General features: G+C 36.7%; 40 protein-coding genes, 1 rRNA gene and 2 riboswitches (1 of these 43 running past the window's edge). Of the genes, 6 read left to right on the forward strand and 35 right to left on the reverse strand.

Annotation, left to right across the window (positions count from 1 at the left end; translation table 11 throughout):
* From M3234_RS24790 to M3234_RS24850, 13 genes are all read right to left on the reverse strand, one after another.
* Positions 1 to 219: ribosomal RNA gene (locus M3234_RS24790) — 16S ribosomal RNA — on the reverse strand; the annotation flags it as partial.
* A gap of 319 nt (positions 220 to 538) precedes the next feature.
* The gene (ptsG, locus tag M3234_RS24795) at positions 539 to 2,599 is read right to left on the reverse strand and encodes a glucose-specific PTS transporter subunit IIBC (RefSeq protein WP_262307264.1); all 2,061 of its coding nucleotides are present in this window, start codon (positions 2,597 to 2,599) and stop codon (positions 539 to 541) included.
* 178 nt (positions 2,600 to 2,777) lie between these two features.
* On the reverse strand, positions 2,778 to 3,620 hold the full coding sequence (glcT, locus tag M3234_RS24800) for a glucose PTS transporter transcription antiterminator GlcT (protein WP_262307265.1): 843 nt from the start codon (positions 3,618 to 3,620) through the stop codon (positions 2,778 to 2,780).
* A gap of 103 nt (positions 3,621 to 3,723) precedes the next feature.
* Positions 3,724 to 4,851 (reverse strand): ABC transporter permease, encoded by a 1,128-nt coding sequence (locus tag M3234_RS24805; RefSeq protein WP_262307266.1) that lies wholly within the window; start codon positions 4,849 to 4,851, stop codon positions 3,724 to 3,726.
* Positions 4,844 to 6,079 carry an ABC transporter permease gene (locus tag M3234_RS24810; protein WP_262307267.1) on the reverse strand — a complete coding sequence of 412 codons (1,236 nt, stop codon included), beginning with the start codon at positions 6,077 to 6,079 and terminating at the stop codon, positions 4,844 to 4,846. Before M3234_RS24810 ends, M3234_RS24805 begins: the two co-directional genes overlap by 8 nt.
* A 12-nt stretch (positions 6,080 to 6,091) precedes the next feature.
* Positions 6,092 to 7,030 (reverse strand): ABC transporter ATP-binding protein, encoded by a 939-nt coding sequence (locus M3234_RS24815; RefSeq protein ID WP_262307322.1) that lies wholly within the window; start codon positions 7,028 to 7,030, stop codon positions 6,092 to 6,094.
* A gap of 140 nt (positions 7,031 to 7,170) precedes the next feature.
* Positions 7,171 to 8,502 (reverse strand): NCS2 family permease, encoded by a 1,332-nt coding sequence (locus M3234_RS24820; protein ID WP_262307268.1) that lies wholly within the window; start codon positions 8,500 to 8,502, stop codon positions 7,171 to 7,173.
* A gap of 106 nt (positions 8,503 to 8,608) precedes the next feature.
* Positions 8,609 to 8,711, reverse strand: a riboswitch (purine riboswitch).
* Between the two features lie 219 nt (positions 8,712 to 8,930).
* The gene (guaA, locus tag M3234_RS24825) at positions 8,931 to 10,460 is read right to left on the reverse strand and encodes a glutamine-hydrolyzing GMP synthase (RefSeq protein WP_262307323.1); all 1,530 of its coding nucleotides are present in this window, start codon (positions 10,458 to 10,460) and stop codon (positions 8,931 to 8,933) included.
* A 136-nt stretch (positions 10,461 to 10,596) separates the two neighbouring features.
* Positions 10,597 to 10,698, reverse strand: a riboswitch (purine riboswitch).
* A 29-nt stretch (positions 10,699 to 10,727) separates the two neighbouring features.
* On the reverse strand, positions 10,728 to 12,908 hold the full coding sequence (locus tag M3234_RS24830; RefSeq protein ID WP_262307269.1) for a transglutaminase TgpA family protein: 2,181 nt from the start codon (positions 12,906 to 12,908) through the stop codon (positions 10,728 to 10,730).
* Positions 12,905 to 14,122, reverse strand: coding sequence for a DUF58 domain-containing protein (locus tag M3234_RS24835; protein ID WP_262307270.1), 1,218 nt, complete (start codon positions 14,120 to 14,122; stop codon positions 12,905 to 12,907). The genes M3234_RS24830 and M3234_RS24835 overlap by 4 nt, the downstream gene beginning before the upstream one ends.
* 1 nt (position 14,123) lies before the next feature.
* Complete coding sequence (locus tag M3234_RS24840) at positions 14,124 to 15,065, reverse strand: AAA family ATPase (protein WP_396953994.1); 942 nt, start codon at positions 15,063 to 15,065, stop codon at positions 14,124 to 14,126.
* Between the two features lie 468 nt (positions 15,066 to 15,533).
* Positions 15,534 to 15,944, reverse strand: a complete 411-nt coding sequence (locus M3234_RS24845; protein ID WP_262307324.1) for a hypothetical protein — start codon at positions 15,942 to 15,944, stop codon at positions 15,534 to 15,536.
* A gap of 160 nt (positions 15,945 to 16,104) precedes the next feature.
* Positions 16,105 to 16,704 (reverse strand): 50S ribosomal protein L25, encoded by a 600-nt coding sequence (locus tag M3234_RS24850; RefSeq protein WP_262307272.1) that lies wholly within the window; start codon positions 16,702 to 16,704, stop codon positions 16,105 to 16,107.
* A gap of 255 nt (positions 16,705 to 16,959) precedes the next feature.
* Here M3234_RS24850 and M3234_RS24855 point away from each other — a divergent pair, with 255 nt between their 5' ends.
* Both M3234_RS24855 and M3234_RS24860 read left to right on the forward strand, forming a co-directional pair.
* Entirely contained in the window at positions 16,960 to 17,721 is a 762-nt protein-coding gene (locus tag M3234_RS24855; protein WP_262307273.1) for a DeoR/GlpR family DNA-binding transcription regulator, read from the forward strand.
* 16 nt (positions 17,722 to 17,737) lie between these two features.
* On the forward strand, positions 17,738 to 19,132 hold the full coding sequence (locus tag M3234_RS24860) for a M24 family metallopeptidase (RefSeq protein ID WP_262307274.1): 1,395 nt from the start codon (positions 17,738 to 17,740) through the stop codon (positions 19,130 to 19,132).
* A 49-nt stretch (positions 19,133 to 19,181) separates the two neighbouring features.
* On the opposite strand, the gene M3234_RS24865 is transcribed toward M3234_RS24860, so the two are convergent.
* From M3234_RS24865 to M3234_RS24885, 5 genes are all read right to left on the reverse strand, one after another.
* Positions 19,182 to 20,198, reverse strand: coding sequence for an oxidoreductase (locus tag M3234_RS24865; protein ID WP_262307275.1), 1,017 nt, complete (start codon positions 20,196 to 20,198; stop codon positions 19,182 to 19,184).
* A gap of 86 nt (positions 20,199 to 20,284) precedes the next feature.
* Positions 20,285 to 21,196 carry a PTS system mannose/fructose/sorbose family transporter subunit IID gene (locus M3234_RS24870; protein WP_262307276.1) on the reverse strand — a complete coding sequence of 304 codons (912 nt, stop codon included), beginning with the start codon at positions 21,194 to 21,196 and terminating at the stop codon, positions 20,285 to 20,287.
* Positions 21,197 to 21,213: 17 nt separating this feature from the next.
* Positions 21,214 to 22,020 (reverse strand): PTS mannose/fructose/sorbose transporter subunit IIC, encoded by an 807-nt coding sequence (locus M3234_RS24875; protein ID WP_262307277.1) that lies wholly within the window; start codon positions 22,018 to 22,020, stop codon positions 21,214 to 21,216.
* 32 nt (positions 22,021 to 22,052) lie between these two features.
* The gene (locus tag M3234_RS24880; protein ID WP_262307278.1) at positions 22,053 to 23,033 is read right to left on the reverse strand and encodes a mannose/fructose/sorbose PTS transporter subunit IIA; all 981 of its coding nucleotides are present in this window, start codon (positions 23,031 to 23,033) and stop codon (positions 22,053 to 22,055) included.
* Between the two features lie 375 nt (positions 23,034 to 23,408).
* Positions 23,409 to 23,783 carry a DUF956 family protein gene (locus M3234_RS24885; RefSeq protein WP_262307279.1) on the reverse strand — a complete coding sequence of 125 codons (375 nt, stop codon included), beginning with the start codon at positions 23,781 to 23,783 and terminating at the stop codon, positions 23,409 to 23,411.
* Between the two features lie 438 nt (positions 23,784 to 24,221).
* Here M3234_RS24885 and M3234_RS24890 point away from each other — a divergent pair, with 438 nt between their 5' ends.
* Positions 24,222 to 25,076, forward strand: a complete 855-nt coding sequence (locus M3234_RS24890; protein WP_262307280.1) for a malate synthase — start codon at positions 24,222 to 24,224, stop codon at positions 25,074 to 25,076.
* A gap of 640 nt (positions 25,077 to 25,716) precedes the next feature.
* On the opposite strand, the gene M3234_RS24895 is transcribed toward M3234_RS24890, so the two are convergent.
* From M3234_RS24895 to M3234_RS24925, 7 genes are all read right to left on the reverse strand, one after another.
* Entirely contained in the window at positions 25,717 to 26,607 is an 891-nt protein-coding gene (locus tag M3234_RS24895; protein ID WP_262307281.1) for an FRG domain-containing protein, read from the reverse strand.
* Positions 26,608 to 26,960: 353 nt separating this feature from the next.
* Positions 26,961 to 27,611 (reverse strand): hypothetical protein, encoded by a 651-nt coding sequence (locus tag M3234_RS24900; RefSeq protein WP_262307282.1) that lies wholly within the window; start codon positions 27,609 to 27,611, stop codon positions 26,961 to 26,963.
* Positions 27,612 to 28,586: 975 nt separating this feature from the next.
* Entirely contained in the window at positions 28,587 to 29,966 is a 1,380-nt protein-coding gene (locus M3234_RS24905) for a metal-binding protein (protein ID WP_262307283.1), read from the reverse strand.
* 453 nt (positions 29,967 to 30,419) lie between these two features.
* A complete protein-coding gene (locus M3234_RS24910) occupies positions 30,420 to 31,376 on the reverse strand; it encodes a hypothetical protein (protein WP_262307284.1) in 957 nt (318 codons plus the stop codon).
* Positions 31,376 to 32,032, reverse strand: a complete 657-nt coding sequence (locus M3234_RS24915) for a YaaW family protein (protein ID WP_262307285.1) — start codon at positions 32,030 to 32,032, stop codon at positions 31,376 to 31,378. Before M3234_RS24915 ends, M3234_RS24910 begins: the two co-directional genes overlap by 1 nt.
* Before the next feature lie 420 nt (positions 32,033 to 32,452).
* Positions 32,453 to 34,510 (reverse strand): nuclease domain-containing protein, encoded by a 2,058-nt coding sequence (locus tag M3234_RS24920; RefSeq protein WP_262307286.1) that lies wholly within the window; start codon positions 34,508 to 34,510, stop codon positions 32,453 to 32,455.
* A gap of 12 nt (positions 34,511 to 34,522) precedes the next feature.
* Positions 34,523 to 36,763, reverse strand: a complete 2,241-nt coding sequence (locus M3234_RS24925) for an McrB family protein (protein ID WP_262307287.1) — start codon at positions 36,761 to 36,763, stop codon at positions 34,523 to 34,525.
* 319 nt (positions 36,764 to 37,082) lie between these two features.
* Between M3234_RS24925 and M3234_RS24930 the strand changes: the two genes are divergently transcribed.
* A complete protein-coding gene (locus M3234_RS24930; RefSeq protein WP_262307288.1) occupies positions 37,083 to 41,999 on the forward strand; it encodes an AAA domain-containing protein in 4,917 nt (1,638 codons plus the stop codon).
* A 126-nt stretch (positions 42,000 to 42,125) separates the two neighbouring features.
* Here M3234_RS24930 and M3234_RS24935 read toward each other — a convergent pair whose 3' ends face one another.
* The 10 genes from M3234_RS24935 to M3234_RS24980 all read right to left on the reverse strand — a co-directional run bounded on the left by M3234_RS24935 (position 42,126) and on the right by M3234_RS24980 (position 56,220).
* Positions 42,126 to 42,356, reverse strand: a complete 231-nt coding sequence (locus M3234_RS24935) for a YdbC family protein (protein WP_262307289.1) — start codon at positions 42,354 to 42,356, stop codon at positions 42,126 to 42,128.
* 121 nt (positions 42,357 to 42,477) lie between these two features.
* Positions 42,478 to 45,576 carry a type III restriction-modification system endonuclease gene (locus M3234_RS24940; RefSeq protein ID WP_262307290.1) on the reverse strand — a complete coding sequence of 1,033 codons (3,099 nt, stop codon included), beginning with the start codon at positions 45,574 to 45,576 and terminating at the stop codon, positions 42,478 to 42,480.
* Between the two features lie 13 nt (positions 45,577 to 45,589).
* Entirely contained in the window at positions 45,590 to 47,527 is a 1,938-nt protein-coding gene (locus M3234_RS24945) for a site-specific DNA-methyltransferase (protein ID WP_262307291.1), read from the reverse strand.
* A 2-nt stretch (positions 47,528 to 47,529) separates the two neighbouring features.
* Positions 47,530 to 48,156: a DUF4391 domain-containing protein gene (locus M3234_RS24950; protein ID WP_262307292.1), complete on the reverse strand. Its 627-nt coding sequence runs from the start codon at positions 48,154 to 48,156 to the stop codon at positions 47,530 to 47,532.
* Complete coding sequence (locus tag M3234_RS24955; RefSeq protein WP_262307293.1) at positions 48,150 to 51,383, reverse strand: helicase-related protein; 3,234 nt, start codon at positions 51,381 to 51,383, stop codon at positions 48,150 to 48,152. The genes M3234_RS24950 and M3234_RS24955 overlap by 7 nt, the downstream gene beginning before the upstream one ends.
* Before the next feature lie 316 nt (positions 51,384 to 51,699).
* Entirely contained in the window at positions 51,700 to 53,379 is a 1,680-nt protein-coding gene (locus M3234_RS24960) for a recombinase family protein (protein ID WP_262307294.1), read from the reverse strand.
* Positions 53,372 to 54,829, reverse strand: a complete 1,458-nt coding sequence (locus tag M3234_RS24965) for a recombinase family protein (RefSeq protein WP_262307295.1) — start codon at positions 54,827 to 54,829, stop codon at positions 53,372 to 53,374. Before M3234_RS24965 ends, M3234_RS24960 begins: the two co-directional genes overlap by 8 nt.
* 3 nt (positions 54,830 to 54,832) lie before the next feature.
* Complete coding sequence (locus tag M3234_RS24970) at positions 54,833 to 55,027, reverse strand: hypothetical protein (protein ID WP_262307296.1); 195 nt, start codon at positions 55,025 to 55,027, stop codon at positions 54,833 to 54,835.
* Between the two features lie 395 nt (positions 55,028 to 55,422).
* A complete protein-coding gene (locus tag M3234_RS24975; protein ID WP_262307297.1) occupies positions 55,423 to 55,599 on the reverse strand; it encodes a hypothetical protein in 177 nt (58 codons plus the stop codon).
* Positions 55,600 to 55,896: 297 nt separating this feature from the next.
* Positions 55,897 to 56,220, reverse strand: a complete 324-nt coding sequence (locus M3234_RS24980) for a hypothetical protein (RefSeq protein ID WP_262307298.1) — start codon at positions 56,218 to 56,220, stop codon at positions 55,897 to 55,899.
* Between the two features lie 589 nt (positions 56,221 to 56,809).
* Here M3234_RS24980 and M3234_RS24985 point away from each other — a divergent pair.
* Positions 56,810 to 57,037, forward strand: a complete 228-nt coding sequence (locus tag M3234_RS24985; RefSeq protein ID WP_262307299.1) for a helix-turn-helix domain-containing protein — start codon at positions 56,810 to 56,812, stop codon at positions 57,035 to 57,037.
* A gap of 540 nt (positions 57,038 to 57,577) precedes the next feature.
* On the forward strand, positions 57,578 to 57,671 hold the beginning of the coding sequence (locus tag M3234_RS24990) for a helix-turn-helix domain-containing protein (RefSeq protein ID WP_262307300.1). It continues 140 nt past the right edge of the window; the window shows 94 of its 234 coding nt (coding positions 1-94); it begins with the start codon at positions 57,578 to 57,580; its stop codon lies beyond the right edge, outside the window.

The following is a 57,671-nucleotide window of genomic DNA, read 5'->3' on the forward strand; positions in this document are numbered from 1 at the left end:
CGAAACCGACTTTCAGCTTACCGACATGTGTCGATAAGAATGATCCGGTATTAGCACCGGTTTCCCGGTGTTATCCCAGTCTTACAGGCAGGTTGCCCACGTGTTACTCACCCGTCCGCCGCTAACCGCCGGGAGCAAGCTCCCAGTGATTCGCTCGACTTGCATGTATTAGGCACGCCGCCAGCGTTCGTCCTGAGCCAGGATCAAACTCTCCATTAAAGTTGAGTTGATTAGCTCATAAAAGTTACGTTGGCTTCATTTCGAAAGAAATGAATGTTTTATTGTTGACGTTTTTGTTTGTTTAGTTTTCAAAGAACAATTTGTTGTGTTGCTTGTCAGAAGCAACTCTATTAATATATCACATCGTCCGTTCGTCGTCAACAACTTTTTTGTGATATTTTTTATCATCATTGTGTTGTTAACTCGTCAGTAACGACTGCTTTAATATATTATCACCATGACATTTATTCGTCAACACCTTTATCGATTTATTTTTTAAATAAAATAACCGGCCCAATCACTGGGGCGGTTACCTCATTTATTTTGTAATTTTAACAATGCCTTCTTGACTTTGTTCAACTAGGCCCTGCTTTTCAATCACAACTTTTTCACCTTGCGCTAAGTTTGTGAAGACAATCGGGGTAATGGTTGATTTTCCATGTTCTTTAATATATGAAATATCAAATTTCAATAACGGCTGGCCTTTTGTGACAGTGGCGTTTTCAGCTACCAATGGTTCAAAGCCCTGACCTTTCAGATCTACTGTATCCAAACCCACATGGATCAATAGTTCACGGCCGCCGTCAGAAAGAATTCCGATTGCATGCTTTGTCGGGAACAGGTTGACGATTTTTCCATCAACAGGGGAAACAACGGTTTCTCCTTCCGGAACAATCGCAAAGCCGTCGCCCATCATTTTTTCCGCAAATACCGAATCTGGCACTTCGGAGATTGGTTTGATTTCGCCCTTAATCGGAACAACAATGCTATCGTAATCATGATAATCATTTTGCATGGCTTCTTGATTCACTTCTTTAAGTTGCTGTTCAACACCTTTTTCAGGTGCCTTTTCTACTATTTGAGGCGTGCTACTCATAATATCCTGCATTTGGCCCTTTATTGTTTCAGAACGGGGCCCAAAGATGGCTTGTATATTATTACCTACTTCGAGTATACCAGCAGCTCCAAGTCGTCTCAATTCATCTTTATTAACCTCTTTTATATCATTCACCGAAGCGCGAAGGCGTGTGATACAGGCATCCAGATGGACAATGTTTTTCTGGCCGCCCATTGCCTCAAGAATATTATATGGAAGATCTCCAGCTTGTTGAGCTGCTCCTGACTCTAAAGTTGGGGTTTCTTCGTCTTCTCTACCCGGTGTCTTAAGGTTTAACTTTGTTATTAACAAACGGAAAACGAAGTAATAAACAATGGCAAAAACAACACCTAAGACGATGGCAATCCACCATTTTTCCTTTCCTGGAAGTATACCAAACAAGAAGAAGTCAATGGCACCGCCAGAAAATGTATACCCCAAGTGAACTTTAAATAAAGCCATTAATACAAATGCAAATCCATCCAGTACGGCGTGAATAAAGAATAATAGCGGTGATACAAACAAGAATGAAAATTCAATGGGTTCTGTTATTCCTGTTAAGAATGATGTTAAGGCAGCTGACCCAAGGAGGCCGGCCACTAGTTTTTTCTTTTCAGGCTTGGCTGTATGGTACATTGCCAACGCAGCAGCTGGTAAACCAAACATCATGATAGGAAATTCACCCTGCATAAAGTAGCCTGCGGTTAATTTTACATCATCTTTTAATTGTGCAAAGAAAATCGTCATATCACCATGAACAATATTGCCCGCTTGAGTTTTATAGGAGCCAAACTCATACCAGAATGGGGCATAAAAAATATGATGCAATCCAAACGGAATAAGCAAGCGTTTTACAAATCCAAAAAAGAACACAGCAACATAGGTTCCACTTCCGTGCAGCCAATTAGAAGCACTGTTCATACCATGCTGAATTGGCGGCCAAATCACTAATAACAATAAACCAACAATCAACGAAAAAACGGCAGTTACAATGGGGACAAACCGTTTACCCGCAAAGAATCCAAGGAAAGAAGGCATTTCAATATCGTGATATCGATTGTAGGCAAAAGCCGCAATGAGTCCGACAATAATACCCCCAAATACACCCGTTTGCAACGTCGGGATTCCTAACACAGACGCATAAGACGGATCATTAGCGACCATCTTTGCTGTAACACCCGCCCACGTGCTCATTACCTGGTTTAATACCAAGTAGCCTACTATAGCCGCAAGTACGGCAGCTCCATCTCCGGCTATACCTAAAGCAACACCGGCCGCAAAGATAAGCGGTAAGTTACCGAAAATAATCGCCCCGGCATCCTCCATTACAGCTGCAATCAGTTGAATCCACTCCGCATTGACAAACGGCAAATAATCAAGCGTTGTAGGTTGCTGCAATGCATTTCCGATACCCAGCAATAAGCCTGCCGCCGGAAGAAGTGCAACTGGAAGCATTAATGCTTTTCCAATCTTTTGAAGAACGCCAAATGCGTTTTTAAACATAAAAGTAATCCTCCTAATACTATTTCTTCAGCTCATAAGCGTTTGTATCCAAAAAATAAAAAAGCATGAGCAAAAAAAAATCAATTGAACGAAGATATGGGTATAAATTTCCCGCAAATCTTCATTTCAATCAATTTTCGCTCATGCCTGACCGAATCAGTAACACGCAATATGATGGCTATTTAAATTTTTTCTGCAGACGTTGCAAGTGCATCGTGAGATAGACTGCCTCCGCATCAAAAACTTTCATTCTCAGTGTTTGCTGCATTACTTTAATGAGCTTCCATGCCAGACTATAACACACCGGATATTCTTGTTTTAACAGGGCAGCGATTTTTTCCGGCTCCTCCACCCGCTCTCCCCTTTTTACTCTTTCAATGGTAAAGCGGAGGTGGCGGACTAGCCTCATATAATCAATACCATCCCGGTCAATTTCTATCTCAAACCTCTCTTCGACTATGCCCACCAGTTTGCTGATCAGCTGGGAATGCTGGTTAACTTCGGAAAGCTCCTTATTGGTAAGGGCGCTATGAATATGGAGCGCAATAAAGCCAATCTCTCCAACAGGCAATGCAATCTCTGTTTTTTCTTTAATGAACTCAACGACCCCCTTCGCCACCTCATATTCACGGCGATAGAGCGCTTTCGTTTCGACCAAAAAGGGGTTGCTCATTTCCATGCCCTGCGAAGCCCGAGTCAAGGCAAACATCAAGTGGTCTGTCAGGGCAACATGAATATGTTCATTTAATAGCGAATTGGTTCGCTGCTTGATAAGGTCAATAGCCGAGATAATCACTTCATGGAAATTTTGATCAAGAAACGGAAGCAGCTTAATATAGTTTTCCTGTTCTTTTTCATTTTTCAACACAAACAATTTTTCTACATTATCGGTATCGATGAAATCGCCCCGCTTGCGGTTAAACCCGATACCTTTGCCGATCAGCACGACTTCATTGTAAGCGGGGTGCTCCGCAATCAGTACATTGTTATTCAAAGCTTTTTCTATCCGCAGTCCTGCCATGCCGTTTCCCCGTTTCGCTCAAACTATCATTAGTATACATAGTAAAAGAGTCCTAACGGGAAGTCAACGACAATGTTCGACATACACTCGACAACCATAAGTGCTATTCGAATTTGATGCCTCTCAATCCCAAGAAAAAGAACACTAGCGAAAATCCGATTAGAGCACCGGCATCCTTCCAAATCGTTACCATACGAAGACTGCCGCTGACAATTTCCTTAAAGCCGCCCATCGCCCAGCTTTGCGGAACGCCGAGGGCAATCGTCTGCATGAAGTCCGGCATGATCTCAATTGGCCAATACAATCCTCCGAGCATACACGTGCTCACAATTAACACCGCGCTGATGGCTGATGCTTGTTGCTTCGTTTTGACAAGACCGGCAATCATTAACCCGAAGCCCACAACCATTAAAATGACCAGTGAGGCAAACGGGATTAAATACGCTAAATTGCCCCAGCCAATGTCAAACATCAGGCTCATCGCCATCATTAACACCCCAAGCTGAATCCAGCCCACCAGAAAATAGGACAGGATATAACCGAGAATGACTTGGATCCTTGTGGCAGGGGAAATCATCAGGCGCCCCCATGTGCCGCCGATTCGTTCGTCAAGAATCGTTGAGGCCGCTCCGGAAAGGCCGAACATCATAAACATAATCGCAAAACCGACAAACATTAAATTAATATCTGCCTTATCGTTTTGCTCTTTTTGGATCATTTGTTTTTCGATCTCGATCCCTTTATTGACGGTAACTGCTTCAAGCAGTTTCGGAAAAGCGGCAGGCTCTGACAAGGCGGCTGTGTGGTATGAGCGAAGGATCAACCCCGCTGCCCCTTGGATATACGGGTTTAGCGCATAATACTGTTCCGTTTTCCTCTGAATCACGACATCGAATAACGGCTTCTGTTCGGTGATTCTTTGCCCGAGGTCATCCGGAATGACGATCGCAGCAATGGCATCTTGTTCGAAAACATTGTTCTTTGCCTGCTGCAGCGTGGCTTTTTTCCAATTATATTGATTATTTTTTTTCAAAAGCTTATAAACTTCGGTGCTAAATTCTCCTTGGCCGACAACAACATTGACCAACGGTTTTGTTTCTTGCGATTTTACCGTCATGCCTCCAAAAATATAGCTAAACAGCGCCGGCATGACAAACATCAGCACAATTGCACCCGGCGACTTGAAAAATTTTTTCAAATGAAGGGTTAGAATCGTCCACGTCTTACGCATATTTCCCCCTCCTTTCGATCGAAAGGCGAATTAATCCAATCGCAAAAAAGAGTACTCCGAGGCCTACTGCACCGCCGACTGCCGGCAGGATATTCACCAAAGACGCACCAGTCATCAGCTTCAAATAAGTTTGCAGTGCAAGACCATTTGGAAGCAGCTTTGTCATTGCAACAACCCAATCCGGAAAAATATAGAGCGGCGCCATGCTTCCTCCCAAGGCGGCTAATATTTGCGAGCCAAACATCCCCGCAACTGAGAAGGCTTTTTCGGTTTTGACAAAAGCACCCGCCAATACCCCAAGTCCGCAGGCATTGATGACAAATGCAGCCGTCATAATGGCAATTCCGAAAGCCGATGCCCCCCAATCGACACCGAAAATATACTTTGTGCCGACGATAATAATGGCGGCCTGGAGCAAACAAATAATCACGAGGCCGATCATTTTACCAATCAAATAATTGGTATAGGTTAATTGGGACAACAGCAGTCGTTTATAGACCTCTTGTTCCTTTTCGAGAATCATGTTGGAAACACCCTGAACAACCGTCATTAACAAAAACATTACACCCATCGCCGCAGCATAATATTGAAAGGAACTGACGATTTTGGTTTTTGCATTGACGGTCGTTTCTTTGATGAGATGCTGTGATGCAGATTGTTCTTGAGGATGATCTGTAGTAGTTGGGGCTGCTTGTGCCGGTTGGGTTGAAGGGGTATCCGCCCCAGCGCTGTCAGCCTGAACCGGCTGTGCTGCCTGTCTTGCCATTACCTCAATCGGAATGGAATCGGCAAATTGCTCAATGACTTTTTCAACGATATCGTCCTTAATTCCTGGGTCCGGTCCTGTCAGCAGCTTCACCTTCGTTTCATTTCCTGCCAGCAATGTGGATGAGAAATCAGACTCAATGATCAAGCCAACCGCAAGTGACCGATTTTCAATCTTTTTATGTAGGTCCTCTTCATTAAATTGTTTGATTTTAATACCTTTTGATAATTGCTTTTGAAAAACCTCTTCGATTAACGCCGTGCTAAGCGGCCCATCGTCCAAATTCACGACCCCAAGAGTAAATTTCTTGATGGGGGCGGCATCCTCTTCAGCAAACATATTGCCAAATGCAGCACCCAGGATGGAAATCAGCAACAGCGGCATCGCAACAAGCGTGAGCAATGCTTTTTTATCACGGACGAGCATCAGCAAATCTTTCCACGCCAACCACCAAAACGCCATGACCTTTCACCCCTAATCTCTTAAACTGCGGCCGGTTAAATGAAGAAAGATGCTTTCAAGATTCGGCTCAACAATATCGACTGAACTAACCCTAGCCCCTGTTTTTGTGACCCGTTGAATGATTTCGCTCAGCACCGATTGCGGTTCCTTATGGAAGGCCGTTAACAAATAGTCCTGTAGCTGAAGATCTTTTTCCAAAAATAAGCCTTCCAACGCGGCTGTGATTTTCCCGGTATCTGTGGCATTGCTGTCAAGCGTCAGATTAATTCTCGAGCGGTCGCCAATCGTTTCCCGGAGTTCCTTTAATGTGCCGCTGGCAATCAACTCGCCGTGGTCAATGATCCCAATCCGTTCGCAAAGGTATTCGACTTCCTCCATATAATGGCTCGTGTAAATAATCGTCATGCCTTCGCTGTTTAACCGCTTGACTGTCTCCAAAATGTGATTCCGCGATTGCGGGTCGATGCCGACAGTCGGTTCATCCATGATCAGCATATCCGGCCGGTGCAAAATGGCCGCCCCGATGTTGACCCGGCGCTTCATCCCGCCGGAAAAGGTTTCAACCTTATCTTTGGATCGGTCCGTTAAGCCAATAATTTCAAGCACTTCGTCAATACTTTTCTCAAGCGCCTTTCCGCTAAGGTTGTACATCCTGCCCCAAAATTTCAGATTCTCCCTTGCCGACATTTCCTGATAAAGCGCAATTTCCTGCGGGACAACGCCAATCCACTTTTGTGCCTGCTTCGCATTTTTAATGACATCAATGTCTTTTACCTGGATTGTACCGGCTGTCGGCGGATACAATCCCGTAATCATATTGATGGTTGTTGATTTACCCGCCCCATTGGGTCCCAGCAGGCCAAATGACTCACCTTTTTCCACTGAAAAAGAAACTCCCTTTACCGCTTCAAACTGACCAAAGCTTTTTCGTAAATCCTGAACGGTCAGCATGTTCACGTTCATCACTTCCCCATTCTTTGTCACTATCACCTCTATCATACAGCAGTAAATTGGAAAAAAATATATTTTTATAGGAAAAAAGAAGGAAAAAAAGAGCCGCGAACACATGGTCCGAAGCCCTTTTTTCATCTTTAATGTTGTAAGAATATAAAATAAAGTGCAAAGATGACAAAGAAAAAGTACATGATTGGATGAATTTCCTTCGCTCTGCCCTTTACCAGCATCGTAATCGGATAGAAGATAAAGCCTAGGCCAATCCCGGTTGCAATGCTGTACGATAACGGCATTGCAATCACTGTCAAGAACGCCGGAACAGCGATTTCGAAACGAGTCCAATCAATTTTTCCTAAAGATGATACCATCAAAACCCCGACAATGATTAACGCTGGTGCTGTTACCGGGGCCGTTACTACAGATAGTAACGGAAAGAAGAAGATTGATAGAATAAATAAACCGGCTGTTACCAGGGACGCAAACCCTGTCCTTGCTCCGGCAGCAACCCCGGCAGTTGACTCGACATAAGAAGTAACAGTCGATGTACCAAGAATCGCGCCTGTTGTTGATGCAATGGAGTCGGAAATCAATGCCCTGCCGGCACGCTCCAGTTTGTTGTTCTTCATCAAGCCGGCTTGGCTCGCTACCCCGACAAGCGTTCCCGCATTGTCAAAGAAGTCCACGAATAAGAACGTCAAGACAATTCCAATCATCGCGGTAGAGTAAAATGAACTATCGCCAAAAGATGAAAAGGCTGCCCCAAATGTCGGGGAGATGCTTGGCACTTCGCCGACGATTTGCTTCGGTATATCAATCAACCCAAAAATCATCCCGACAATAACCGTAATGACCATACCATAGAATACCGCACCGTTGATGCCTCTTGTCATCATGATGACGGTTATAAGAATCCCAAAAATGGCAAGCAATGTATCAGGTGCCGATAAATCGCCCAACCCTACAAGCGTTGCATCGTTATTCACAATAATTTTCGCATTTTGCAGTCCGACAAAGGTAATGAACAAACCGATACCTGCACCGACAGCATGTTTTAATTCAATTGGAATAGCGTTGATAATTTTTTCGCGCAGTCCAGTCAATGTAAGAATCAAGAAAAATACACCAGAAATAAATACAGCTCCAAGGGCATGCTGCCAAGGAATCCCGCTGCCCAATACGACAGTGTAAGCAAAGAAGGCATTCAAGCCCATCCCTGGTGCCAATGCGAGCGGATATTTACCGACAAGCCCCATGATGATCGAGCCCAGTGCCGACGCCAATGCAGTCGCCACAAACACGGCACCATAGTCCATTCGCAACGCATCAGGCAGATCTTCAATCGAGGCCAGCGATAGCGTAAGCGGATTGACCACTAAAATATAGGCCATAGCCAAGAAAGTGGTCAGCCCGCCGATGAATTCGCGGCGATAATTCGTTCCATATTTTTCAAACTCAAAATATTTCTGCATGTCTCTTCCCCCAATTTTTTCTTTTTAAAAATAAAAAAACGTTCCGGGTATGTCTACCGGAACGTTGACTAGGCATGTGTAAACAGAGGAAAAGAACAGATGCTGCACTCTATTAAACACTGCTCGTAGTCAAGCCATTTACGGTGGCTCGGTAGAAACTTTTGGGCCATATCCCCAATATTATACGACGCAATTCGACAATATTATTTTCACATTTATCATAACAGCGGTTTACCATTTCGTCAATAAAAAATACGAACGATGATGAAAAAAAATTTACCATCGTTCGTATTTAACCTCATTTGTCTAGCTTCAGCGCCTAGGGGCTCGGGGTCATAAGCCAATCCGTCAAGAAGGCTAAAAAACAGCCTTCTGGCCGGCTCGTCTTATGCCTGTCGCCCCTGGTCAAGGCGCTTCCGCTTTTCTTATTATTCCCACTCAATTGTAGCAGGCGGCTTGCTGGTAATGTCATAGACGACCCTGTTCACATGGGCAACTTCATTGACAATTCTGGTCGAGATGACCTCCAGTACCTCCCATGGAATCCGGGCCCAGTCAGACGTCATGCCATCAATCGATGTCACGGCACGGATACCAATTGTATAATCATAGGTACGGGTATCGCCCATTACCCCCACACTGCGGATGTCCGGCAGCACGGTAAAATATTGCCAGATTTCGCGGTCAAGGCCGGCCTTTTTAATTTCCTCGCGTAGAATCCAATCCGATTCGCGGACGATTTCAAGCTTATCTCCCGAGATTTCTCCAAGAACACGGATGCCTAGACCTGGTCCCGGGAATGGCTGGCGCCAAACAATCTCATCCGGAATGCCAAGCTCGGTTCCGAGCGCGCGGACTTCGTCTTTAAATAGTGTATTCAACGGTTCAATTAATTTGAACTGCATGTCCTCTGGCAGGCCGCCGACATTGTGGTGCGATTTAATCGTTTGGGCCGTTGCCGTTCCACTTTCGATGATATCTGTGTAAAGAGTACCCTGGGCTAAAAACTCAATTCCTTCCAGCTTGGCTGCTTCATCATCAAACACATAGATAAATTCATTACCGATAATCTTACGCTTTTTCTCAGGATCAGAAACACCTTCCAGTTTGGATAAGAAACGATCTTTGGCATCGACCTTGATCACGTTCATATGGAAGCCTTCTGAGAATGTTTTCATGACACTTTCCGCTTCATTTTTCCTGAGTAAACCGTGGTCAACGAAAATACAGGTTAATTGGTCACCGATTGCCTTATGAATCAAGACGGCAACAACGGAAGAATCAACACCGCCGCTTAAGGCACAAAGAACCTTTTTATCGCCAACTGTTTCGCGGATTTTCGCCATTTCCATCTCAATAAAGTTTTCCATTGACCAATCGCCACTGCAATCACACACGTTGAAAACAAAATTTTTCAACAGGTCATTGCCATAAACTGAGTGGCGTACCTCCGGATGGAACTGAACGGCATAAAGTTTCCTTTCCTTGTCGCTCATTGATGTAATCGGGCACGATGGGCTTGTCGCGTCAATCGTAAATCCTTGAGGTGCCTCTACCACCAAGTCGCCATGGCTCATCCAGACAATCTGCTCCTCCGGAAGGCCGGCAAACAGTTGAGATTGATTTTCCACCTTCATTGTCGCTTTTCCGTACTCACGATGCTTGGCTTTTTCAACCTTGCCGTCAAAATGAACGGTCATCAACTGCATTCCGTAGCAAATTCCTAGAATCGGCAGGCCCATTTCAAAAATTTCTTCGTCACAGCGGAATGAATTTTCATCATAAACACTGTTTGGACCTCCAGAGAAAATAATACCCTTCGGATTCATTTTCCGGATTTCTTCTGCGGTAATCGTATGCGGATGCAGTTCACTATACACGCCAAATTCGCGGATCCGCCTGGTAATCAACTGATTATATTGGCTGCCAAAGTCCAACACGACGATCATATCTTGCATTCCTGTCAAGTCAAGCCACCTCAATCTAATTAAAGTTAGTTTAGTTTTGCCATTTTTACTAAGAAATAAAAAAAACTAGAATCCTCCCCCCAAAGTCTCTTAGGAAGGCAGAATTCTAGTTCTCTCGCATTTGCTCTATGACCGATTCTGCCTTCATAGTCAGGCCATTTACGGCAGCCCGGTAGAGACTCTCGAACCCTATTATCGAGGATATATGAAGGTACACATTAAATTACAACATATTGTAACAATAGGATGTTTTTTTGGTCAAGCAATTGTCTTTTTAATTAAATTTTCCCACAACTCCCGGTTATCATCCCAGCTTCCCTTAGGGAGAGTTTGATGGTACAAGTACTGCTCATAACTGTTCGTCAGCCTCGTCATCTCCCGGGTTGAGAAAAAGCTGTCGATATAACGGGCATAGCTGCTTAAGGTTTGATTTTCCCGGCGCTTTAATCCGTAGCGGTCAAGCTGTTTCAGTAAAATCAAATAGGCAGTCCCGATCGTATCGTCTTGCTTCTTAAAACGGTAGCGGAACATGAAAATGTACGGAACCCACTTACCACGGATACGGTAAAGCACCCATACAACAGCTGCAATGACCAAGAACCAGACTACAAGTGAAAGCCAATTGTTATTGAAAAATTTTTCTATCGCACTCCAAATCGCCGTGAAGTCATATGATGAATCTTTTGCTTTGGCCGGCGCTTCATCAATCTCTTCCTTCTGCGGCTTTGGAGCCGGTGCAGGAGCAGGGGTTTGGGTTCTGGACGTCGTTTCCCCAGACGTATAATCAATGCTTAATCCATTTGAATACCCTTTGGTTGGTTCAAATGGAACCCAGCCTTGCCCCGGGATAAATGCCTCCACCCATGAATGAGCATTATTATTGGTAATCTGATAAATTTCCTTCGATTCATCGCCTTGGGTGTATTCCGTGAACTCTCCGCCGGTAAAGCCCTTTACCCAGCGTGTCGGAATGCCGATTGTCCGAAGCATGACCGCCATCGAGGTGGAAAAGTTATCGCAATAACCAACTTTTGTATCAAACAGGAATTGGTCAACGTAGTCGTCCTCTTCCCCTGGAAGGGCAACATTTTTTTGGTCATACGTGTACTCGATATTCCCGAAATAACTCTCCACTGCCTTTGCTTTATCAAACCAATTGGTTTTGCCCGCAGTTATTTCTTCCGTTAATTGCTTAATTCTTGCGGGAAGATTTTCCGGAATCTTTGTATATCTTTCGTAGAATTCCTGGTTCATGACAGTCGGGTCAAACCCAGTGGGTTTTCTTAAATCGATTGCCTTATACCTCGGGACCTTAAAGTCAACGCTATAACCATTGGTTTTGAGATTTTTAATTTTTTCTGTCGTTGTATCGATCCGAATCGGGTATCTTTCAGGAACATTCACTTCAATAAATCTTTGGATCCCTGCCGGATATACAATTAATGATGATTCCTTGACCGAAGTGATTCTTGCGGTTTCATCCCTTGTTTCCACACTACTTGGGATTGAAAATACCGGAACAAGATCGGCCTTCGTAAAATCAATCGGGGTCGATCCCGAGGCGACCCAGCCCTTGCCCGTATATATATCCTTCGTTTCAACCTTCCAGTAGTGCTTGCCGTTCGATTCAATCGTAAACACAGTTGTATTATCCCCGATAAATGGGCCGCCAAGTCTCTCATCATTAGACCCGTAGCCGATTCGACTGATTCCGCCAGGGCCGTCGCTGCCGTCTTGTCCCTTGGCCGCCGTCAAATACGGAACCGGATCGGGCCAAATCGGCGCCGCCTTCGGAGCGGCCATACCAAGCAGCACACTGAAAGCAATCATGCCGACCAGCGGCACCATCCATTTTTTCATCGAGAAGGATTGGCTGCCATGCTCTCTCATGCTGATTCGGAAATAGGTCAGCATCCCCATCACAGCAAATCCTGCGCCAACCGTACGGACAATCGCGACAGTTGCGTTATATTCGGTGAAGGTATCCAACACGGTGATATAAACTAATGTCATAAAAAAGAAAATGAAGATCCGCTGCTGACGCAACAGCCAATAATGCAGCAGGTACACCATTAACCACAGCAGGACGAAAAATAAGATGGTGCGAAATTCATCGGTTAAATCATTCCAATTTCTTGCAAATATCAACCCTAGGTTTTCCGTCATATCGGATAAGAAGGCATTCAGCCAGTCAGGCTGGAAAAATCCACCCTCATAATAGAGCCGATTAACAGAAAACAGGATAAAAAATGCATTAATCAGCAATTGCCAGATCCACTTCAGTCGGAGGTACGATCCGGCGAAGGCAACGATTAAAAAAATGATGAACGTTTCAATATTGTCGGTATCGGTCAATTGCTCAACCGGCCGCAGCCATTCCCACAACAACAAAAAGCCAAATACGTATAAAAGAAAGGTGGGAAAATCCCGTTTTATCATCGCAGGCTCACCTCCGAGAACACGGCTGCAAAATCGCCTTCATGCACCATGACAACCCGGACACCGCGGGCGTTTGCAATCGCAATGAGCGAACGCTCATCATCAGTTGGCAATTCTTTTTGGCCTTTCATTAAAAACAACGTAATACTACCTTTACGCTGCCCGAGAAAGCTTGCTTTTTCAATGAGCGGTTTATTCAGCTGTGCTGTTATAAGCATAAACGAGATGGATTGTTGAATGAATGCCCCGTCGGTCTCCAACACTTTTTCCAGCGGAATAAAGCTCTTTGCTTCAATTTTCGCCAAATGGTAAAACAGCTGCTGTAAATGCTGCTCGCCGCCTCTGATTGGAAACGAGACCCGTTCTTTGCTAATGGTCAGGAGTCCAGTTTGGGCCCCTTTCTTTAAAACCGCCCTTAATAGTGAAGCGGTGAAGGATACGACAGCTTCAAAGCGCTTATCCGGTACACAGTCCATCACCACGAACACGTCATGTGATTGCCGCTGTTCAAATTCCTTCGTCATAATCTCGTTTCTCTTGGCAGACGCCTTCCAGTTAATCCAGGAAAACCGGTCGCCAGGCTGATAATCCCGAACACCGACGGCCATAGTCGTATCGCGCTGGACCCGTTCCCGTGATGCCGTTAATCCTTGGTCATACTGGTTTTCAAACGGCCGATAGAGCAGCTCGGTAAACGCCGGATAGACGATAATTTTCCCTTCAACAGGATGGGTCTTTTCCTTTTCAAACAATCCAAGCGGATCGCCAATTTTTAAAGTAATGGCTTGGAAAAAATGTTCGCCCCGAGGCAGTTTATTAATCGTATATTCATAGGAAAGTTGTTTGCTAAAGCCCGGAAACAGGATTGCCTTGGAAGAACTGAGTTTCTCGGCATATTCCAATGCTTCGGTCAACTCATCCTTAATGATCAAGTAAAATAACGGAAACCCCATTGAACGCTTAATATTGACCGTGACCTTCAACGGTTCGCCGGCATTGTAATCCGTTTTGCTTAAGGTCCTGGACACTTCCAGCTCATTCAAGGAATAGAGCGATAGCGCCACAGAGTAGATGGCAAACGGCAAGAAACTGTAAAACAAAAACCAGCTGACGAATCCCCCTTGAAACATTGCATAGGAAAAGGCTAGGAGGATTAACAGGAACAGCAGGATAAACCTCCATGCTTTTTGGGTGAATTTCCAAAGCGTCTTCATTCTACTTCACAAGCCTTCGAATCGGAACAGGGACTCTGGCCACCACACGGTTCACGACTTCTTCAGCAGAGATGCCCTCGAATTTTGCTTCCGATTTTAAAATGATTCGGTGCGACAGGACGTACGGAGCCAAGTATTGAACATCGTCCGGCAGCACATAATCGCGGTTGTTCACATACGCATACGCTTGTGCCGCTTTCATCAGGGCGATGGAACCGCGCGGGCTGGCGCCCAGGTAGACACTTCCGTGGCCCCGGGTACCGTTGACGATGTCGACGATATAGCGCTTAATGGTATCATCAACGAACACTTCCTTTACTTCCTGCTGCAGTCCAATCAGGCCATCGAGATCAATGACCGGCTGCAGGTCCTCAATTGGCGGAGTCTTTTGCGCCCGGTTGAGGACCTCGATTTCTTCCTGTATGTCCGGGTAGCCCATTTTCATTTTTAAAAGGAAACGGTCGAGCTGGGCTTCCGGCAGCGGATATGTACCCTCGTATTCAATCGGGTTTTGCGTGGCCATGACGAAAAACGGCTTGCTTAGTTTATGGGTCACGCCGTCAATAGTGACGCTCGCTTCCTCCATTCCTTCAAGGAGCGCAGATTGTGTTTTGGGCGAAGTCCGGTTGATTTCATCAGCAAGGATGATGTTGCCCATCAGCGGACCAGGGCGAAATTGGAATTCCATTTCTTTCGGGTTGTAAATTGATACACCAGTTACGTCGGACGGGAGCAGGTCCGGTGTGAACTGGATGCGGCGGAACTTGGCATTCACCGATTTTGCAAGAGCGCGGACCATCATGGTTTTGCCGACGCCTGGCACGTCCTCAAGCAGCACGTGGCCGCCTGCAAGCAGGGCGACGAGACTGAGCTCAGCAACGTTCCGCTTTCCAATCATCACTTTCTCAATGTTGGCGAGTATTTGATCTATAACAGGGTTCATATGTTCGTGTGCCAAGGTAATTCCTCCTCATTGGGGTCGATGGTGCGAATTTATAACATTCTATCTATGTATTCGATTTTTTCCTGAAAAACTCCTGTAAAAAGACATAGAAAGTTCAAATATTAGACGGGGGAAATAGGGGGAGGGTTTCATAGGGCTGGGCGGCTGGGCGATGAAGGACAAAATCATGTTTCCGCACGCACGAAATATCCTTCTTGAGCTTAGCGCCCCCTTCTATTAGACATATTTTTGTTTTTTCAGCTAATCTTGTCTAATAGATGTGTTCTATTAGACACTTTCACGCCTTATCCAACTCATTTTGTCTTTTAGAGGCGCTTTATTAGACAATTTCATGCTTTATCCTGGCCATTTTGTCTTTTAGACGCCTCCTATTAGACACTTTCACTCTCTAGAAAGAAATTTTGTCTATTATAAAAATTTTGGCTGCCACTTGGGCAGCCATATTTTTTATTTTTCTTTAGAAACGGCATTATAGCTTTCCAATTTTTTAAATCGTTTTTTCTTTTTTAGGTACTTTTCATTAAGCACCATCACTTTCCCATTCTCAGCAGGAGTGAATTTCCGATAAACGGTTTTATATTTTTCAAAAGCCAAGTGCCCTAAAAGATATATAGGCAGGATAATGACCGCAAGGATTATTAATGTGGGCATCAACTTGAATTCATTCCCAGCGATATAATTTGTCATGATCGCATGCGCCGTAATCGACACCATGATGGTGATAATCACATTACATATATGGAAAGCGACCGCATCCCCGGTTTCCCGAAACAATCGCTCTAGTTCATACTTAAAAAAAAGCGTAACAAACACTGAAATTACAATGACAATAAGGGAAACAAAATATGTAAAAACCATGTACAAGTTTTCAGCCCCCCACTAACATATATAACACCATTATAGCTAATGATTGGAAAGAAGGTAATATTTACCTAAAAAAAGTCTACAGCAGCAGCACAAAAAATGCTTCTGCTATAGACCGATAATTTTTCACATGAAAGTCCAAGTGAAATTACGATTAGATACTTGCAACTTCAACCTTACTACTATCCTCTTCGTCCTCCGCCTCAGCTTTCACATAGTCGATCATCACTATGGTTTCATCATCCTCATGGTTAATCGTACAGTTACGATAATCCTCTTTAATATCGGCCACTCTAACAGTATGGCCGATTTCAAAATCCGTGATGTCAATTTCAATTTCATTCGGAATATCATCCGCTTTTGCTCTTATATCCAATTCATGAAGATATTGTTTCGCAATTCCTCCGACTTTCTCGCCTTTAGATGTTCCCTTTAGAATGACACTAACTTTTGTATCGAGTTCCGTATGCTGATCGACCTGAAGAAAATCTACATGAAGAATCTCCTTTTTTACAGGGTCATTTTGGTAATCTCTTAAAATAACATTCTTTGATTTACCATCAAGATTTAGGGAGATAATGCCGTATCTGCCAACACCCTTCATCACATTCAGTAAATCTGAGTTTTTTATAGAGATGGATTTAGTATCAATATCGCTTCCATAAACAATTCCAGGGATTTTCCCATCGTTCCTTAATTTTTTCAAAGAAGATTTTTTGAAATTGTTTCTTTCTTGAGCTACTAGCGTATTCATTTTAACTCCACCTTCCAGATTATTTAAATTTCAGACACTTTTTGTAAAAATGTCTAAAAATTTTATACAATTTAAGTATATCTAATCTTAGATATTATTTCAAACTTGCCTGATCGGATAACTGAGTCAAGCAGCTGACATAAGTATACATCAATCTGCAATATTTTGCTGTTTTTTTAAAAAATGACAATAAATATCGCGAAAAATTGCATTTTATTGCAATGTTGATTAAACTATAACACAAGGAGGTGTTTTATGCTAATCGAAGAAAGACTTGAAAAAGAAATGAAAATCATTGAAGAAAATAAGACTGTGACAATAGAAAGTCTCGCTGAATTTCTAAGCGTTTCAAAAGATACGATCCGAAGAGACTTAATAAAACTAGAAAAAAAGAATGTTATAAGAAGAATACATGGGGGAGCCGTGTTAGCTAGTAAAGAGGCTCTTATTTTTAATTACTCAGAAAGAGCAAATCAGGGAAACTCTATTAAGGAAAAAATTGCAGAGAAGACTGCTAAATTAGTCAAAGATCATTCATCCGTTATTTTTGATTCGTCTACTACTGTGGAAGCTGTTATTCCTAAATTAAACGGGAAGAATTTGAAAGGGATTACCAATTCTCTTACTCATGCTATTCTTCTTGCTAAGAATGAAAGGACAAGTGTTTCAGTGTTTCCTGGCAAACTTAATAATGAACAGTTGTTTTTATATGGGGCCGAGACGGTGGATAAAATTAGACAATATCATGTTGACTATACATTATTAGGGGTATTTGCCATTTCTGAAAATGGCTTGTTTATTCATACAGAGGAGGAAGGGTTGGTTAAACGGGCAATGGTCCAAAGAGGGAACAAGATCATTGCATTAGCCGATCATACAAAAATTGGTACAACGGGTTATTTCAAAGTATGTTCCCTCGATGAAATTGATATATTGGTTACTGATAAGATGCCGGAGCTAAAGTTTGTGGAGTTACTAGCACAAAATAATGTAGATCTTGTAATTACTGACGAATGATTAGGAGAATACGTTTATGAAAATGAAGAAACAAGTAAAATGGATGCAAATAGAACAGCCTGAAATTTATGACAATGTTCCCCCAGTTTATTTAACTGATGAGACGATCAACAAAAGAAAAGAAAAACTTCTTCAATTAATGAAAAAAGAAGAGTATGATGCATTAGTTATTTACGCTGATAAAGAACATGGAAGTAATTTTGAATACTTGACGGGTTTTATTCCAAGATTTGAAGAAGCTGTTTTCGTAATAAAAAGCAATGGAGATTGTTCCTATATTTTGGGGAATGAAAATCTAAAAATGGCAAAGCATGCTCGTACAACGGGTACTGTTTATCACTGTCCACTTTTTTCTTTGAATAATCAACCAATGAACAATGATCATCCATTAGAAATGATATTGGATCAAATTAATTTTTCAACAAGTAAAAAGATTGGTCTTGTTGGATGGAAGATGTTTACTTCAAAAGTACAAGATAACGATACTTTATTTGATATTCCTCATTTTATTGTTGAGGCAGTCAGAAAGGCAAAGCATGAGTATGCAAAGATTGTCAATGCAGCTTACTTATTTATAAGAGGAGACATTGGGATTAGGACAACAAATAATGCTAATGAAATTGCTCATTATGAATATGGGGCAAACCTGGCTTCATCTTGTATGCTAAAAGCTTTGAATGCGGTTGATATAGATGTTAAAGAATCCTTTTTAGGGAGTATTCTGAATGGTGACGGGCAAACAAATAATGTTGTTACCATCGCCGCTACTGGCAAGCGTTTTGAATTTGCAAACCTTTATCCTACTAACAAACAGACCAAAGTAGGAGATCCGATATCATTAACAACAGGCTATAAGGGAGGTCTGACCAGCAGAACTGGGTTTATTGTTGAAAATAAAGAACAACTCCCTTCTTCTCAAAAAGATTATTTAGATAAAGTCGCCATTCCTTATTATCAAACCTTTGTATATTGGTTAGAGAACATTAAAATCGGAATGTCGGGTGGAAACTTTTACGATTTAATAGAAGTGATATTCCCAAAAGAAAAATACAATTGGCAGTTAAACCCAGGACATCTTGTTTCCGATGAAGAGTGGATGTCTTCACCGATTTACCCAGATTCTACTGAAGAACTTAAAAGTGGAATGATTCTCCAAATTGATATTATCCCTTCCATTGAAGGCTATGCAGGTGTTAGTGCAGAAGATACCATTGCTCTGGCAAATGAAGAATTAAGAAATAAGCTTAAAAACGAATACCCGCAAGTATGGAATAGAATTCAAAAACGAAGAAATTACATTCAAGAACAGTTAAACATCCATCTATCAGAAGAAGTACTTCCTCTATCAAACACCGTTGGTTATTATAGACCTTATTTACTAACGAAAGATCAGGCATTGACCTGTAAATAAAAAATGAAAAAAGGTCTTCATCCATTCAGGATGAAAGACCTTTTTTACTTTACTTCAGATTTTTAACTCCAGTTTCTAATATTTCTATTTGCAGCAGTGTCTGTTCGTCTGTAATGGTTTTATCTTTACCATTTATGATGGCTTCGTATAAATCATCATATACTCTTCCATAATCCCCATTTACGGATTTCACTTTTTCCTCGTGGATGGTACCTTCTTCATCAATATATGTCAGTACACCATAATGGTTTATTGTATCGATTCCAAAATCTTTGTTATCCGGCATGTAAAATAACTTTAAATGCTCTTCCTGACGGTCTTTGGTTTCTTTTACAAAGCATCCTTTTTTGCCATATACGACGAAGCTTGGTCTTTCCTTCAATCTAAAATAACTGGATTTGACCGATACTTTTAGCGTACCGTAATATAAATCCAGATCAAAATAATCATTCATTCTTCCTTGGCCTAATAATTGCCTCACATCATAATGGATATGATCAGGCTTTCCAAAAAGGCTGATCACCTGATCCAGTGTATGGGTGCCATGGCCATATAAAAAGGACGAAGCAGGATCAAAAGAGTGAGCAGACTCTGGTACTTCTGGACGATAATAGTCATAATGCATTTCGATTTCCAGCAAGTCCCCTAGTTTCCCTTCTTCCATGACCTTTTGAACGGTTAAAAAATCACTGTCAAAACGACGGTTTTGATACGCCTGTACAATTAATCCTTTTTCTCTTGCCATAGCAAATATTTCTTTAGCCTGTTCTGAGGTCTCCATAAAAGGCTTTTCAACCAAACAGTGTTTATTATGTTCCAAGACTAATTTTGCGTATTCATAATGACTGTCATGTCTTGTGCACACGACAATGAGTTGAATGTCCTTGTCAGTTAATAGTTCATCTAAATCAGAAGTATAGTTTACTCCTGGAATCCGTTCCCAACTTTCATGCTTGGGATTTCTTTGAAAAATGGTTTTTACCTTTATATTGTCTCTTTGTAGGACAAATGGCAGATGATATCTGTTCGTGCTTTTTCCATTTCCAATATAACCGATCGTAAGCATAGCAACCCCCTAAAAGATATGGATATATGTAAAGCACCTCCTTAAATTGATAGGATTATCATACAAGGAGGTGCTTCTTTATTATATTACATTAATTTTAATAAGTGGAAGACAACACCAACCGCGAACAATCCTAGAATCAAAATGATTGGGGAAACTTTCTTCTTAAGCAGCCACATGCTAAGAAGTGTTAACAGCAATCCAGCAAAACCAGGAATTAAGCTGTCCAAGTTGGCTTGTAAAGTTGTTACTTTAACAGGTTCTAATGAAAGACCTGCAGCTTGCTGTTGCAACGCAGATTTAATCCCTTCCGCTCCGGCAGGTAAGTTACTCCAGTCAATATAAGCACCTTTGGAAAGTTTAACTTCGGATACAACTGGCGTAAATTGTACTGATACCCAACGGTTAACTAATGCACCAAGGATGAACATACCCAAGATGGATGCACCTTTCGTGATATCTTGAAGTATTCCGCCAGATAAGTCTTCCGTAATTTTAGAACCAGCTTTGTAACCAAATTCTTGCGTATACCACGTGAATCCCATACGAATGAGATTCCATAAAACGAAGAAAATAATCGGCCCAAGGATGTTACCGGTCAAGGCAAGAGAAGCACCTAACGCACCAAGGATTGGTCTAACCGTGAACCAGAAAACTGGATCCCCGATCCCTGCCAAAGGCCCCATCATACCGACTTTAACCCCTTGAATGGCTGTGTCGTCAACCGGCGCACCATTTGCACGTTCTTCTTCAAGCGCTAACGTTACACCAATAATAGGTGAAGCTACATATGGGTGAGTATTAAAGAACTCTAAGTGACGTTTTAGTGCAGCAGCACGATCTTCTTTCGTATTATATAATCGTTTGATTGCGGGAATCATCGTATATGCCCAGCCGCCGTTTTGCATACGTTCATAGTTCCAAGAACCTTGAATGAAAGTGGAACGCCACCAAACAGAAATACGATCTTTTTTTGATAATCTTAATTCATTTGCCATTTTTTGCGCCCTCCTTCTTAGTAATTATCAATTATATCGCCGATAGGATCACCGGTGTTTCCGTTTCCGCCATTACCTGAACCGCCTTGTTTAGAAAGCGCTAAATAGATAAGGGCAAGAGCCACACCGATAGCACCTAGACCGATAAGTGTGATTTGTGAAACAGTCGCTAACACGAAACCAATTGCGAAGAATGGCCATACTTCTTTTGTAGCCATCATGTTAATAACCATTGCATAACCAACGGCTACGACCATTCCCCCACCGATTGCCAACCCGCTTGTTAACCAAGTTGGCATTGATGTGAGTAAGTCTTTAACCGGACCTGCACCAATAGCGATAATTAATGCAGCTGGAATGGCAATACGTAACCCCTGCATGCAGATGGCAACGATTTGCCAAAATTCAACTTTTTTGATGTTTCCTTCTAGAGCTGCAGCATCCATAATGTGTACGATTGCTGTTGCAAGTGTACGAACGAGGATGGTTAATAAAAGGCCAGCAACTGCAAGCGGAACAGCAATCGCAATGGCAGAAGCCACACCCTCTTTACCTTGTCCACCTAAAACTAAAATAATGGCAGATGCAACTGAGGCTAACGCAGCATCCGGTGCTACGGCCGCTCCGATGTTTGCCCAACCTAAAGCGATCAATTGAAGAGTACCACCTAAGATAAGACATGGTACTAAGTTTCCTGAAACTAAGCCAATTAACGTACAAGCAACGAGTGGCTGGTGGAATTGGAATTCATCCAAAATACCTTCCATCCCAGCTAAAAATGCTATGACAAAGATTAATATTATTTGAATCACATTCAAATCCATGATTAATCCTCCATTCTCTTTGATAATTAGGATTATTTTTGTTTTTGTTTGTTTAACTCTTCTTGAGCCCTCTTGATAATTTCGTTCATGTCGCCTTTTGAATCGCTCGGAACTTTACGGACATCGAAGTTCAAACCAAGTTCTTTTAACTTTTTAAACGTATCAATATCCGCTTGGTTAAAGGCCAACACTTTATTCGGTTGAACTTTACCAGGTGAGTGTGCCATCGAACCAACGTTGATTGTCTTCAATGGAACGCCGCCTTCAACCGCTCTAAGCGCATCTTGCGGGTTTTCGAACAGAAGTAACGCGCGCTGGCCGCCAAAGTGCTGATCATCTTTTGCAAGTTCGATCATTTTGTTGACAGGAACAACGTGAGCCTTAACACCTGGAGGAGCAGCTTGTTGGATCAATTTCTTACGAAGTTCATCCTTAGCTACTGCATCAGATACAACGATAATCCGTGTAGGCTGTGTCGTTTTGGTCCAAGTAGTTGCTACCTGTCCATGAAGTAAACGAGAATCGATACGCGCTAACACATATTCAAATTTACCTGGAGCACCTGCATTTACTGGTTTTGCAGTTGCAGCTGCAGCAGATGGTGCTGCTGGTTCTAATTCCTCAGGGTTTACTTTTACCCCTTCTTTAGCTGTGCCTAAAATATGCGCGGCAATTTCATGCGCTGTGTTCATTGAGAAGCGTGATGCAAATGCTTCAATCACCATTGGCAAGTTCATACCAGCAACGATTGCCCATTTGTCTTTGTGTCCTTCAAACAAGCTGTTGGCTTGGTTGAAAGGAGTTCCACCCCAAAGATCGACTAAGAATAATACCTCGTCTTGGTTGTCGAAAGAGGCGATTGCTTCTTGCATTTTTGCCTTTACATCATCAGGTCCTTCGCTTGGCATCAATGTAACAGCTTTGACATTTTCTTGTTTTCCAAAGATCATCTCTCCAGATTGCAAGATACCAGTGGCAAATTCACCGTGACTAGCAATAATAATTCCTACCATCTCTTTCCCTCCTATTAGGATTTTTACAGCTAATTAAACTAGTAAAAGTAAGGAATGTTTTTTTTAGCTGTATTTTTCTGCTCATTTTAAGCGATTACAGTATCGGCAAAACACAAAAAAGGCATGAGTAAAAAGTCGATTAAATGAAGATATGGGTATAGAATGCCCCTTAACCTTCATTTCAATCAATACTTTTCACTCATGCCTGATCGAATCAGTAACACGTAAAAAATAATAACGATAGCTATTTAATTTATTTTGCAAACGCTGTAATTAGAGTGTTAAATAAACAACTTTTGCACCAATGTTAGATGCATCACTTTAATGAGCTTCTTTTTAATTATAGCATAGCGAATATTTCTCTTCAAGAGGGAATCATTTTTTTGAAAATTTGCTCTTCAAGCCGCGTTTGACAACATCAAAAAAACTCAATGACTGGACCATATGGTTAGGATCAACATATTCACGAATGACGCGCAACACTTTTTTGGGATCTTTAGAAGAAAATGTATACGTCCCATTTCGCTTCGTTCGGATAGCATAACGGGGGATCCATTTCCCTTTGAACATGACAGAAGCAATCACGTAATCCACTTCTTCCCAAGGGATTTGATAAAACTTACGGACATCACGACTATTAAAGAATTCAAATCCTTTGTCTCCGATCATGATTTTACCATATTCTGCAAGTCCCATGTGGGAGGTTGCATCAATAACTAAATCGACCTTTGTATTGATTGATTGGACCATTTGATTGACTCCATTTCTTTCTTTTAATAATAATTTTTATTATACGCATTTTTTCACTTTAAGCAAAAATACTTAGGACTGGTTCCAGTTCCTCGAATATGGAGGTAAATACAAGCAAGGAAAATAAAATAATCTTATATTTTACATTACAATAAATTGCGTTGTCAACATATTATTTGCAATACTCTTTCGAGAAATGTTACAATGATATTACAATACTTTTTTAAGCGTATTTCAAATTCTTATGTAATCTTTTTGCAGATAGAATTTGGGTGCGTTTTTTTTATATCTCTTCTTCAACCGAAGGAACTGAAGAAGAAAAAGTCGTAATGGAACTAGTTGCATAAATATCGAAAGTCACCAATTTTAGGTTATCAACCAGATAGGAGGAAGAGGCACAACAAAGTTTTATTTAGTATTAAAGGGAGGACAAAAATAATGAATCTAATCAATAAAGAAGTAACGCATAAGCGTTTTGGCACGGGAAGTATTGTGAACCATAATGATTCTATCATAGAAATAGATTTCGCAACGGAGAAAAAAAAGTTTGTTTTTCCCGATGCTTTTGGAAAGTTCCTAAAACTGCATGATCATAATGCTGCCAATTCACTTAAAAAGATGTTACAAAAAATAGAATTAGAACAAGAGAAGGCGGAACAGAAAAGGGAAGAAGAAAAAGAACGTCAACGCAAAGAACAACAACTTCGCTTGGAACATGAACAACTTATGAAGAATCATAAACTTCATCCCAAGTCACAAATGGTTTTTTGGTGTGATGTCGAAGAACAGAGTAAAGTTTTTACAGAGTGGAAAGTTTTTACTGGGGTAATAAAAAGCGGCAATAACAAAGGAAAGCCAAACAAACCTACCCGCTTATACCCAAATAGCGTTTGCCTTTTAACAGCAAGAGATTCCAGTACGGCTGAAAAAGACAGACGTATCTTGGGTGTTTATATGGTGAATGAGGATTTTATCGGTCAGTTTTGTGAAGATGGTTATATTCCTGCTCATTCAGAATATAGACTACAGCTTACAGAACAGGAATCGGATAAGATGCCCTTTTGGAAATATTATGTAAACGAAAAATCCCCTCACAAAATGACTTGGAATACAGGTAAATACCGTTATTTCGATAATGAATGGATGGCTCAAATCTTACTTGATATTGTTTCTTTAAAAAGTGACACACAGGAACGGGAACTAGCACAAACCTTCTTTGAAAATTTTTGTAGAATGAATCGGATCAGGGAAGACGAGTTACCAGAGCCTAATGGTGCATTATTGCGTATATAGATACTACTGCAAAATTAATATGTACAGTTTAAAAAAGGTCACGAGTACAGCTCGTGACCTTTATCACCTTGACATATAAGGTTCAATAATGTTTATTACATCATGCCGCCCGTAAGCTTTGAGAGTGTAATATCGTTAACGACATGTGCAAGAAACGCGGTAAATCAACGTTTTGGATATTACTTACTGTAACATCTTTAACGGTGATTTACCGTTTATTATGGGATGGCGTTAGCAAAATGTTAGCAATTTAAAACAGAAATCATCACCAATGTTCACACACTCAACATGGCTTGAATGGTGATCATGGCTTGAGTAGTAATGGCAGAAGTATTGATGTAGTGGCGTTTACCTAATACAGCTTTCTGCTTAGAGTTTAGCAATTAACAAATCGTTCTATTAATTTTATTGTTTTTTAAATGTTAAGCCACATTAAAGAATAATAAAATGTCGCAAACATTACACTTAAATTAACTATAATAACATTTTGCCATATCCCTTTAGTAACTCAATAACATTTTCTTTTTTAAGCTTCAGTCTAAATGAACTAAAAAAATCATGGAAATGAGCCTTTAATTCAGTTGTTGGTCTTTCTATATGACTTTCAACAAATTTCATTATGTTATTATGAACTTATTTACTAGCAATCAACAAGGTGATACTTTTCCTTTATAAATTCAGCAACTTTGTACAGCTCGGGATGTAATGTTGCTTTAGAAATTCCAAAAACCATAAGCTGATCGATAATTGATTTCTTACTATCTTTATCAATAATAATTTTATAAGATTGGCTATTACCTTCATTTATAGTAGAAAATTGATCTCCGATTTCTCTATCTTTTAAACCGAAAATTAAAAAAGCCCCACTTTGCCTAATAATTCGTGCATTAGTTTTACGAGGGAGAAAAAAGTAATTTGTCAGTATGTCTTTTGGATTAATAATATTCTCAAAAGCAGGTTTTTCTTTCTTAATTTCATGCAAAAGCCTTTTAATTATCTTCTTATCATTAAACTTTATAATTGTTTCTTCTAATGGACTTTCCCGCATTTCTAATTGTGCATTTGTAGCTAGATCCGCTATTTCTTCTTTCTCCTCATAATTAAATCTTGGGAGAGAAGATAAAATAGATATTGCATCACTATCATACTGTTTAATACTTGACTTATCTGTTTTAATTACAAAAACAACACCATCTTCTTTATAATTTCTTTCACATGCAAAATACAATGCAACCAAAGCATTAGTTGTTACATCAAGCAATCGTGTAGGGACACCATAATGTTGCATCTTTGATAAAATCTCATTATGGAAATTACAACCTTCAAATTCATGCGCACATTCTGTTAAGATCTGTGTATATATATTATGTTCCTCCTGCCGTAAACCGCCTCTAAAAATTGAAGGAGTTAAATTATAAGAAATTTTACTTTGTCCCCTATAGAAGATAGTTCCTCCCAGCTTTTCATTTAGCCTTGGGAGCTGATTAAGATATGTTTCAATACTTGTAACCTTTTCAGCTTCAAGATTCATATATAATCTCTCCTTCCATTCCAATAATTTTTTAATCTTAATTCATAGTTACTAAACTCCTATGTATCTCTTCAACTTGGTTATGTAAGATTACTAAATGAACTGTGAATTGCAATCTTCCCCTCAATTGATAAGATAAGATGGTTTTACTCATTCATTCTACTCCTTAGATATTTCCATTTGCTTATTTCCAGGTTAACCCCAATATTTTCGGACCAATTACTAGCTAATTCTTCTATTTTCTCAGTTGTTGGATTTCTTTCTCTTTATAACAGCAAAGCCATACACATGCCACCTAATAAACAGTACTATTTTAAGCACATAGTTGCCCAAACTAGATTAAATAAAATAAATTAAAACTCAAATGGATCATTATTTATTTCATACGTATTCAAAGACAGCGGGTATTCTATTTCTGCAAGTACAGTTTTCCCTATTATCCTTGCTGCAAAATAGCTAATAATTGCATCTTCTACTGAAAATAGACGGGCCCTCTCATCACTCATGTTCACTTCGTGTTTAGCTTTGTTAAATAAAACGATAAAATTAAATAATGAATTAATGAGCACTTTATCAAAAATATTTTTTTCTTTTGTTTCGTGTGCTAATTTTCCTAAAGTAGATTTGGAGAATCTTAATTTACCCATTAATTTTGTACTGACAACAAAGAGTCTCATAACAGCTTCTAAATGCATACCACTATATTGTATAACATGCCTAGCATGCAATCTAACATCTAAGACATCAATCTCAGACCTTGCATACTGCAATGGGCGAAAGAGTTCCCTCTCCAAACCTCCTGGAAAAGGGTTTTTCTTTGGATCAGCGGGCATACAGTAGCCACCAATTCCACCTATTTTTTGGTCCATTAACCATAAAACTTGGGTTTCATATTTTTCTTTCTTTGTTTCTATTTCATCTAGGAAAGCTTTAATATATCCCTTTTGTTCATCACTCAAAAGCTTTTCATAAATAAAGTTGGTCTCTGGAAGTGCCCCATTCATATATAACTCTCTCCAATGTAATAAAGTTACAATTCAATTGACTTGCCTTAAATGAAATACCTCTCCATCAAATTTATAATACTTTTCTTGCTTCTATAGCTTTAAACAACAATGGTCCTTTATGAGATTTCTGCTGATCTTCAATCCTAAATTCAGCAATTTTAACACAATTAAATCTTTTGGTTTTTCATTACTGCTATACCACGCTATCATTAAAAGCCCTTATTCATTATTCGACAATTTACTTGTTTTTCCTTCCTATTCATGATAATCAAGATACAAATTATTACATTTCAGACCAAAATGGTTAACAGAGCTTAGCACCTTCCCTAAATATTCGAAAAAAACCTTATCCTTTATTAGAATAAGACTTTTACATTTATATATTTCAATTAGAACTTCCTCTATCTGACTTGAATGGTGCTCGCAGACATATTGTTGTATCAGTGTTTACCTTATAAAGCAGTGTATTTATTTAATACTTACCTTTTGCAGAGTATCTTTTTTCTATTGAATAGTATATTTGTACTGTGCAACTAATAAAAATTTCTTTTTCTTGTTCTTCTTCAAAAATAAGCGCCCGATTGCTGAATATTGTTATTGCACAAACAAAGGGGCCGCAAAAAATCAGAGTAATGACTTTTTGTGGCCCCTTGAAAATCCACTATTTATGTATGACCAACATCAAATCGTCTTAGAATTTCAAGAGTAGAAATCTGTACGAGATGTAATCGAAAGATAGAATCTTCTTCATCGGATAATCCCGGATGAAATCCGTGAGGGTGAAGCCTTATCGTAGTAATAGTCAATAAGAAAAGACGACCACTTTAAAAGCAATCATCTCCAGATGGTTGATCTATTACCTGTATGTTTGTACTGTGTAGCCTATGACTTTGTTTTGTTATTATTCTTTTTCAAAATCCCCCAATTGTTATTTGTCATTAATATGTGGCTTTTCTATCATTCATTTACTACCTATTTTCTGTTTTTCTTTCTAGATTCTCTTTTTTGCTTTTCACTATTCCGCTTACTATTTTGTTTTTTCTTTTTCTTCTTTGATGGGGCTTTTTCTTCGTATATATGTTCAACCGCAGGTTTAAGATCTTGATTCAAGTAGTAAACCTTTCTAGTTTGGTAAACTAATTCTGAAAGGTTCATTAATGACTGGAATATATCCCAACAACTTCGTGTAAAGTCTTTTAATGAAATCACTGGATGGTCTTCATTATCCTCAGTACCTTTTGGGAAATATGTAATTTGTTGACTTTGTATATCCATTTTATAAGTGTTGTGTCCAATAGCATTTCTTAGTTTATTATTTAAGTAAGGGTACACTATATTATCGTACTCCTCATTTCCATCTACAAACTCTAATTTCGCACCCTTATTTTTCTTTTTGTAGTCGTCTAATGTAACGACATCTTTCCTTTTTTCTTTCATAAGTTGAAAATTACCACGATATTTAAGATTATTATAAGCTACTATAAGCTCTAACATTTCCGTGATAACCTCATAAACATCCACATAGAATTGCTTTAATTCCTCAAAGGATACTGTTGTAATACCTTTTTCATATAATTCTGTTTGGGAACCATTTTTATAAAACTCGATTCCGAAAACGGGAATCATAAATCTAAATTTTTCAATAAATTGCTTAATGCATTCGAATATTTTTTCCTCGTTTCTATGTATTGAAGTAGAGAAATATTCTATTAAAGTTAAGAATTCTTTATCTTTATTTTTTTTAAGATCGGAAACTTCTTCTCCAATAAATTTGATTTGCTTTTCAAAGAAATTTTCACTTAATATACTTGATAATAATCTTATGTTTGTTTGTCGAATCGCAATTAAATATTGCAATTCATTATTTAATGGAAATTGCTTATTACTAATTTGTTTTTTTAAATCTTTCCTAAGGTATTGGTAATTCCCATTAAACCATAACTCATTAACCCTCCTATACTTTGGCCAGTCATTTTTTATTATAGATAGGAACCTTAACGTTCTTTCCTTGAATTCACCCATTCCCTCATCCATCATCCATATGCCACTTGTAAAGAATGGTGGAAAAAGAGTATTTTTAAATTTATATGGCTGGAGTTTCTCTGTTAGTAATTCGCCTGATACTTCTATATGAAAATCAGAGTCACCTTTATCTGGTACTTTTTTTACATTATCAAATTCAGTATGTGCATTCACATTCAATTGGTCTTGATACATGGTTCCCGTAATCAAAATGCCACATTTCCCACAGTTAAAGCGGATTGGATGCATATCTAACCATCCAACTTGAATTCGTATAAGAGTTTTTGCACCACACACTTCGCACTGAAGATTTCCTCTCATCGTAACCACTAATATCACTTCCTTCTACAATTATATACTTTCTACAAATTAATACATTTTCCTCCCAAATCATTCATTTGTGTAAGTGTTACGTTATTATCCTGTTTCCTTTGTTTTAAAAAAAGTAATTTATTGCGTAGTAATGGTCTACTACGATATATAAGAGTAATTCATAAATTAAACTATTTTGAAATACTACAAAAAAGCAGAGACCCTTATAAGATCTCTGCAGCATTACTATTTAACTCTATCTTTGCGACCGCGCAATGGCTTGAGTGGTGGTCCCAGACATTTAAGATGTAGTTGTGTTTACCTTAAAAAATGCCAAAAGTTAAATTCTTACATACACTATTGTGGAAGGCGGGAAATCCCCCTTATCATTATAAATAAAAAGCAGAATATCTTTTAAGTTTCTGACAATAATTCACTTACCAAAGAGAATATTTGGTTTATTTTTAATATTCACTTATTAAGTTTCAGTTGAACCGATTCACCCGTCCGTATAATTATAAAAGGCGAATCAATCTCTTCAGGAGCACTTATTGCTTCCCATGAAGCATAATCTATCTTGTTATTCTCAATAAAACAAATTTCCTCTTGAAAGCTTTCCAGTCTATTTTTGATTTCTTTTATTTGAGTTAACCTACTTTTTATAACTGGAACTTGTTCACTGTCTAAAAGAAGAAAATCCGGATTTAAAATATTGCGTTCTTCCATAAATTTGTCTACGAAAAATTTAATAAAGTTTATCGCCCCATCCAATTCAAAGTTTGATGCGATGAAGTCTTTAAGATATAGTCTAGTTCTAATTTCGCCAACTACCGAAATTATATAAAGAGAAAAATACTCATATGCCATTTCGCTAAATGCCAAGATTTTTTTACTTTTAATGATTTTTTCAACGAACAACCCAAAATATGCTTTCGTTTCAGAGAATAATTTAGATGCATCTAAAAAGTCCATTTTACCCTCACTGCTTTGAGACCTCTTAGTTGCCCTCTCTGCAATTTCAATCGCATTTTTCAATTTTGCTTTAACAGTGTGTTCCTGCCTATCCCTTATATCTCCAACAATATCAATGATAGAGTCTAATTTTACATCCATCTTTTCTAATTTATTTTCAATTTGATTTACCCTATATGCCAGATATTCAAAGCCAGCCATAGAAACTGTAAGATTTAATACACTTGATACAGCAGCAATTGAACTCGTAATATTCAACAAATTCAACTGTTCTTGCACTTTTGGAAGGAATTGATTTATTTTTTCTAAATCAACACGTCCTGTTTCTTTTAAATGGGCAACAAAATAGCCCCTTCTATGTCTGATAGAACCACCGTAACGCTTGTATTCTCCGCTTTTCAAACCAACAAGTATGTCTTCAGGTATACCAAATAAGACTTCTATGTCCTTTTCCATTACAAATCATCACCATCCTTAAAATCCTGCAATTTAATTTTTTGTCTTAAAAATGCAATATGTATTACCGATGGTGTTGTTTTCTTATATGCGGGACCAGCGAATAATATTAGCAAACCTCCTAAAACTGCTATTTCTCCCATTAAGGGATATGCTGCTGCTTTAATTTCTCTTCTAAGTAACTGCATGGCAATTTTATTAGCGATTGCGGCAAAAAGCTTGACTACTCCTTCAAGAGCAGCAGGGTTTCCCAATATATATTTTAAAATAGCATGATCATCAAGTTCCTGAACACCTTGTTGCTTAAGATATTCTTGAAATTCCCTTTTCTCCTCCTCTTTTGTGTTTTTCATAAAATCCCGCAAAAACTTTACCATTATTTTCGCTTCAATATTTTGTTCATTTTCATTATCTGTATATTCGACTTTTAACTTTCTGGCAACATCCTGAACAATTTCTAAGTACTCAACACCATCAAGTTTTCTAAATAAGTATGCTAAATTATGGCTACCATTATATCTAATTTTCCTTATTAGGTCGTCAACACCAACAGATGGGCAGTTCTCTCCATAATTATATTCCATTAAAGTATATAGATCTTCGTCGGTAGCTTTATTTAGTAAAACCCGTAATCTTTCTGTAGACTCTCTACTCATTGCCACATCCCCTAATAACTTTTGTATAAGTAATAAGTAAGGATTTACTAAAATCATTAACAAAAACAAAAGTGAAATTATCCATCTTATTACGATTTGATTTACTTAATGATTCACCTAACAAATTTCCTGTATTTGTTTTTGTATTTAGGAGAGGGACGGTTATATTGCTTTTTATCGAAAGCAGAAGAACCAACCAAATATCTATTTAAATAAAGACTTCATTATTATCAATAATCAAATAAATTAACTCCCAATGTTCCGAAACCTTCTCGTCTAAAAAGTAGCCCTCTATTAAATCTCATCTTTCTTGATAGGATAATTCTGATTTCATTCAATTCATTGGGACTTCTTCCTAATTTTTACGATGGCTTTCAACATTGTAAGTAGCCAATCATACAAAACTCCAAAAGTTTACAATTATGGAATTTTACCTAATATGATTGTTCCTTTAAAAATATTATCTTGAGTAATGAAGTTAATCCTATGGTTAGCAGTTTTATTGCACGTTGGGCAATGTACATCCCAGTTATCCTCAACTTGTAAATTAAAATTATTGGTTGGGTATTTAAAAAGAGGTCTTGGATATCTGTAGCTTCTACCTTGTATTATGATATTTCTCAAACCTCTGTCGTTAAACGAACATGAACTACAAAAATTAGCAACCCACACTTCATTACATTCTTCACATATATATGTTGTTTTCCATCTTAATTTATTTCCAAAAGGCTCTTTTTCTTCCTTTGTTCCATCTAATTTTTTTCCACATTTCGGACAACAAAATTCAAAATTGCTACATTCATGCAACATTCTCTTTAAGAAAATTTCTAAATTTGTATTATTATTAGGGGTAAAATAGAAATGTGCTATTTGATGTTGTACTCGATTTGAATTTACAGATTGATGCTTCACATTCCAGTTTAAAGAACTAACATCTGTATGCACTAAAGTACCGGATTTTAACAATACTCTTTTATCATTTATAAATAACTCATTTAAATATCTAGTTCCCGAATGTTCTAAGTCATTTAATATTTTGGGCTCACCTTTTTTCATCTTGCTATAGCATTTATACTTGGCATCTAACGTATGCATGTACCATTTTCTATTTGAAGAATCAAAAATACCAATAACAAAATCCGGTCTATAACCATTTTCACCAAATGTATAGTCATAATAAAGCCCAATATCAAACGGTCTGTTTTCTAATTTAAACTGTTTCTTATATCCGCTTATCGATTTTTGTTCTAAATACTTTTCTTGAACATCCTGAATAAATTCGTAGGGATTAACACCCCATTGACTAAATTGCTCAATAATTTTTAGTAAGACCCAAATCTCATAAAGTGTTGGTGACTTTAAGATTGATTGAATAAAGAGCCGAAACGATTCTGTTAAAACAGGAGATAAATTCTCATATTCTATAAAAAGCAAAAATACTTCACTATAAAAAGGATGCATACGAAACAAATGTGTTTCTTCAATTAATTGTGGTTCACATTGTAGGATTGGATGTTCTAGTAGCCCATCAATTTCTCTACTCATTTTTCCCCAATTGTCAATTCTTTTCGCCAACTTCGCAGAGTCAGCTTTAATAATTTCAATAAGATTCCGAAAATTTATAGCTAATGGAGACATCTCTCTTTTTTCAACATCTTCTAGTTGATCCAGTTCATCTTGCAACGACATCAAATATTTTTGTTCTGCAGCCAACTCCATATGAATTCTCTGTTGAAACTCCTCTACCATAAACCTGATCATCCGATGCTCTTTAATCTCCGTTGTTTTTTCATTAATGGTAGTTGTGACTTTTCCGTTTTGTTTAATTTCATTTTCAATAATTACTGAAGGTGTCCACTTTTTCACTTGATACAAACTTACTTTCTTTTCTCTTTGAATCAATTCTTGTTCTGGCATTTTCGTAATTTCATAAAAACAATCTAAAAATTGATCAAATAGATTTTTAAATTGTTGTTGAGGATAAAAAGGCAATTGAATCCTTTTTAAAATATTTTCCTCTTGATAATCGATTTTTGTTAGATCGTAGGAAAATAGTTCAAAGAGCCTTCGAACTTCTTGCTGCATTTGTTGGTATTCTTCGATAGACATTGTTCCGGGAGTAATATTAACAGATGCTTTTGCAAACTCGTCACTAAATTGATCATAAGCGACTACTTCAAAGTTTCCGCCAGCGTTAATTCCAAAAATACTGTCAGTTGTCTGCTTGAAACTATCTTCAATCCATTGTTTTTGATTGTGATACCAAATTCCAGATTCGTGATCTAAGGTTAATTGTGCAACTTCATTTTCAAATTGTTTTACAATAACACGGCTTGCATTATCAATTGATACACCAATCTGAGCCATTCTTTTCTTAATTTTGTTATATTCACATGTGAAGTATTCTTTACCATTAAACTGCAGTTCTTCATGAACTACTAATCTATTTTTTTCCTTAATTACATGAAAAAGTTTCAACTTAACCATCACCTACCAAAACTTTACTATATGCTTAGTATTTAACATATCTTTGAGTTTTTCATGTGCAAGTGAGTAAGATGTAAATATTTGTATTAAGTTATCGGTGATTTTATCTAACTCGGTTTTTTTTATTTCAATTCTAGGGAGAATTTTCCCTAAAATGATATAGTCAATTAACTCATTTTTTTCTTGTTCATTTTTAGCAAAAGTTAAAAACTGACGAATATGCTTATAACCACGACTATTTAAAGATGCGTTAGGATATTCATCAAATAGCAGAGATACTTCTTGAATTTTCTCAACAGCATCATTTACTTTTATTTCATCCAATATAGGTAATTTAAACGTTTCATAATCCATTTCAATCTTTCCATCAATAAACTGAAGGTTGCTTTTTATTTCTTCTTTTTCTTGGGATTTTAAGTGATCAATTTCAATAATAAAGCTTCTATCAATCACTTTAGGACTGATTGGTTTAACTGTATGATCCATATTTAATGTACCAATAAAGCGGACATTATCTGGTATTTTAAATATAGGCGGATACAGTTTAATCAATTCCTCAGCATTTTTTTGTTGTTCAATACTTGCATTTTCGTTAATTAAGGTATGTTTTGCAATTTCCAAATATCTTTTCGGATATAGACGGATAGTAGGTGTTTTTTCTTCTCTTGCGCTTAATATTTCCGAGAAGTAATATTCAATGTGGGCTAAGTTCATTTCATCCAAACAAATTAGAAACAGCTTCGATTTATTTTTCTCCAAAGCAGCCTCTGCCATTGCCTCCATAAACGGCGTAGGAACGAAGGCTTTATCAGTTGGATGAAAATAACCAAGCAAATCTTGAGCGTCGGTCCAACTAGATTGCACAGGAATCATACGAACTTCTACATTTTTAACAGCCCTTCCAAAAGCTTGAACAATACTTGATTTTCCTGTTCCAGACGGTCCCGCAATTAATGTTAATATATTTGACTGTAAAGCATAGACAAAACTTTTAATAATTCCCGTTTTATATATTAAATGCTGCTCATCATTATGATAAAACAATGATTGTAAATTAAAGATAAATTGCTCTGGTTGGTATTCTACCTTTTCATATCCATCTTCATCAAGCTGATACCCTTCTTCAAGTTCGATTAATTCATCTATTCTTTTCAAAATTTTATGCCATATCTTACGGTTCTGTTCTAGATTTATTTCTTCCTTCGATATATCTTCTCCCGCTTTTGCGATATCATTTCTTTTTTCGTTTAGTTTTTTAAGGTCATCAGACAAAAGATTTCTTACATTTTCACTTGTTTGTAATAATTTTTTTAATAAAAATGATTTAATTTCTTCATCTTCATTATTCTTTATTTCAAATACCTTATAGGCCTCTTCGATATAATCGCTGTCTACATATTCTGATAGTGCTTGTTGTAATGTTTGAGGAATAACCTCTGCTCCATCAAAATCAACAAATAATAAAGAGGAAATAAAATGCTCATTTCGACTTGCTGTGAAATTAGCTGCTACTATATCCCCCACGTTTATTCGGTTTTGATTACTTAACGTTTCAACCGGACGTGACAACTCCCACTCATTGTCTAAAAACGGATGAGGTAATATATCATACCCACTCATTTTCAATAGAATAGGCACTCCTACGATCTGTCTAGCATCTAAGCTAATTACCTTCAATAATAATCTTCCATTAAGGAATTTTTTAAACTCCCCTACAAATTTTCTAACCAATTTACTATTTAAAGATTTATTTTGATAGGCTTCTAACAATTCATTTCTTAAATCATTAACATCATAGTTTAACCAGTAAAAATATTTATCAAGATTATTTGGATCCTCAATTTCGCTATTTTTTTGAGTAACTTCTATATAGTTATCTGAACTTTTTTCAGGGAAAATATCCAGATATTTTTTATTAAAAACAAGCATGCCTTGAGAAATTAGACCATCTTTCACTTTTTTAATAGGCTCAATTTGCTCACTTTCAACTGCTGCTTTTAATTCTTCAAGGATACTTGCCAACCCTTTAGCCTCATTAATATCTATTGCTGAAAAATATGCTTTGAAGTTTTGCTTTCTGCGCTTCTTAGTCCCCTCTTTAATAAAGGATATAAGTTTTTCAATGGCATCAACTTTAACATTATATATTTCTTCATTTAGTAAAAAATCTTGAATACCCTTAAAAGAGCCAAAGTAACTTAATAACTCTTCATCATCATTTAAATGAACAATTGTTTCTACCATAAAACTTCCCCCAACAAGTTATCACTAATTCTTTTGCAAGTACTTTTTATCAGGAAACAAGAAATGGAAAAATTAGTACTATAAACCTATTTTATCATGTTAGGATAATGTTTTCAGTTTTAAAGTTGGTAATAAATATGAAAATACTGGAATTTTTTGAAAGTGAATAGTTATTCGAATGAATGATGTTATTCCCTTGATAAGTTTATGTGTTCCTGCATTTTTGCTAATTTAATTTATAAGTTAAAAGTATATAATAGAAGTTGGAACATACATTTTTTGTAAACCTGTATACATATAGTAAGAAAGGACTGATTCTGTGAGCTCCTTTGATTTAGATAAAGACCGCTCTATAAGACTTTTTAACTACTTAAAAGAACTTTCTTTGTTAAGAACACCCTTAGTTCAAGATTTAAACCAGTACACCAACGTTTTTTGGATTAATAAAATACCTGATGAACCCGAATGTGTTTCTCCTCTTCATGAAGAAGTCAAAGGAGATTTGTGGCTTCAAGTTAAAAAACCGGATTTTCCATCTGTACCTGAACTTTCTTTTGAAATAGAGAAATGGCTAGAAGAATCAACAAGCCTTGAAGATATTACACAAACTCCAAAATTAAAAGACAAGATTATATACACACTACATAGTGGAAGTAACGAAGCCATCGAAGGTACCGATGAAGATCAAATTTCAAAGTACTTATATCTAAAAGAGCAGCCAAAGATCATTAAAGAATTTGACTCATATCTGACTAATTTATGGATTCCTTGGAGAGATGAATATATTAGGTCTGTAGAAATACAAAAAATATACTCCCAACTCTTTACTATTTATCGTAAACAAAAGACTTCCGGAGAACAATTCGAGCTTAACGTTTCTCTTGGACTATTTAATTGGAGAACTCCAAATGGGCAATTAGTACATCGGCATTTATTAACTATTCCATGTTCATTTACCTTTGACTCAGACATTGGTGTATTATCTGTTGTTGCTTCTCCAGATAGTATGAATTTTGAGTTAGAGCAAGATATGCTTGAATTAACAGATCGATTGGATGCTAATACATTGAAACCGGTTGAAGATGCCTTAGAGAACTTAAAAGAAAATTTATGGAATAAGGAAGCACAGGACTCTATATTAAGATCTTATGTACAATCGTTGTCTGCCAATGGTAATTACTTTCCTGAAGAATTTAATGAAATTAGAAACGTTCAAGAGAAACCAAACGTTTATTATAGCCCTGCTTTAATTTTGCGAAAAAGAAGTGAAAAAGGATTTCAACAGGCTTGCTCTTCAATTACAAGTGATATAGAGAGTGATAGCATCTCTCCTCCACAAGGAATATTAAGGATCTTTAACCAGACTGATGACTTACAGTCAAAAGATAATCACGGGGAACAAAAAATTAAATTGGAAGATTTGCAAACTTATTTTCCTCTAGAGGCAAATGATGAGCAGATAAAAATAATTGAAAGCCTTCAAACGAGAAACGGTGTTATTGTTCAAGGTCCCCCTGGAACTGGAAAGACTCATACTATTGCAAACTTGACTTCTCATTTACTAGCAACTGGTAAAAGGGTTCTCATTACGAGTCAAACACCACAAGCTCTTAAAGTTTTGAAAGATAAAATACCAGAAGAGTTACAAGCTCTATGTGTAAGTTTATTAGGTGGAGATTCAACTTCTTTTAAAGATTTAGAAAGTGTAGTTTATAGTATCTCTAATAATAGAGATTCATGGGATCCTGATTCAACAAAAGCTAACATTAACTTATTATCGGACAAACTCAGAACATTAAAAGAAAAAGCAGCTGAATTAAATCTAAATTTAAGGGCAATCAGAGAAAATGAAACATTTGTACATCAGCTTACTGGTCAATACTCAGGAACTGCGTTAAAAATTGCTGAAAAACTAAATAAAAACCGAAACAAGTATAAATGGCTTAATGATAGGATCTCGCTGGATGTAGAAGCTCCTTTATCAAAAAATGAAACCTTAATTTTATTACAACTATTAAGCGAATTAAATGAAGACGTTATAGAACAAATACAACATCCATTCCCATCCGTTGATGTTCTTTTAAGCATCGAAGAATTTAAAGGACTTACTCAAAAAGAAAATGAATTATTAAAAGAAATTGAAGGGCTTAAAGGGGAGGAATCTCCCCAATTACAAAAATATAAAGATTTGTCCGAATCTGACAGACACTTTTTTGAGCAATTTATTCATGAGCTTTTTACCTTAGTGTCAGACATTGAAAACAAAGATATATCATGGTTAAATCGTGCCCTTAAGGATTTAGTATCTAAAAAGTTTAGTACCTGGGAAGAATTTTACTCCCAGTTTGAAAATACGATAAACTCAATTAAAGATCTAGCCAATAAACATAATTTAACCGAAATAAGTGGGTTACCTAATTTACCACTAACACAGTTACATGCTGAAGTGGTGGAATTAAGAAAACACTTTGAAAGTGGAAAGGGATTAGGGTTCCCATTACTGCGACCAAAACCAGTAAAAACCGGTTGGTATATTGTTCATGATGTACGAGTTGGTGGACAGAAATGTGATAAATTAGAATCCATAAAGTTATTAGAAGAAGCTTTATCTAGTGATATAGCAATCAATAAAATTGAAAAGCTAATTTCTAGTCATCTTGATATTTCATTGGAGACCCGTTCTTCTCGTAGTTTAAAGGTTGCCGAAATGTCTAATCTCTTTGCATATTTTAACGTGTTATTTGAGATTAGATCGCTCATTAAAGAATCGGAACAAAGGTTCCAAAATATGTCACTTTTAAGTGAAGACGATTTTTCTTCGAGTCAGTTATTTAAGATTGTTAATCAATTAAAGCTAATAAATTATCAGAATGAGATTATTTATGTTAGAAATAGGTTTTCATCATTAATTCAGAATATTAATTCCTTTGTAGAAGGGATTTCCTCTCATCCAATTGTCTCTGAATTGATTGCAGCCATCAATAATCGTAATAATAAAGAATATAGTGTGTTGGTCGAAAAGATAAAAGAGTTAGACTTATTAACCAGTAAAAACAACCACTGTGATGAATTAATGCAAAGAATTAAAACAACAATGCCACAGCTATATTATCAGTTATTAGATAACTTTGATTACGATCTGTGGTCTAAAAAGTTCGAGGAGTTTGAAGCAGCATTTTCATGGGCAAAAGCTAATACTTGGTATCTTGAATTTTCAAATAAAAATGCCAAAGAACTCTCCAGTGAACTAAGGAGAGTAAATGACACAACTAAAGAAATCATTTCTAAATTATGTTCTGAAAAAGCATGGTATTCTACCCTTTCATCTATGACTGAGAGCCAAAGACAGCATCTACTAGCCTGGAAAACAGCAATGCGAAAAGTCGGAAAAGGAACAGGTACAAATGCACCCATTTACCTTAGAGATGCAAAGTTTCACATGTCTCATTGTCGTGATGCTATTCCTGTATGGATTATGCCGTTATACAGCATATTTGAAACCTTTGAGATGAAACCGAACTTATTTGATATTGTAATTATCGATGAAGCAAGCCAGTCCGGCCCTGAAGCAATTATCCTTCAGTATCTTGCTAAAAAGCTAATCGTTGTCGGAGATGACAAACAAATCAGTCCTGAATATGTAGGAATAAAAAAAGAAGATGTCAATTTCTTAAGAAAGCAATTTTTATATGATTTTAGATTAGGTGATTTACTTGATATTGAAAGTTCTTTTTTCGATTTAACAAATGTTTTATTCGGTGGACGAATAACGCTACGAGAACATTTTAGATGTATGCCTGAAATAATTCAGTTCTCTAATATGATAAGTTATTCTCATACACCTTTAATACCGTTAAGGCAATATCCACCTAACAGAATGGAACCAATCATTAGTAAACACATACCTACCGGTTATCGAGAAGGATCAGGTCAAAAAGTGCTGAATAAACCTGAAGCCGAAGCAATTGTAAAAGAGATTAGAACTTGTATACAAAATCCAAAATATAAAAACAAATCCATTGGTATAATAAGCTTACAAAATAAAGGTCAAGCTCAATTAATTGAACATTTGCTTATTCAAGAAATTGGTACTGAAGAAATCGAAAAGAGAAATATTATTTGTGGTGATGCATATGACTTTCAAGGGGATGAACGTGATATTATCTTTTTAAGTTTAGTAGCTGCACCTGGTGAAACAGGAATGAGAGCTATTAATACTGAGAAAGATAAACGAAGATTTAATGTTGCTGTTAGTAGAGCAAAAGATCAGATATGGTTATTCCATACTCCAACCACGAATGACTTTAGAAATAAAGAGTGTTTAAGGTATCAACTGATAACCTACTGTCAAAATCCACTTAAAGAAATATTGGAACCTAATCGCGAGCTTTGTGAAAATGACTTTGAACGTGCAGTTTTTGATCAAATATCTTCAAAAGGTTATAAAGTCATTCCACAGCATAAGGTAGCAGGATATCGTATAGATCTAGTGGTGGAAGGTGAAAAAGGGCGTATTGCTGTTGAATGTGATGGAGATCAATGGCACGGTCCTGATAGATATGACTATGATATGAACCGCCAAAGAATACTTGAACGATGCGGTTGGAAGTTCTGGAGGGTTCGAGGAAGTGAATACTATTACGATCCTGAAAAAGCCCTTAATTCGCTCTGGGATACACTTGAATATTACAATATAAAACCCGCATTTAGTAAAAATATTAGTGAACCTGCTAGTGGCACTTTAATTACAAATCAAGGTGTCTCTATTTCTAATAGCATTATTACCGCTAAGGAAGAGCAGGCGGAGAAAACTGCAGAAAATATTATAAATGAAATCAAAATACCACACATTTATAATAGTACCGTTAATAAAAAGCAATCTTCCGAGAAAGATGTTGATTTGCCAGGTAAACAATTTGGATTATTTTCCGATGAATTAAACGGCCTCAATCAACAGTTATCTATATTTGATGATGGTGATGACCCATTAAAACGTGATACTGATATTTCAACGGACGACTTATTAAGAGAGCAGCAATTTAATTTAAAGGATTTTTTAGTAAATAAGGGGTATGAAGTGATCGATAAAAGAGACAATGGCGGTTCACTCTGGTTAGTGGGGGGCAAAGAACTAGCTCCAGTAATTAAAGAATTAAAGAAGAAAAAAATATACTTTTCATTTACTGAAAATGGTAGTCGCTCAACAAAAAAGAGACCTGCGTGGTTTACAAAATAATGGATAAAATCCAAATAATAATGCGGCTGAGCGATTGTTATAAACATGCCCAGCCGTTCTTAAATATATACTACCTATACTACCGAAACATAAAATAGAAAGCTTATTGCAGGAATACTATAATCCTTATTTACCCAAATCGGTTAATTTATCTAAGGCGTTTTTTAGATTTTTTACTTCTTCATTAGAAAGGGTTATTCCCTTCCCCATTTTTTCATATTCTGGTGACCAATCACGTATGTCATATTTCGGTTCTCTTCCATTCCAACTGATTAGATTTAATTCTTTCGTCCATCCTTTTGCAGATTCTGACAAGACCGCAACTTTTTCAATAATTTCAAACTTTATATCCGCCATAACTATTTTCACCCTCGATTAAATTGAATGGAAGTCCTTAATTCCAAATCGTGTTGCGCTAAAATTATTTCAATCAACTATAAGCCCTTAACTGCTATTAGAAATTATCTATGTGAAGCAATTATAATCCGCTTATAATATCAAGCATGGTTTGGTAACTATCCACCTCGTGATACTTTACGTTACTCGTAGAAATTTCATTGAAAAGCTTCTTTGCACATGCTATTTTAGCCTTCTCAATTGGCCGTATGTCCATGCTTTCCATAGACCCTTTTGTTTCTGCAATAAAGAAGATATGTTTAACTGTACCCTCATTAAACGCAATTGCCCAGTCCGGCGAGTAATTACCCACCGGTGTAGGAATTGAAAATCCTCTAGGTAACTTAGCATATACACAAACCTCGTTTGCTCTTTCCATATCTTCTGCAAATCGTCTTTCTACACTCCTTGCAGCTAACCCATCCGTAACCACATAGTCTTGAACGTGTTTGCTTGCATGGAATGCTTTTTTAATTTCTATTGCACCTTTTCCAGCCGTAAAGATATCTTTGTCATATTGCTTCGCAATTTGGTCATATGTGATATGCTCAACTATTACGGTTGCCTTTTGTTCCTTAATCAATCGAATTGCTTTTGTAATGAATTCTTCCGGGTTAAGTTTAAACATGCCAAATATATAACTTTCGATTCCGGATAAAATTGCCACAATTGTTCTTCTTGTCAGTGTTGTGCCTTCTGCAATTTTCCCAACCAGGTCATATTTAATTTTACTCGTTGCAGCATACTTTAACGTTTCAGTTCTGGTATTTTCCTCCACGAAACTATCTTTGCGAGTGATGGAGTGTTCATCAAGATCTATAATTTGGTTCCCGCTTGTGACAGTATATTTGAGCTGTGTAACACGTAACTTTTCATTAAGATGTTGAATTGACTTTTTAATAAGCTCTTCGCTATCAAATTCAACCGTATATGCATATTGACGGTTTATATAATTCCATAAAGCTTGAAACTCTTTCTTATAGAAATTATCGTTTAAAGGATTATCTGTAATTTTTGTCTGATTAGCATCATCAATCATTTCATCAAGCACACTCTCATCGAATACACTCTGAATAAGGGTGTGCACACCTTCAACCATTGATTGCAACTCTACTGGAAGAGGTGCTAAACAATGATTTTCTAAATCCAAACGATAAGACTCCGTTACATTATCATGATCATCAATATAGTCATTTTTAATAAGATATCGATAAATAGACTTAGCTTTTGTTACATCTAATACTACTGGTTGTCCTTCAACTATTATCGTTTTACCAGTAAAGTATTCCTGTGTAGCTTTGGTTGGGCGATCATATAATGCTTCCTTAATGCCAACTTGAAGATCAGAAACAAAGTCCTTATATCCTTCACTTGCAATTACAGTTAACATGTTTATATCGTGTACTGAACTTCCACATCGTTCAACATCCATTCTTTCCCCATGTTGATTTACACTTAGGCGCAATCCTCTTCCAACTTCCTGTCGCTTTTGTGTTGGACTTATTCCGCCGTGCTTTAATGTACAGATTTGGAAAACATTAGGGTTATCCCAGCCTTCACGCAATGCAGAGTGAGAAAATATAAAACGAACAGGTTCTTTAAAGGAAAGAAGCCTTTCTTTATTTTTAAGTATTAAATCATATGCTGAAATATCATCACTTTCATCAGTACCTCTGCTTGTAGTACTATCTACCTTGCGCCCATTTTTATCAATACTAAAATACCCTGTATGCGTCTTACTTGGTTCAATACTTTGTAAGTATTTCACATAAGGTGTGTCTTCTAGAGTTACATAATCATTTAGAATGTTTATATACTCTTGTTCAAACATTTCGCCATATTCAGAGTTAATTTCATCTCCATCATCATTATATTTACGGTATTTTGCAACTTCATCAATAAAGAATAACGAAAGAGTCTTTATACCTAGTTCAAACAATTGCTTTTCCTTTTCAAAATGGGAGATTATAGTCTCACGAATTTGAATTCTTCGCATATCAGACTCTGATACATCCCCTACAACTTCACCACGGGATAAAACTTCACCGTTTGTAAATGTTACAGTACCCTTAATAGGATCAATATCACTTATATGAAACCCTCTGTATTGCTCCATATTATTTGAAATTGAATATAGGTTATCATCTACACTCAAGATTCGAGTTTCACGATTTATAGATTTTTGATATCTTATTTCGAAATCAATCCTTGCCATAGGGGGCTTCTTAGGGGAGATAATAATATTTTCAAGATACAAATACTTATCTGTCCCTCTTAAATTTTTTACTTCAAAACCTTTCACTTCTATTTTTTTTACTAGCCTCTTATTATAAGCATCTACTGCATCTAATACATACACTAGGTTATGCTGATGTGCATGAGTAGCCGAATAGTTCAAGCAAAATAATGGCTTAAAATTGGCAAGTGCCTTTTGTGTCTTTTCTCCACCCATCTTTTGGGGCTCGTCTAAGATAAGGATTGGTCGGTTGGCTTGTATTACGTCAATAGGTCTACGACTTCCGAACTCGTCTAATTTCTCATAAATTCGGCGTGCTTCTTTACTTCTTCCGCCTTCTTTCATTGTGGTATTAAATGCCTGAATATTAATAATCATGACATTAATACCTGCATTAGAACTGAAGTTATCAAGCTCGGTTAGGTTTTTACTATTATAAACAAAGAAACGCGCTTTTTTTCCATAGTGCTCCATAAAATGATCTTGTGTTATTTCTAATGTTTTCTTTACACCTTCCCTAATAGCAACTGATGGAACAACTATGATAAATTTACTCCAACCATATTTCTTGTGAAGCTCAAAAATAGTCTTAATATAAACATATGTCTTACCGGTGCCCGTCTCCATTTCTACATCAAGACTACATTTACCAAGATGCTTTACAAGATTCTCTGAAAGCTTAATATTATTTCGTGACTGCATATTACGAATATTTAATAGTAAGTTCTCATCATTAATAGCTAAATCAGCATTTTTAAAACCAGCAGCAATATCATTATCATTTTGCTCAATAGCTAGATCCATTGATAATTGTTGGTTTTTTGGGTTAATGCCGACATCCCGTCTGTACCTAATACGGTCAATATAAGGTTGTCCAGAAAAAATATCTACCACACTTTTTACAGCATCTGTTTGATATTGTTGTACTTTAAATTTAATTTTCACAATAACCCCTCCTCTATAAGACCTTTCTTATAGTGGTCGGGCTATAGGTTTCAAAGATCTGCTCGAAGTTTGTAGCTACACTATCATTAGCCATACTACTGTCACGGAAAGCAGCATAGTATGGTTGTTTTTTTGCAATCTCAGATATAACCTCACTTGTAATATCTGTATCAAAACAAGCCAATAAGTATCCATTTGCAACATCAAAAACTTTTTTATCTTTAATAGATGTTTCCTCAATTTGGCTCGAAAGAAGAACACCAAGATCTAACATTACTTGGAAAAGTAAATCCTCTGGAGTTCGATCCGGTTTAATATTTTCTTCAAGCGTGAAAAGGTCTCCCTGTCTAAATTCAGAAGGTGTATAATAAACATCTTGCATGTTAGTAGAATCCAGTTTCAATACCCTAAACCCTAAATCTAAGTCTTGTACTCTATCTTCGCTACCTTCTTTAATATTTTTTCCAGCTCTCATTATACGTTCCTTTGCAAGTTCTGTGATGTAATGTTTTTTATCCAGGCTATCTAAAACAGAAATTGCATTTTCAATAATTAATTTTTTATTTGCAGGTGTCTTCTCTAACATTTTGTCGAGGTCTTCCTGTATTTGAACAGCAATAAAATGTCTGTTACCATTATCTTCAAGATTACATTCCATAACAGCTTGAGCAATTGTTCCTGAACCACTAAAAAAGTCCAAGATATATTCTCCCGATTGCAGGCCAAATCCAATCAAGAATTTAATTAAAGAAACAGGTTTTGGATTCGAAAAAACGTCTTTTTTAAAAAGATTGTATACATCATCACTACCCTCGCTAGTTGTACCTTTATCATCAATTACTGTTTCAGTTGTAAAGATACTACGTGGTTTTTTTCCTTTGGGTAACCTTTGTTTAAACTGAACTGACCAGCTCTTATCAGTCTTAACGAACCGAATATCACCAATTTCAAGATCACTGAGAAATCTTTTTTCAGATCGTAACCAACTTATCTGATTACCATCATCATCATACTGTAAAACAGTTCCATCAGGACAAGTAATAGGGTAATACTGCTTTCCTGACTTTCGCTTAAATGTATCCCAATAGAATTTACTTATCTCATCCTCATCTTTATACCTCTTTAAATATTCTTCTGAATACATCTCGTAAAAATCTTTTAAGGAATTCTTGTTTCTCGCATAAACAACAATATATTCATGTTCCACAGCAATGTAATTAGAGTCATTCCCTCCACCTTTTTTACTTTGCCAAACAAGCTCAGCTACAAAGTTATGGTGTCCAAATATCTCATTACAAACCTTTCTTAGATTTTCTATCTCACTATCATCTATACTAATAAAAATTACACCATCATCAGTAAGTAAATCCTTTCCTAATTTCAATCGAGGATAAATCATGTTTAGCCAATCTGTATGAAACCTGCCATTACTTTCGGTATTTTGAACAAGGCGATTACCATACTCATCGAATTGCCCGCTACTACCGAGATAGTCTGACTTGTTTTGTGAAAAATCGTCCTGGTATATATAATCATTACCAGTGTTGTACGGAGGGTCGATGTAGATCATTTTCACTTTTCCTAGGTAAGTTTCCTGCAATAATTTTAGTACATCTAAATTATCACCCTCTATATATAGGTTTTCAGTATTATCAAAATCAACACTTTCTTCACGATAAGGTCTTAAAGTTTTAGCAATGGGCGCATTTGCTAATAAAACAGACATTTTCTTATCAGGCCATGTGAATTGATATCGTTCATCTGAACCTTCTACTAATACGTCGGATAATTCTTGTTTCAACATATCAAAATCAATTGCATACTCAATTATAGGGGAACCATCTTCTCGATATTCTTTAATAACTTCAGTCAATGTGTTTGGGAATAGTTCAGCTATTTTTTTTATGTTCACATCAACTTTATTTATTGAATGCATTTTAAGTTTTTCCATCTTCAATCTCCTTTTTCCTCAACTAACTTCCTTTTTAATTCTTGCATTTTAGAGTAGAGTTCAAATCGCTTTTTTGGCTGTCTTTCATTACGCGAGGCTTTCTCTAACTTCTCTACTTCTTTCTGTAATTTTAAAATTTTCTCTTGTCGCTCTAATCTTTCAGATATTTTGATATTATCCTGAGGAATTTTTATATCCTCTTTAATGGCGATTTGTTCAACAATTCCATTCCAAACTGAGTCTAGATTAAGACCATTTACATCTAGTGAAATATCTTGTTCCGGAATCCATTCCGTTTTATATATTTTCTTATAATAAATTGATAACTGAACCTGCTCCTGATATTTTAATACAAAAATAAGCTTATGAGCATTCTGTCTTGCTATATTCTCAACTATTCGATAATCAAACTCCTTCTTCTTGAGTTCGAGTGAAAGCACTAAGATTTCAACTACCTCTTCACCTTTTTCAAGGTTTAACGTATCAGGAGCTAATTTATACTCTAACATGATTCGTTTTATATCAGAAACGAATTTCTCCCGCATGTCGTTTTTTAGTGTAAGGTGTTTGTAAAAAGCTTCCTTCGGCATAATACGCCCAACCTCGGCTTTTTTTGGGAATGTTAACATTTTAACACCACCATAAAACAAATAAGCTCAAAATCATCAAGACCAGAAATTGTATCAGTTAAGAAAGTAGTTTGGCCCGTTCCAAAAAAACTGTCTAAATCGCTTTCTTCCTTAACACTTATTATGGATCCAATTGCTGCATGTAATAAATACGATATACTTTTCATATTCTTGCCATCATTAGTTTCTTTGTTAAATACATGGCAAGCTTTCATATCAGGTTCCTTTTTGTCGCGAGTTAAATATCTCATTAGATCCAAAATTGCTTTTGGTTCAAGATGATTGGTAACAACCTCACCATCTTCCGAGATATACACTATATAGAATGGATGAAGACGATTATGACTTTCTCCGTCCCCTATCTTATTTGTGTTTTTTAATACAAAGATAACTCCTGGCGTTTCACCTGTGACAACCGCATGAATTCCAAGTGGAGTTCTGTCTAGGTTCGGATTTTCTTTAATAAACGCAAGTAAATCCATACGAAACTCATTTAAGCCAAGATCCATAATTGAGATACCGGTTGTCATCTCTTCAAGATCAACTACTTCATTTTGAAGTTTTTCTAGTTGTTTTCTTCTATAAATTAAGTCTCCATTTTCATCCTGATTGATATAATCGTCATCACCTGTTGATGTCATAACAGAGATACGCATCCTAGATTCTACTCGACTTTTTAAATTAATATAGTCATCTAGTGTTATATCTGGCCAAAAGTTGACTAACTGTATTACGGAGTTTCTACTTCCGATACGATCTATACGCCCAAAACGTTGGATAATTCGAACAGGGTTCCAATGTATGTCATAATTTATACAATAATCACAATCCTGTAAATTCTGGCCTTCTGAAATACAATCTGTCGCGATTAAAATGTCTATATCATTTTGATCATTTGGCATTACTAGCGCTTTGTCTTTTGAAACAGGTGAAAAACAAGTTAGAATAGTATTCATATCATTAGGAAACTTAGTAATAGTAGTTTTACCCTCAATGGAGCCTGTAATTAATGCACTATTTAGGCCGAATTTTTTCTTTGCATAACCACTTACATTTTCAAATAAATATTCGGCTGTATCAGAAAACGCCGTAAAAACAATAACCTTTTTGTTACCCTTATTTATAGGATTACTAATCTTACGACCAATAACGTCTAAAAGTTCATTCAGCTTACAATCATATTCTGGAGTAATATCCTCAACCATTAGAATCAATAACTCTAGAATTTCTTTATCAGCAATAAGATCCTGTTGCCAGGATAAATAATCCATATCGTTTATATCAATTCTATATTTCTTCCCGACTGTAAATAAATCTATATTCTGGTCATCTAGATCGAACTCATCGTAGTCGCTATAATCTCTGACATTAATATCCATGTTAGAACGAAATTCCTTTATTACATTCAATGTCTCTGTTATTTGATTATATATACGCTTTACTGTTAATTTAAAGGAATGCACCGAACTTTCCATCCGCTTTAACAAATTGATACTCATTAAACGTCGAATTCCTTCTTCACGTCCACTTTGAGATAGGCGGTTGCTATCTTCCGAATCCAAATCAATATAATTACTTAATCTACTTGGCAGAATATAATTTGTTGGCGTATATAAAGAAAGGTTTAACTGAGAAAGTTGGTCATATATCTGTTCATAGTTAATGGCATTATTTAAAGTAGTTAACTTCGGACGTTTAGAAATAGGTTCATTGCGGTTTGGGAAACTACCGATTTCTGAAGTATCATAGTAACGTTGAATGTGTTTCCTTGATCTGGCAATTGTGACACTATCAAGCACTTCAAAAAAATCAAAATCTAACTGTTTCAGCAATGAGTTTGTTGTCCGTGTTTCAGGTGGTTGTTTACTCCATGAGTTATATATCTTCTGCGCTTGTCTAAAAATTGTATCAATATCTGTTTTAGTATCAAGCTTTTCATTGATTAAGTCCGAATGACCTTCATATGCAAGGGCCAATTGATTACGCAAGTCAAAAAATCGGTTGTTTACAGGAGTTGCCGATAACATTAAAACTTTTGTTTTCACACCTGGTTTAATCACTTTATTAAGTAACCTTAAATATCGGTTTTCTTTTTCTCCATATTCCCCAGATGTAGCACCACCATTACGAAAATTATGAGATTCATCAATTACTACTAAATCATAATTTCCCCAGTTTATGCGATCCAGAGGCAGTCCAATCACGGATTCACCTTTTTCTCGTGACAAGTCTGTGTGAAAAAGAACATCATATCTCAAACGGTCTTTAGAAAGAGGATTGTTAATTAGATTTCCTCTGTATGTAATCCAGTTATCTTTTAGCTTCTTTGGACAAAGTACAAGGACGTTTTTATTACGATTTTCATAATATTTTATGACTGCTAAAGAGGTGAAAGTTTTACCAAGACCAACGCTATCCGCTAGGATACACCCATTATATTGTTCTAATTTATTTATAATTGCTAGTGCAGCATCCTTCTGAAAATTGTATAGTTTTTTCCATACAATACTCTCTTTAAACCCAGTAGCTTCGTTTGGTAATACATCCTCTGTTATGTCTTCTAAAAACTCATTAAAAATGTTATATAGAGTCATAAAATATATTAACTCAGGCGAATTTTCTTGGTAGACAGTAGAAATGATCTCTATTACTTGTTCAGTGACATCTTGAAGACGGCCTTTGTCATGCCAAACGTCATTAAACAGTCGAATGTATTCGTTACTAAAAGGAGCACTAAATTTATTTATCATATTATAAACATTGTTCCCTCGTTCACAACCTATATCTACTGTTGTAAATCCATTTAAAGGCATATAGGTAATTTGCTTTTCATCAGATTGGACATTAAGAAACCCACCCATACTATCCTGTGTAGAATTGCTTTTAAAGGTAACCTTTTTTTGAATCCATTCTGCGCATTCACGAGCAATAGACTTTTGCGTTAATTCATTTCTTAATTTAACTTCAAACTCGGTACCATATATACTTGTTTCTCTCTTTAATCTTGGTATGTAAAACTCCCGGCGCTCTTTTGGGAATTTTTCAGTAACAAAAGTAGGAGAAGTAAAGATAAATTCCAAAGAATCTATATCTTTTAATTGTGTTTTTAATTCTTGATAAGCATATATAGAAAAATAAGCTGCTGCGATAGAAATACGACTCCCAGGAGTAATCTCTTTGACAAGATCATCTTTAACAATTTTTGTAGTGTTGTTAAAAATCTCCATAATCAAGTCCTCCTTTATCCGGATAAATAGTTACCACCATTATAACAAATATCAAGTGAACTTTATCCAGTTTATAGGAAATCTATTAGCATATATAACGACAAAAAATTATAGATGAATGTTCTATTATTTGTATAAACCTACGGTAATTTGTCTACAATGCTTAATAAATAAACGGTCACATGAATAGCGAGGTATACCACGCTATCTGTACAACCGTACTCTTAACTTGAAAAAGCCTTGATATCAAGGCCTTCCCAAGATTGCACTTTTTACTTTTTTGTTTGACTTAAATTTTCTACGGTAATTTGAACACTTACATAGCTAAATCTGCGGTAGTGTGACTAATCCATTTTTCGAGGTCAACAAAAGGAGTTAGCTTGTACTGAATAGCTGCATTATTAGTAGAGAGGTTCAATTCAACTTTTTCAATAAAGAATAGAGATAGGCTTCGCAATTCTAGTTCGCTTAAGGAGTTATTTTTAAGATCAAAAAATCTGGAAAAGAGTGTTTCCAACTCATTGACATCAAGTATTTGCTCTATTTGGTCCAATAACTTTCCTAATTCCGTCTCTTTTTCAGACAAAAAATTTTGTGTTATAGCAATAGAATTAGCAAATTCTCTCTCAGCCAAGTCAGTACTATATAGAACATAGCGTTCTTGTTCTTTTACGTGTTGAAGAGTCTTATTAACGTTATCTTGTTTTTGTTTCAATATCTTTTTCCAACTCTTCAATGTACTTATTACTTCTCTTTTCATTACTGCACTGTTCTTGGAAATATGTTCAAAAAATTTTTCGAGCACAATTTCATGTACCTTTTTAACTTCAACATATTTTTTGCAATACACACATCGGTAAACTAGCTTTTCCCTTTTACTTTTGCCTGGTGTAAAATTCTTTGAAATTAGTGGTACTTCACAATTCTTACATACCAATAAATCTTTAAGTGTAAATGGTGTATCCATGTTTCTGCCAAATTGATTCTTAAAGCTCTTCATCTGTTTTACGATACCTGCTAGGTGCTGAGGAATAATTGGCTCATGAAAGTTTTCAAATAAATCAAACTGACCTAGTTCTTTTCGAGCACTATTAGTATGACTTTTGCGGACGTTCCATGTTAAATGTCCTTGATAAAAGAGATTTTGTAAAATTTTATCAATCATGGAGGCAACCCATGCTTTACCCTTTGGTGAAAGAATATCACATTCATTTAAATAAGTAGCAATGAACTTATTACTATACCCCCAGCTGGACAAGTAGTAAATGAGGTAAACAATGTCAGCTTTTTGATCACTGTTATCAATACTTATCTCGCCATCTTTATCTTTCACGTATCCATATGGAAGAGCAGCTCCAGGCCGAATAGGTTTTTGACCATCTGAAGGGTCTAGGCAATTTTGTTGATAGCGAACGGTTCTATCTTTTTTATATTCAGACTCATTTCTATAAATTAATAATTTGGCTTGAATATGGGGGTTACTAGGGTCCCATTCATCAGGTTCTGTAGTACTAAAAAACTTTATTGTTGCTTTTGTCTCTTTTAATGGATAATATACTTCCTTAACAAAATCATTCACTTGACGACTAACACGACTTTCCTCACAAAAGAAGATTGCTCCTAAAAAGTTCTCTGATGAAGCACTTGCATAAAGGACTCTCATCCAAGGTCTGTTTAATGCCGTTTTATGTGTGGCTGAAACCGCTTTATCCATACACCAAAGGATAATCTGGTAACCTTCTAGTTGCGCCTTATTTTCTATTTGTCTTTTTTGAATAGCTATTGAGTTATTATCATCTTGCTTTTTATCAGAATATCGGATATAACCAATTGCCGGCTTAATATTTGGTTCAAGAACTAATCCTTTAATCGGTGGCATACAAAGATCATACTCTAATGGGCCAATGATATCTTTTATGATATCTTTAAACTCTTGTTGAAGTACGAGTAGCCTATCTAGATTACTCACCTTTGGTTTGTTCCTTACATTAGACAAAATACTCTCCTCCTAGAAATTCTGCAAAGAATATTTCTATCTCTACAGAGTCATAAAAAATAGTTACACTCTTAACCATGAAGTTAATAAACGAATGTAGCTTTTCCTTATTCAATTCTTCCACTACTCCAGACTTAACAACATTTATCAACTCATTAACAAGTGTTTGTGTATTGGATAAGTCAACAATTTGAGTGTTTAAACTATCAACTTCACTAATAAAGTTATTAATTTTTTCAATTCCTATCTGTTTATCTTTTGAATTACTATGAGGATAATTCAGAACAAAATTTACGCGCAATTTCTTTAGTTCGTTACTTAGTTCTTTCTTCTTTTTGCTCATTGCATTTATTGCTTTATTAATCGATCTTCTGCAAACATACTTTAGATTTTCCACGGATATTGAATTTATTGCTTTTTTAATGGCAAGTTCTAAATATTGGTTAATCTCCTGGGTTGTTACACTAATATTGTTGTGCTCTGAGCACTTGTAATAAGCTGATTCACCCACCATAGTATTTTTGTGTATCATCCTCCTATTGCATACACCGCAAATTGGAGTAATATAGGATTGTTCTCTCGATACAATTATGCTGTCAATAAAACTTTGTTCATATTGGTCTAGTACAATTTGAACCCTACGAAACAAATCCAATTCTATAATTGGTTCAACATGGTCCAATTGATAGAAATATGTTCCTTTTTGATAATAACCACAATAAAAAGGTGAACGAAAAACTTTCCATGTATCTTCTACATTCTTTCTATTGAATTCCTTTTTATAGCTAAGAATTTGAGTTAGGAATTCATTGAAGTTTTCATTTTCAATCTTGCAAATAGTCTCAAACGCATTACTTATGTTGTATTGGTACTTTTCGTCTGCAGAATATCTTTTGTCTTCATTTTTTATATACCCAAATTTTTGTGGTGGGTTCATATTGTGAACATCTTGAAGTCTTGCTTTAATATTTGCTCCTTCACTTTGAATCTGTATTCCATATATTCCTTCTATCAATTTATCCCTACTGAAAGGAGGAGTTTCACTACAGGTAAAGAAAACATCGATATTTGCAGCATAAAATATATCAGCGATTTCATTATACTCATAGAAATTTCTTGCTAATCTGCAACGGGTAAAGACTAGAACACAATTGATTTGGCCCGACTTAATGGCATTTAACATTCGAATAAGCTCCGGTCTATTTTCCATAACTACTTTGTTGGCAGAAAGAGCATGTTCATTAAAGACCTCAACTTCGTTCCACGGAATACCGTTAGCTTCTGCCCACTTCCTCGCTGCATCTTTTTGAAGTGCTAGGCTTTGTGAGCTTCCACTAACCCTGTAATACACAGCATATCTTTTTTTCACACTAACGTTTCCGCTTTCTATTTGGTAACAATGATTGCTGGGAATAATGTTACCAATTTTCTTAACTTCACTAGACCTCATGATTTATTCACTTACTCCCTCCGACACGATTTTACTTATTCGACTTTGGTTTGTCCGCAGTAGTTCAGCCTTTACAGCTGGATGCATAGGTAGTTGCTCTAAGACAATCCTTTCAAGGATTCTATACATCCATAAATCCGTCTCTCTACTGTTTTCTTCCGAAAAAGTAATCTTAACAACCTTTCCTGTTTCACTCATTGAACCATTCACCTCCCGTCAATGTATTAAGATGATTGACGGGAAAGGGAAATTTCATACCATACTATTATGACTTTACAGAATTACTAGTTTTCAAATCTAATTGAAGTTGGTACTTAGTTCTTTTTGCACCTTTGCTCAATCGTTCAAAAATTACCTTTTCAGCTTTACTTCCAGGAAGACCTAATTTCATAAAAGTCAAATGCACTTACTTCACCTCAAATTTGTTATTTATTTGATCTATATAAATCTGTATTACTCTTTTGGGAATCCCAAGTCTTTCAGAGTTAGCTAGTAAAGCATTAAAATACTTTTTCCTTTTATCATTCAAATACATCCCCTCCCTCTATAACCGTTGGTGCTGTGTCAAAAGGTATCTTTTGACGATATTTTAACTAACTGATGTTATCAGCAACCTGTTGGGTAAGCAGAAAATGAAAAAATTCTTGTTCACGTCTGTTGTGACGTGATAAATGATGCCTGCTCATCACAGAATAGCTGCTTTGCTTCTCTTTAGATTCTTGAATAATTGTGTCATGTTCTAATTCCACGAATAGATTAGGCCGATCCATAAAAACTCCTCCTTGTTGAAATAAAAAAAACCACAAACATGAAAAACGGACGCACGTAGCCCTAGAGGTAACTACCTAAAATGGTAGCGTTCATCTAGAGTACGGTGCTTCCGTACTCGTCAACTTCCAGGGGATTATTACCAAATTCTGAGTTGTGAAAAATAAATGAAGTATTTACTGTAAGTGCCTCATAATATAGTTCATTTTCTTCACTTTTATCGAGAGCTTGAGTTTTCTCTTTTGACTCCTTTGTAGAAGAACTTTTATGTAGGTGCCTTTTGGTATAAATACAAAATTTTAGGTAAAATAGTCGGTGCTTCCGGACCATGCACTTATGTTCTTTTCCTCAGTTCCAGAAAAATACTTATTCAAAAATCCTTCTACACTGCTTATCCCGTCAAATTCCGAGATGGTCTCTTCTTCTTTCTCGACTGATTGTTTCTCTTCCTTACCCGCACCATCCTGTTCATAAATGTCATGTGGAGAAGCACCATGAACATCATTTTTGGAAACAGTGAAGTCAACTTCTGAAAAATGCTCATCTATGCTTTTTTGTTGATCTGCTTCTTCAAAGGTAAAATCAAATAAAGATAGTTGAAGTGACTGTTGATTTTGCATCATAAAATCCCCCTTAAACATTTTTTAAAAACTAAAACCGCAAATCATTTTTCTCGGTAGCAACAAAAAAAGCACTGTCCTTATATCTGCAGAGGATACACGTATGGTGTACTTCTGCAGATATAGAGACAGTGCTTCTGCTCTAGATCTATTTAAAATAGACTATTCAATTATATTGCTAAGAGTTTTTCATGGATTGCTTATATTTACAATCTATCATTACTATAATAGATTTTGCAAACATATCTAAAACTTTTTTAAAAAGAATATACTTTTGTTAGAAGCTGGTTACTTAAACTAAGAGTTTTACTGCAGTTAAATACCTTTTCGCTTGCATCCATTGCTTTTAGAAAGAAAGTCATAAAATTTAGTTCTTGACAGTCCATTATATTCCACTTTATGATGTGGAACATAATTAAATTTTTTAATCAAAATAATAAATCGGTGGGTAGCTCCACAGATTGGACCAGGAAGGACCTGCCAATCCAAGTATAAGATTATTTCTTTGTGATCTTATTATCTTAGGATGCAGTCTGCCTTTCTTTCCAAGTCTGTGGGGTTTTTCTATTTGATTTAACAGGAGGTAATGAAGTTGAAAAAAACAGAAAAACACATCCATTGGGAATCCCTCCCAGATGCTTTGACAGCACAACAAATATGCGAAATCCTGGAGATATCCAGAAGAAGGGTTTATGAGTTTTTTAAAATCCATGTTGAACATGGGGGTATTCCTACATTTCAAATCGGAGCATCAATAAGGGTAGACAAAAAGGACTTTAAACAATGGAATGATAGGAGAAAAGGCAACAATTCTAGGTAAATACCATATTCAACTATCTGCTACAGAATGTAACAAATTCTTATTAAGGCGTAGTATAGAAATAAAGAGTATTTATCTTTTGTATTATTTTCTGAAATCATCGCCTGACATGAAGCCGCGACGGGGATATTTTTAGTGGGGCAAGTAAGCCTCGAGTATTTACACCAGCTTATTATCCCAATCAATCCATGTACAATACCATAACTATTAAGCTAAATAATAACTAGAAATAGAAGTTTATTGGTGGTACATATCGTTGGCTTAAATCATTAGGAAGATAAATATGAGAAAAAGTAAAAAAATAAAAAAATTTTTTTTGTACCTATGTTCGCCTATCAATTAAAAATGAATTATCATGGGATCAAGAAAGAATAAAATCAACTGGGTTAAACCCCACAGATTGGAATGAGGAAGCACCCATCCAATCCAAGAAATAAGATGGTTAATTTTCTATTACACCACCTTGTTGTCTTGGGAGGAGTGTGCCTCTTATTTCACATCTGTGGGGTTTTCCTATTGACCTAACAGGAGGTAATTTTTATGAAGGAAACAAAAAAATACAGAACTTGGGAATCACTACCGGATACTTTGACAGCACAACAGATTTCCGATTTTCTTGGAATATCAAGAAAAA

Source organism: Neobacillus niacini (assembly GCF_023715785.1).
Taxonomy (GTDB): Bacteria; Bacillota; Bacilli; order Bacillales; family Cytobacillaceae; genus Neobacillus; species Neobacillus niacini_E.

Excerpts from the sequence above, each read along its gene's own strand:
- ptsG (WP_262307264.1), bottom strand. The coding sequence starts at position 2,599 with ATGTTTAAAAACGCATTTGGCGTTCTTCAAAAGATTGGAAAAGCATTA.
- glcT (WP_262307265.1), bottom strand. The coding sequence starts at position 3,620 with ATGGCAGGACTGCGGATAGAAAAAGCTTTGAATAACAATGTACTGATT.
- M3234_RS24805 (WP_262307266.1), bottom strand. The coding sequence starts at position 4,851 with ATGCGTAAGACGTGGACGATTCTAACCCTTCATTTGAAAAAATTTTTC.
- M3234_RS24810 (WP_262307267.1), bottom strand. The coding sequence starts at position 6,079 with ATGGCGTTTTGGTGGTTGGCGTGGAAAGATTTGCTGATGCTCGTCCGT.
- M3234_RS24815 (WP_262307322.1), bottom strand. The coding sequence starts at position 7,030 with ATGCTGACCGTTCAGGATTTACGAAAAAGCTTTGGTCAGTTTGAAGCG.
- M3234_RS24820 (WP_262307268.1), bottom strand. The coding sequence starts at position 8,502 with ATGCAGAAATATTTTGAGTTTGAAAAATATGGAACGAATTATCGCCGC.
- guaA (WP_262307323.1), bottom strand. The coding sequence starts at position 10,460 with ATGCAAGATATGATCGTCGTGTTGGACTTTGGCAGCCAATATAATCAG.
- M3234_RS24830 (WP_262307269.1), bottom strand. The coding sequence starts at position 12,908 with ATGATAAAACGGGATTTTCCCACCTTTCTTTTATACGTATTTGGCTTT.
- M3234_RS24835 (WP_262307270.1), bottom strand. The coding sequence starts at position 14,122 with ATGAAGACGCTTTGGAAATTCACCCAAAAAGCATGGAGGTTTATCCTG.
- M3234_RS24840 (WP_396953994.1), bottom strand. The coding sequence starts at position 15,065 with ATGAACCCTGTTATAGATCAAATACTCGCCAACATTGAGAAAGTGATG.
- M3234_RS24845 (WP_262307324.1), bottom strand. The coding sequence starts at position 15,944 with ATGGTTTTTACATATTTTGTTTCCCTTATTGTCATTGTAATTTCAGTG.
- M3234_RS24850 (WP_262307272.1), bottom strand. The coding sequence starts at position 16,704 with ATGAATACGCTAGTAGCTCAAGAAAGAAACAATTTCAAAAAATCTTCT.
- M3234_RS24855 (WP_262307273.1), top strand. The coding sequence starts at position 16,960 with ATGCTAATCGAAGAAAGACTTGAAAAAGAAATGAAAATCATTGAAGAA.
- M3234_RS24860 (WP_262307274.1), top strand. The coding sequence starts at position 17,738 with ATGAAAATGAAGAAACAAGTAAAATGGATGCAAATAGAACAGCCTGAA.
- M3234_RS24865 (WP_262307275.1), bottom strand. The coding sequence starts at position 20,198 with ATGCTTACGATCGGTTATATTGGAAATGGAAAAAGCACGAACAGATAT.
- M3234_RS24870 (WP_262307276.1), bottom strand. The coding sequence starts at position 21,196 with ATGGCAAATGAATTAAGATTATCAAAAAAAGATCGTATTTCTGTTTGG.
- M3234_RS24875 (WP_262307277.1), bottom strand. The coding sequence starts at position 22,020 with ATGGATTTGAATGTGATTCAAATAATATTAATCTTTGTCATAGCATTT.
- M3234_RS24880 (WP_262307278.1), bottom strand. The coding sequence starts at position 23,033 with ATGGTAGGAATTATTATTGCTAGTCACGGTGAATTTGCCACTGGTATC.
- M3234_RS24885 (WP_262307279.1), bottom strand. The coding sequence starts at position 23,783 with ATGGTCCAATCAATCAATACAAAGGTCGATTTAGTTATTGATGCAACC.
- M3234_RS24890 (WP_262307280.1), top strand. The coding sequence starts at position 24,222 with ATGAATCTAATCAATAAAGAAGTAACGCATAAGCGTTTTGGCACGGGA.
- M3234_RS24895 (WP_262307281.1), bottom strand. The coding sequence starts at position 26,607 with ATGAATCTTGAAGCTGAAAAGGTTACAAGTATTGAAACATATCTTAAT.
- M3234_RS24900 (WP_262307282.1), bottom strand. The coding sequence starts at position 27,611 with ATGAATGGGGCACTTCCAGAGACCAACTTTATTTATGAAAAGCTTTTG.
- M3234_RS24910 (WP_262307284.1), bottom strand. The coding sequence starts at position 31,376 with ATGGAAAAGGACATAGAAGTCTTATTTGGTATACCTGAAGACATACTT.
- M3234_RS24915 (WP_262307285.1), bottom strand. The coding sequence starts at position 32,032 with ATGAGTAGAGAGTCTACAGAAAGATTACGGGTTTTACTAAATAAAGCT.
- M3234_RS24925 (WP_262307287.1), bottom strand. The coding sequence starts at position 36,763 with ATGGTAGAAACAATTGTTCATTTAAATGATGATGAAGAGTTATTAAGT.
- M3234_RS24935 (WP_262307289.1), bottom strand. The coding sequence starts at position 42,356 with ATGGCGGATATAAAGTTTGAAATTATTGAAAAAGTTGCGGTCTTGTCA.
- M3234_RS24945 (WP_262307291.1), bottom strand. The coding sequence starts at position 47,527 with ATGGAAAAACTTAAAATGCATTCAATAAATAAAGTTGATGTGAACATA.
- M3234_RS24950 (WP_262307292.1), bottom strand. The coding sequence starts at position 48,156 with ATGTTAACATTCCCAAAAAAAGCCGAGGTTGGGCGTATTATGCCGAAG.
- M3234_RS24955 (WP_262307293.1), bottom strand. The coding sequence starts at position 51,383 with ATGGAGATTTTTAACAACACTACAAAAATTGTTAAAGATGATCTTGTC.
- M3234_RS24965 (WP_262307295.1), bottom strand. The coding sequence starts at position 54,829 with ATGAGGTCTAGTGAAGTTAAGAAAATTGGTAACATTATTCCCAGCAAT.
- M3234_RS24970 (WP_262307296.1), bottom strand. The coding sequence starts at position 55,027 with ATGAGTGAAACAGGAAAGGTTGTTAAGATTACTTTTTCGGAAGAAAAC.
- M3234_RS24975 (WP_262307297.1), bottom strand. The coding sequence starts at position 55,599 with ATGGATCGGCCTAATCTATTCGTGGAATTAGAACATGACACAATTATT.
- M3234_RS24980 (WP_262307298.1), bottom strand. The coding sequence starts at position 56,220 with ATGATGCAAAATCAACAGTCACTTCAACTATCTTTATTTGATTTTACC.